This is a genomic window from Ahrensia kielensis DSM 5890 (genome assembly GCF_000374465.1).
Classification (GTDB): Bacteria; Pseudomonadota; Alphaproteobacteria; order Rhizobiales; family Rhizobiaceae; genus Ahrensia; species Ahrensia kielensis.
The window spans coordinates 346,028-403,203 of sequence record NZ_KB894529.1 but is presented as its reverse complement, the minus strand read 5'-3'; the positions used below and the strand labels follow the sequence as shown (position 1 = coordinate 403,203).

The 57,176-nt window shown below is 48.1% G+C and carries 58 protein-coding genes, 1 tRNA gene and 1 other RNA gene (2 of these 60 running past the window's edge); 28 read left to right on the top strand and 32 right to left on the bottom strand.

The window, feature by feature from the left end:
* From C504_RS0108120 to C504_RS0108110, 3 genes are all read left to right on the top strand, one after another.
* Positions 1-905 carry the 3' portion of a leucyl aminopeptidase family protein gene (locus C504_RS0108120; protein WP_018688831.1) on the top strand. It extends 559 nt beyond the left edge of the window, so only the last 905 of its 1,464 coding nucleotides appear in the window; the start codon falls outside the window, past its left edge; its stop codon occupies positions 903-905.
* A gap of 89 nt (positions 906-994) precedes the next feature.
* Entirely contained in the window at positions 995-1,345 is a 351-nt protein-coding gene (locus tag C504_RS0108115) for a MarR family transcriptional regulator (RefSeq protein ID WP_018688830.1), read from the top strand.
* Positions 1,342-2,214, top strand: coding sequence for a C40 family peptidase (locus C504_RS0108110; RefSeq protein WP_018688829.1), 873 nt, complete (start codon positions 1,342-1,344; stop codon positions 2,212-2,214). Before C504_RS0108115 ends, C504_RS0108110 begins: the two co-directional genes overlap by 4 nt.
* Here the strand turns inward: C504_RS0108110 and C504_RS0108105 are convergent.
* The 7 genes from C504_RS0108105 to C504_RS0108075 all read right to left on the bottom strand — a co-directional run bounded on the left by C504_RS0108105 (position 2,211) and on the right by C504_RS0108075 (position 11,678).
* Positions 2,211-3,158: a 2-hydroxyacid dehydrogenase gene (locus C504_RS0108105; protein WP_018688828.1), complete on the bottom strand. Its 948-nt coding sequence runs from the start codon at positions 3,156-3,158 to the stop codon at positions 2,211-2,213. The two genes, C504_RS0108110 and C504_RS0108105, sit on opposite strands and share 4 nt — an antisense overlap.
* Complete coding sequence (locus C504_RS0108100) at positions 3,158-4,813, bottom strand: ABC transporter ATP-binding protein (protein ID WP_018688827.1); 1,656 nt, start codon at positions 4,811-4,813, stop codon at positions 3,158-3,160. The genes C504_RS0108105 and C504_RS0108100 overlap by 1 nt, the downstream gene beginning before the upstream one ends.
* Entirely contained in the window at positions 4,810-5,949 is a 1,140-nt protein-coding gene (locus tag C504_RS0108095; RefSeq protein ID WP_018688826.1) for an ABC transporter permease, read from the bottom strand. Before C504_RS0108095 ends, C504_RS0108100 begins: the two co-directional genes overlap by 4 nt.
* The gene (locus C504_RS0108090) at positions 5,949-7,064 is read right to left on the bottom strand and encodes a microcin C ABC transporter permease YejB (protein ID WP_018688825.1); all 1,116 of its coding nucleotides are present in this window, start codon (positions 7,062-7,064) and stop codon (positions 5,949-5,951) included. The genes C504_RS0108095 and C504_RS0108090 overlap by 1 nt, the downstream gene beginning before the upstream one ends.
* Before the next feature lie 46 nt (positions 7,065-7,110).
* Positions 7,111-8,988 (bottom strand): extracellular solute-binding protein, encoded by a 1,878-nt coding sequence (locus C504_RS0108085; protein ID WP_018688824.1) that lies wholly within the window; start codon positions 8,986-8,988, stop codon positions 7,111-7,113.
* Complete coding sequence (locus tag C504_RS0108080; RefSeq protein WP_018688823.1) at positions 8,985-10,835, bottom strand: extracellular solute-binding protein; 1,851 nt, start codon at positions 10,833-10,835, stop codon at positions 8,985-8,987. Before C504_RS0108080 ends, C504_RS0108085 begins: the two co-directional genes overlap by 4 nt.
* A gap of 117 nt (positions 10,836-10,952) precedes the next feature.
* Entirely contained in the window at positions 10,953-11,678 is a 726-nt protein-coding gene (locus tag C504_RS0108075; RefSeq protein WP_018688822.1) for a c-type cytochrome, read from the bottom strand.
* Positions 11,679-11,737: 59 nt separating this feature from the next.
* On the opposite strand from C504_RS0108075, the gene C504_RS0108070 reads away from it, so the two are divergent.
* The 3 genes from C504_RS0108070 to C504_RS0108060 all read left to right on the top strand — a co-directional run bounded on the left by C504_RS0108070 (position 11,738) and on the right by C504_RS0108060 (position 14,152).
* Positions 11,738-12,472: a 3-deoxy-manno-octulosonate cytidylyltransferase gene (locus C504_RS0108070; protein ID WP_018688821.1), complete on the top strand. Its 735-nt coding sequence runs from the start codon at positions 11,738-11,740 to the stop codon at positions 12,470-12,472.
* Position 12,473: 1 nt separating this feature from the next.
* A complete protein-coding gene (locus C504_RS0108065) occupies positions 12,474-13,337 on the top strand; it encodes a prephenate dehydratase (RefSeq protein ID WP_018688820.1) in 864 nt (287 codons plus the stop codon).
* A 125-nt stretch (positions 13,338-13,462) separates the two neighbouring features.
* Positions 13,463-14,152: a L,D-transpeptidase gene (locus C504_RS0108060; protein ID WP_018688819.1), complete on the top strand. Its 690-nt coding sequence runs from the start codon at positions 13,463-13,465 to the stop codon at positions 14,150-14,152.
* Between the two features lie 36 nt (positions 14,153-14,188).
* On the opposite strand, the gene nudC is transcribed toward C504_RS0108060, so the two are convergent.
* Positions 14,189-15,136 (bottom strand): NAD(+) diphosphatase, encoded by a 948-nt coding sequence (gene nudC, locus C504_RS0108055; protein ID WP_018688818.1) that lies wholly within the window; start codon positions 15,134-15,136, stop codon positions 14,189-14,191.
* Positions 15,137-15,151: 15 nt separating this feature from the next.
* Complete coding sequence (locus C504_RS17465; RefSeq protein WP_041951644.1) at positions 15,152-15,568, bottom strand: HIT domain-containing protein; 417 nt, start codon at positions 15,566-15,568, stop codon at positions 15,152-15,154.
* A 190-nt stretch (positions 15,569-15,758) separates the two neighbouring features.
* Between C504_RS17465 and ffs the strand changes: the two genes are divergently transcribed.
* The 4 genes from ffs to C504_RS0108035 all read left to right on the top strand — a co-directional run bounded on the left by ffs (position 15,759) and on the right by C504_RS0108035 (position 18,844).
* Positions 15,759-15,855, top strand: an RNA gene (ffs, locus tag C504_RS18520) — signal recognition particle sRNA small type.
* Between the two features lie 71 nt (positions 15,856-15,926).
* Positions 15,927-17,765 (top strand): DNA polymerase III subunit gamma/tau, encoded by a 1,839-nt coding sequence (locus C504_RS0108045; protein WP_018688816.1) that lies wholly within the window; start codon positions 15,927-15,929, stop codon positions 17,763-17,765.
* 16 nt (positions 17,766-17,781) lie between these two features.
* Entirely contained in the window at positions 17,782-18,105 is a 324-nt protein-coding gene (locus tag C504_RS0108040) for a YbaB/EbfC family nucleoid-associated protein (RefSeq protein WP_018688815.1), read from the top strand.
* 46 nt (positions 18,106-18,151) lie between these two features.
* Complete coding sequence (locus C504_RS0108035) at positions 18,152-18,844, top strand: extensin-like domain-containing protein (RefSeq protein ID WP_169385093.1); 693 nt, start codon at positions 18,152-18,154, stop codon at positions 18,842-18,844.
* On the opposite strand, the gene C504_RS0108030 is transcribed toward C504_RS0108035, so the two are convergent.
* Positions 18,845-19,768: a DMT family transporter gene (locus tag C504_RS0108030; protein WP_018688813.1), complete on the bottom strand. Its 924-nt coding sequence runs from the start codon at positions 19,766-19,768 to the stop codon at positions 18,845-18,847.
* A gap of 118 nt (positions 19,769-19,886) precedes the next feature.
* Here C504_RS0108030 and recR point away from each other — a divergent pair, with 118 nt between their 5' ends.
* Positions 19,887-20,495 (top strand): recombination mediator RecR, encoded by a 609-nt coding sequence (recR, locus tag C504_RS0108025; RefSeq protein ID WP_018688812.1) that lies wholly within the window; start codon positions 19,887-19,889, stop codon positions 20,493-20,495.
* A 74-nt stretch (positions 20,496-20,569) separates the two neighbouring features.
* A complete protein-coding gene (locus C504_RS0108020; RefSeq protein ID WP_018688811.1) occupies positions 20,570-21,796 on the top strand; it encodes a lytic murein transglycosylase in 1,227 nt (408 codons plus the stop codon).
* A 23-nt stretch (positions 21,797-21,819) separates the two neighbouring features.
* Here the strand turns inward: C504_RS0108020 and C504_RS17460 are convergent, their stop codons facing one another.
* From C504_RS17460 to C504_RS0108005, 3 genes are read right to left on the bottom strand one after another with little or no spacing between them, the layout of a single operon-like run.
* Positions 21,820-23,010: an MFS transporter gene (locus C504_RS17460; RefSeq protein WP_018688810.1), complete on the bottom strand. Its 1,191-nt coding sequence runs from the start codon at positions 23,008-23,010 to the stop codon at positions 21,820-21,822.
* A gap of 21 nt (positions 23,011-23,031) precedes the next feature.
* On the bottom strand, positions 23,032-23,745 hold the full coding sequence (locus tag C504_RS0108010) for a VIT1/CCC1 transporter family protein (RefSeq protein ID WP_018688809.1): 714 nt from the start codon (positions 23,743-23,745) through the stop codon (positions 23,032-23,034).
* A 35-nt stretch (positions 23,746-23,780) separates the two neighbouring features.
* On the bottom strand, positions 23,781-25,007 hold the full coding sequence (locus tag C504_RS0108005) for a DNA recombination protein RmuC (RefSeq protein ID WP_018688808.1): 1,227 nt from the start codon (positions 25,005-25,007) through the stop codon (positions 23,781-23,783).
* A 101-nt stretch (positions 25,008-25,108) separates the two neighbouring features.
* Here C504_RS0108005 and def point away from each other — a divergent pair, with 101 nt between their 5' ends.
* Genes def through truA form a run of 3 tightly spaced genes read left to right on the top strand, consistent with a single transcriptional unit; the run spans position 25,109 to position 27,328 of the window.
* Positions 25,109-25,630 (top strand): peptide deformylase, encoded by a 522-nt coding sequence (gene def / locus C504_RS0108000; protein ID WP_018688807.1) that lies wholly within the window; start codon positions 25,109-25,111, stop codon positions 25,628-25,630.
* Positions 25,631-25,651: 21 nt separating this feature from the next.
* Positions 25,652-26,581, top strand: coding sequence for a methionyl-tRNA formyltransferase (gene fmt, locus C504_RS0107995; protein ID WP_026317317.1), 930 nt, complete (start codon positions 25,652-25,654; stop codon positions 26,579-26,581).
* Positions 26,582-27,328 carry a tRNA pseudouridine(38-40) synthase TruA gene (gene truA, locus C504_RS0107990; RefSeq protein WP_018688805.1) on the top strand — a complete coding sequence of 249 codons (747 nt, stop codon included), beginning with the start codon at positions 26,582-26,584 and terminating at the stop codon, positions 27,326-27,328.
* Here truA and C504_RS18305 read toward each other — a convergent pair.
* From C504_RS18305 to dapD, 5 genes are read right to left on the bottom strand one after another with little or no spacing between them, the layout of a single operon-like run.
* The gene (locus C504_RS18305) at positions 27,325-27,936 is read right to left on the bottom strand and encodes a hypothetical protein (RefSeq protein ID WP_018688804.1); all 612 of its coding nucleotides are present in this window, start codon (positions 27,934-27,936) and stop codon (positions 27,325-27,327) included. The two genes, truA and C504_RS18305, sit on opposite strands and share 4 nt — an antisense overlap.
* The gene (gene dapE, locus C504_RS0107980; RefSeq protein WP_018688803.1) at positions 27,933-29,144 is read right to left on the bottom strand and encodes a succinyl-diaminopimelate desuccinylase; all 1,212 of its coding nucleotides are present in this window, start codon (positions 29,142-29,144) and stop codon (positions 27,933-27,935) included. The genes C504_RS18305 and dapE overlap by 4 nt, the downstream gene beginning before the upstream one ends.
* Positions 29,145-29,189: 45 nt before the next feature.
* The gene (locus C504_RS0107975; RefSeq protein ID WP_169385092.1) at positions 29,190-29,591 is read right to left on the bottom strand and encodes a DUF805 domain-containing protein; all 402 of its coding nucleotides are present in this window, start codon (positions 29,589-29,591) and stop codon (positions 29,190-29,192) included.
* A 14-nt stretch (positions 29,592-29,605) separates the two neighbouring features.
* The gene (locus C504_RS0107970) at positions 29,606-30,100 is read right to left on the bottom strand and encodes a DUF805 domain-containing protein (protein WP_018688801.1); all 495 of its coding nucleotides are present in this window, start codon (positions 30,098-30,100) and stop codon (positions 29,606-29,608) included.
* A 5-nt stretch (positions 30,101-30,105) separates the two neighbouring features.
* Positions 30,106-30,960 carry a 2,3,4,5-tetrahydropyridine-2,6-dicarboxylate N-succinyltransferase gene (gene dapD / locus C504_RS0107965; protein WP_026317316.1) on the bottom strand — a complete coding sequence of 285 codons (855 nt, stop codon included), beginning with the start codon at positions 30,958-30,960 and terminating at the stop codon, positions 30,106-30,108.
* Positions 30,961-31,122: 162 nt separating this feature from the next.
* Here dapD and C504_RS0107960 point away from each other — a divergent pair, with 162 nt between their 5' ends.
* Positions 31,123-31,965: an LOG family protein gene (locus tag C504_RS0107960; RefSeq protein ID WP_425393374.1), complete on the top strand. Its 843-nt coding sequence runs from the start codon at positions 31,123-31,125 to the stop codon at positions 31,963-31,965.
* A gap of 47 nt (positions 31,966-32,012) precedes the next feature.
* The gene (locus C504_RS0107955; RefSeq protein ID WP_018688798.1) at positions 32,013-32,228 is read left to right on the top strand and encodes a hypothetical protein; all 216 of its coding nucleotides are present in this window, start codon (positions 32,013-32,015) and stop codon (positions 32,226-32,228) included.
* A 47-nt stretch (positions 32,229-32,275) separates the two neighbouring features.
* Here the strand turns inward: C504_RS0107955 and C504_RS0107950 are convergent, their stop codons facing one another.
* Entirely contained in the window at positions 32,276-32,980 is a 705-nt protein-coding gene (locus tag C504_RS0107950) for a pyrimidine 5'-nucleotidase (RefSeq protein ID WP_018688797.1), read from the bottom strand.
* Between the two features lie 76 nt (positions 32,981-33,056).
* Between C504_RS0107950 and C504_RS0107945 the strand changes: the two genes are divergently transcribed.
* From C504_RS0107945 to C504_RS0107935, 3 genes are read left to right on the top strand one after another with little or no spacing between them, the layout of a single operon-like run.
* Entirely contained in the window at positions 33,057-33,962 is a 906-nt protein-coding gene (locus C504_RS0107945) for an EamA family transporter (RefSeq protein WP_018688796.1), read from the top strand.
* A 56-nt stretch (positions 33,963-34,018) separates the two neighbouring features.
* Positions 34,019-34,771, top strand: a complete 753-nt coding sequence (locus tag C504_RS17450; protein WP_018688795.1) for a GGDEF domain-containing protein — start codon at positions 34,019-34,021, stop codon at positions 34,769-34,771.
* A gap of 13 nt (positions 34,772-34,784) precedes the next feature.
* Positions 34,785-35,138 carry a YigZ family protein gene (locus C504_RS0107935; RefSeq protein WP_018688794.1) on the top strand — a complete coding sequence of 118 codons (354 nt, stop codon included), beginning with the start codon at positions 34,785-34,787 and terminating at the stop codon, positions 35,136-35,138.
* Between the two features lie 6 nt (positions 35,139-35,144).
* Here C504_RS0107935 and argB read toward each other — a convergent pair whose 3' ends face one another.
* The 6 genes from argB to rpmH form a co-directional block, all read right to left on the bottom strand.
* Positions 35,145-36,035 (bottom strand): acetylglutamate kinase, encoded by an 891-nt coding sequence (gene argB, locus C504_RS0107930; protein WP_018688793.1) that lies wholly within the window; start codon positions 36,033-36,035, stop codon positions 35,145-35,147.
* 61 nt (positions 36,036-36,096) lie between these two features.
* Complete coding sequence (gene yihA, locus C504_RS0107925) at positions 36,097-36,765, bottom strand: ribosome biogenesis GTP-binding protein YihA/YsxC (RefSeq protein WP_018688792.1); 669 nt, start codon at positions 36,763-36,765, stop codon at positions 36,097-36,099.
* The gene (locus C504_RS0107920) at positions 36,762-37,412 is read right to left on the bottom strand and encodes a CatB-related O-acetyltransferase (protein ID WP_018688791.1); all 651 of its coding nucleotides are present in this window, start codon (positions 37,410-37,412) and stop codon (positions 36,762-36,764) included. The genes yihA and C504_RS0107920 overlap by 4 nt, the downstream gene beginning before the upstream one ends.
* A 174-nt stretch (positions 37,413-37,586) precedes the next feature.
* On the bottom strand, positions 37,587-39,428 hold the full coding sequence (yidC, locus tag C504_RS0107915; RefSeq protein ID WP_018688790.1) for a membrane protein insertase YidC: 1,842 nt from the start codon (positions 39,426-39,428) through the stop codon (positions 37,587-37,589).
* A 3-nt stretch (positions 39,429-39,431) separates the two neighbouring features.
* Positions 39,432-39,836 (bottom strand): ribonuclease P protein component, encoded by a 405-nt coding sequence (rnpA, locus tag C504_RS17445; RefSeq protein ID WP_083923157.1) that lies wholly within the window; start codon positions 39,834-39,836, stop codon positions 39,432-39,434.
* A 32-nt stretch (positions 39,837-39,868) separates the two neighbouring features.
* The gene (gene rpmH / locus C504_RS0107905) at positions 39,869-40,009 is read right to left on the bottom strand and encodes a 50S ribosomal protein L34 (protein WP_018688788.1); all 141 of its coding nucleotides are present in this window, start codon (positions 40,007-40,009) and stop codon (positions 39,869-39,871) included.
* A 343-nt stretch (positions 40,010-40,352) separates the two neighbouring features.
* Between rpmH and C504_RS0107900 the strand changes: the two genes are divergently transcribed.
* The 4 genes from C504_RS0107900 to C504_RS0107885 all read left to right on the top strand — a co-directional run bounded on the left by C504_RS0107900 (position 40,353) and on the right by C504_RS0107885 (position 44,314).
* On the top strand, positions 40,353-41,132 hold the full coding sequence (locus C504_RS0107900) for a TVP38/TMEM64 family protein (RefSeq protein WP_018688787.1): 780 nt from the start codon (positions 40,353-40,355) through the stop codon (positions 41,130-41,132).
* Between the two features lie 47 nt (positions 41,133-41,179).
* The gene (locus C504_RS0107895; protein WP_018688786.1) at positions 41,180-42,607 is read left to right on the top strand and encodes a dihydrolipoyl dehydrogenase family protein; all 1,428 of its coding nucleotides are present in this window, start codon (positions 41,180-41,182) and stop codon (positions 42,605-42,607) included.
* 38 nt (positions 42,608-42,645) lie between these two features.
* On the top strand, positions 42,646-44,127 hold the full coding sequence (locus tag C504_RS0107890; RefSeq protein WP_018688785.1) for a sensor histidine kinase: 1,482 nt from the start codon (positions 42,646-42,648) through the stop codon (positions 44,125-44,127).
* 110 nt (positions 44,128-44,237) lie between these two features.
* Positions 44,238-44,314: transfer RNA gene (locus C504_RS0107885), tRNA-Arg, on the top strand.
* Positions 44,315-44,495: 181 nt separating this feature from the next.
* Here the strand turns inward: C504_RS0107885 and zigA are convergent.
* The 5 genes from zigA to C504_RS0107860 form a co-directional block, all read right to left on the bottom strand.
* A complete protein-coding gene (gene zigA / locus C504_RS0107880; RefSeq protein WP_018688784.1) occupies positions 44,496-45,722 on the bottom strand; it encodes a zinc metallochaperone GTPase ZigA in 1,227 nt (408 codons plus the stop codon).
* Positions 45,723-45,792: 70 nt separating this feature from the next.
* Complete coding sequence (locus tag C504_RS0107875; RefSeq protein ID WP_018688783.1) at positions 45,793-47,031, bottom strand: metallochaperone AztD; 1,239 nt, start codon at positions 47,029-47,031, stop codon at positions 45,793-45,795.
* A 257-nt stretch (positions 47,032-47,288) separates the two neighbouring features.
* Complete coding sequence (proB, locus tag C504_RS0107870; RefSeq protein WP_245555156.1) at positions 47,289-48,506, bottom strand: glutamate 5-kinase; 1,218 nt, start codon at positions 48,504-48,506, stop codon at positions 47,289-47,291.
* A 221-nt stretch (positions 48,507-48,727) separates the two neighbouring features.
* Entirely contained in the window at positions 48,728-50,107 is a 1,380-nt protein-coding gene (locus C504_RS0107865) for an aspartate aminotransferase family protein (RefSeq protein ID WP_018688781.1), read from the bottom strand.
* A 244-nt stretch (positions 50,108-50,351) separates the two neighbouring features.
* The gene (locus C504_RS0107860) at positions 50,352-50,834 is read right to left on the bottom strand and encodes an Lrp/AsnC family transcriptional regulator (RefSeq protein WP_041951639.1); all 483 of its coding nucleotides are present in this window, start codon (positions 50,832-50,834) and stop codon (positions 50,352-50,354) included.
* 270 nt (positions 50,835-51,104) lie between these two features.
* Between C504_RS0107860 and C504_RS0107855 the strand changes: the two genes are divergently transcribed.
* Both C504_RS0107855 and doeB read left to right on the top strand, forming a co-directional pair.
* Positions 51,105-52,289: a M24 family metallopeptidase gene (locus C504_RS0107855; protein ID WP_018688779.1), complete on the top strand. Its 1,185-nt coding sequence runs from the start codon at positions 51,105-51,107 to the stop codon at positions 52,287-52,289.
* The gene (gene doeB / locus C504_RS0107850) at positions 52,286-53,275 is read left to right on the top strand and encodes a N(2)-acetyl-L-2,4-diaminobutanoate deacetylase DoeB (protein WP_026317311.1); all 990 of its coding nucleotides are present in this window, start codon (positions 52,286-52,288) and stop codon (positions 53,273-53,275) included. Before C504_RS0107855 ends, doeB begins: the two co-directional genes overlap by 4 nt.
* Before the next feature lie 55 nt (positions 53,276-53,330).
* Here the strand turns inward: doeB and C504_RS0107845 are convergent, their stop codons facing one another.
* The gene (locus C504_RS0107845; RefSeq protein WP_018688777.1) at positions 53,331-54,032 is read right to left on the bottom strand and encodes an orotate phosphoribosyltransferase; all 702 of its coding nucleotides are present in this window, start codon (positions 54,030-54,032) and stop codon (positions 53,331-53,333) included.
* A 27-nt stretch (positions 54,033-54,059) separates the two neighbouring features.
* Positions 54,060-55,124 carry a dihydroorotase gene (gene pyrC, locus C504_RS0107840; protein WP_018688776.1) on the bottom strand — a complete coding sequence of 355 codons (1,065 nt, stop codon included), beginning with the start codon at positions 55,122-55,124 and terminating at the stop codon, positions 54,060-54,062.
* 253 nt (positions 55,125-55,377) lie between these two features.
* On the opposite strand from pyrC, the gene C504_RS0107835 reads away from it, so the two are divergent.
* Complete coding sequence (locus C504_RS0107835) at positions 55,378-56,118, top strand: SDR family oxidoreductase (RefSeq protein WP_018688775.1); 741 nt, start codon at positions 55,378-55,380, stop codon at positions 56,116-56,118.
* A gap of 207 nt (positions 56,119-56,325) precedes the next feature.
* Positions 56,326-57,176, top strand: the 5' portion of a protein-coding gene (locus tag C504_RS0107830) for an inorganic phosphate transporter (RefSeq protein WP_018688774.1). The gene runs 646 nt beyond the window's last position; the window shows 851 of its 1,497 coding nt (coding positions 1-851); it begins with the start codon at positions 56,326-56,328; the stop codon falls past the right edge of the window.

Genomic DNA, 57,176 nt, shown 5'->3' with positions numbered 1-57,176 from the left:
ATATGGGGCCGGATGAAATTGATGCCGCTAGCCGCAAGCTTGCTAAGTCCTATAAGGCGAGCATAAAAATCATCAAAGGCGATGCATTGCTTTCTAGCAATCTCCCGATGATTCATGCCGTTGGACGTGCTGCTACAATAGCACCGCGCCTGATTGATTTCACTTGGGGTGATAAAAAGGCACCAAAGCTCACTCTTGTGGGTAAAGGCGTTACCTTTGATACTGGCGGCCTAGATATCAAGCCTGCAAGCTCAATGCGTAACATGAAAAAAGATATGGGTGGTGCAGCGAACATATTGGCGTTGGCACGCATTATTATGGATGCAAAACTGAATGTGCGGCTGCGGGTGCTCATTCCTGCCGTTGAAAATGCAATCGCCGGTAACGCGTTTAGACCAGGCGATATTTTAAGGAGCCGAAAAGGGCTAACCGTAGAAATAGGCCATACGGATGCCGAAGGGCGGCTTGTATTAGGCGATGCTCTAACGCTGGCTTCAGAAGAAAAACCTGATCTTATTATCGACATGGCGACTTTGACGGGAGCAGCGCGTGTTGCACTTGGGCCAGAATTGCCACCTTATTATACAAATGATGAAGTATTGGCCACGGCCGTTAATGAAGCTGCTGTTAGCGAGCGCGATCCTTTATGGCGTATGCCGCTTTGGCAGAATTACAATCAGGCTCTCGCGTCAACGGTTGCTGATCTGAATAATGTGACAACCGATGGATTTGCCGGGTCCATAACAGCTGGATTGTTCTTGCAACGCTTTGTTGATCCAGCTGTGAGCTGGGCTCATTTCGACATTTTCGGATGGAACCCGAGCGCTAAACCACATTCACCTGTGGGCGGTGAAGCGCAAGGTATCCGTGCAATCTTCGCTTCATTGCAAAAACGCTATGCATAAAACGGTGCATGAGCGTGCTTACGCTTGCGTAACGGGCTATATATCGCGCATATTAGTTCGGCCCCGTAATGGTACATAGCTGAGCTTCTATGCCGATAAATCTAAAACCGAGCCAAGCGCTCATGCTTTGGCATTCTGTCAACCTTGCCGAAGTGCGTGATAGCGCACCGGATTTGACGATGCGGCAAGCCGCAATCTTATTAACGATTTACCTTGATCCGCCGCCGCATACTGTTCGCGGTCTAGCCGCGCATTTGGGCGTTTCCAAGCCGGTTATCACCCGTGCGTTGGATACAATGGGGGCGATGAAACTGGTGCGCCGTCAACGTGATCCGCGTGATCGTAGAAATGTTATCATTTCACGAACGGTTGAGGGTGCAAACTATCTGGAGCGTTTTGCTGATAATATCATTGCGAAAGGTAAGGAGCTGCCGCATTGAGCGAAGAACTGGATAGACGAATTCATGCATTTCGTGATGATCTTGCATCCGAAGCGCTCAAAGGAAAAATCACTGCAGGCAAATTTGTACGTGGTGAGCGTCGCCGCGTTTCATCTTCTGTTGTCGATATGCGCCCTGAACCCGATATCAATCTCGGCATCGATACTCAAATGATCTATGGCGACATGGTTCGCGTCTTTGATGTTGCGGACGGCTGGGCTTGGTGCCAATCATTGCGAGACAATTATGTTGGCTATGTTGCTGATGACCAACTTGCAGCGCGCGATATTACCGCGCCGCCTTCAACACATTTGATTTCAGCACCGCGCACATTTGCTTACCCTGAAGCCGATATGAAATCGCCACACAGCAACATATTGTCAGTGGGATCATCTTTGGCCGTTGTCGGTGAAGCAGAAACCCGCGGCACCCGCTATTTGAAGTGTGCCAAAGGCCAATTCTATATTGAACGCCATCTCGTCCCAATCGATCAACCTATCGATGATTATGTCTCGATTGCGGAAAAATTGATTCACACACCGTATTTGTGGGGCGGGTCTTCCGCTTTTGGTATTGATTGCTCTGGTCTTGTACAATTGTCGCTGCTTTTGGCCGGCAAGAAGGTGCAGCGCGATTCAGATATGCAAGCTGCAAGCATCGGCACAGAGCTTGGTTTTTCAGCGATGAATGGTGGGTTGCAACGCGGTGATCTGGTGTTCTGGAAAGGCCATGTTGGCATAATGCGTGATGAACAAGAACTCATTCACGCAAATGGACACACAATGGATGTAGCCGTTGAATTGTTAGAAGATGCAATTGAGCGTATTGGCTATCTTTACGGATTTCCTACAACGCTGCGCAGACCTTAATATCCAGCTTTTCTATCAACGAGATTTTCTAGCGTTCCGCCGCGCTCATAAGCTGCTATTTGTTTGAGAATATGCGGGATCAACGCCAAGGGATTGGATGCTGCCGCCGCATGCGGTGTCACCGTCACACGCGGGTGCGACCATAGAGGACTATCACCAGCCAGCGGTTCTTGTTCAAAGACATCCAGAGATGCTGCTGAAAGCGAACCATCATTCAGCGCGGCTAGAATGTCGGCCTCACTTTGAAGCCCGCCGCGACCAGCATTGATTAAAACAGGGCCACCCAGCGGCCCGTTACGCTTTAATTTTGAAAGCAATTGCGCGTCAATAATGCCGCGTGTTTCATCTGTGAGAGGCAAAAGGCAGACTAGGATGTCGGTCTGAGACAACATATCATGCAAACCGTCAGTACCTGAAAACGTCTCTATTTCGCTATTGGTTTTTGGATTACGGCTCCAGCCAACAACATGAAAGCCGATCATTTTCAGCTTAATCGCTGCATCCATTCCCAATGCTCCGATGCCCATGATACCAACAGTAACGGCATCCGCAGCAGGTTGGGCTTTATCTTCCAGCCAGACGTGGCCTGCCTGTTGCTTCCGGTAGCGCGCGCCTTGACGTAAATGATCGAGCGCTTGCCATATGATGTATTCGCTCATTCGGTTGGTTAAATCGTCAGCAACAACGCGCACGATAGGAACATCCGGCAATGTATGATCTTTAAAAATATGATCCACACCAGCGCCAGCAGAAAATATGACTTTCAGATATGGCAGCGCGCTTAATATATTGGGCCGCTGCTTCCAGACGATCGCATATTCTACATCTGCAGCATCATCTGTAATGTTGGTGATGACCTCAAGATCAGGCGCCATGCGCTCGATTTCTGCTTGCCAAAGCGCTTCGTCAAAACCGGTCACTGCAAGTAGAATTTTCTTGGTCATTAGTCTGCAACGACACCTTCTGGTGCCGCTTCAATATCAAATGCCGCCGCCATCAACGCCTTAGTATAATCTGTTTTAGGCGCGTCAAAAATCTGTTCCGCAGAACCGTACTCGACCACTTTTCCGTTGCGCATAACAACGACCTCATTGGCGAGCGCACGCACGACTTTCAAATCATGGCTGATGAAAAGGTAAGCCAGATTATGTTTTTTTTGCAGGTCGCGCAGCAGGTCAACGACCTGTGCTTGTACGCTCATATCAAGCGCGGAAGTAGGCTCGTCCAGCATGATGAATTTTGGCGTCAGTACCATGGCGCGGGCAATCGCAATGCGCTGCCTTTGCCCACCTGAAAACTCATGCGGATAACGGAAGCGCGTTTCAGGGTCTAGGCCGACTTCCTGAAGTGCGGTTACAACGGCTTGATCGCGTTCGGCGCGTGAAAGGTGAGGGCTATGTATTTCCAAGCCCTCTGCAATAATTTCAGCGATTGACATACGCGGGCTGAGCGAACCGAATGGGTCTTGGAAAACCACTTGCAAATCTTTGCGCACGGGGCGCATGTCGCGGAATGATCGAGCGCCGATATCAGCACCATTGAAGGTGATTTTACCTTCTGATGAAATGAGCCGCGAAAGGGCAAGACCAAGCGTCGTCTTGCCGGAACCGGATTCCCCGACAATGCCGAGTGTTTGCCCAGCGCGAACTGTTACATCAATGCCATCAACGGCTTTTACGTGGTCAACCGTCTTTCGCATGAAGCCCTGCTTAATGGGAAACCATACTTTTATGTCATCGCCTTGCATGACGACGGGCGATGATTTGTCGAGCTTGGGCGGACTGCCCTTTGGTTCGGCAGCAAGCAAGTGCTTGGTGTATTCATGTTGAGGATTGTTGAAAATGTCTTCTGTCGGGCCTGTTTCGACAATCTTGCCATTGGTCATAACGCAGACACGGTCCGCAATCTTGCGAACGATAGCCAGATCATGCGTGATAAACAGCATCGACATATCGAACTTGCTTTTTAGACCATCAAGCAATTTTAGAATTTGTGCTTGCACGGTGACATCAAGCGCTGTGGTTGGTTCATCGGCGATAAGCAGTTTAGGCGTATTGGCAAGCGCCATTGCAATCATCACACGTTGTCTTTGTCCGCCAGACATTTGGTGAGGATAGGCGGGCAGGCGCTTTTCAGCATCGCGGATACCGACCTGTTCAAGCAGGCTGATGATATGGCTGCGAACTTTTGCTTCGGGCACTGTTTGGTGCAGCCGCAAGATTTCGCCGATCTGCTTTTCAATTGAATGGAGCGGATTGAGCGATGTCATTGGCTCTTGAAAGATCATCGTGACATCATTGCCGCGCACACGGCGCAGCGCTGCGTCCGGCGCTTTCATCAAATCCTGTCCGTCAAACCAAATTTCACCATGCGGATGGCTGGCCGCAGGATATTGCAAAAGCTTCAAAATAGAATTCGCTGTGACGGATTTTCCTGAACCAGATTCGCCCACCAGCGCCACGGTTTCACGGGCACCGATATCAAAGGAAACACCATCTACGGCGCGTGTGGTTGCGCCGCCTTGCGTGAAATCAACCGCCAAATTGCGAACGGAAAGAAGCGGCGCTGCCGAAGTGTTATTATTCTGCGCGCCGCTCATGCAAATGTCTTTCTTGGGTCAAACGCATCACGTGTTGCTTCGCCGATGAAAATCAGGAGCGATAGCATAATGGAAATCACAATGAAGCCGGAGAAACCGAGCCAAGGTGCCTGCAAATTGTTTTTGCCTTGCAGGATCAACTCGCCAAGTGATGCCGAGCCTGGTGGTAAACCAAAGCCAAGAAAATCTAGCGATGTGAGCGTGGTAATCGAGCCGTTCAAAATGAACGGCAGGAATGTCAATGTCGCAACCATCGCATTGGGCAGCAAATGGCGGAACATAATCGTGCGGTTCGACACCCCTAGGGCGCGCGCCGCATTCACATATTCAAAATTGCGCGCACGTAAAAATTCTGCGCGTACAATGCCGACAAAACCAACCCACGAGAACAAAAGCATAATGCCAAGCAATATCCAGAAGCCGGGCGGCAAAACAGCAGCCATAATGAGCAAGATATAAAGCACAGGAATTGAGGACCAGATCTCAATGATGCGCTGCATAATCAAATCAGTCCAGCCGCCGAAATAACCTTGAACAGCACCCGCTGCCACACCAACAACAGCAGACAATGCGGTCAGGATTAAACCGAACAGAACCGATATGCGGAAGCCGTAAAGTGTGCGAGCAAAAACGTCCCGTGCCTGATCGTCTGTGCCAAGCCAGTTGAAGTTTCCATATGTGCAGTTCGGATCGTTCACACCTTCTGCATAGCGAGCACAAAGCTCTTCGCGTGTATCAAATAGGAAAGCTGGCTTTGATGGAGCCGTTGTCGGTACTTCCTTGTTGACGGTTCTGTATGAAAAACGAACAGGCGGCCAGATCATCCACCCATTGGTTTCGATTTCTTCTTGTATGAAGGGGTCGGTATAATCTGTACGCGCAAGGAAACCGCCAAATTTTTCTTCCGGATAATTGACGAAAACAGGCGTCAGTATTTCACCCTTATACGATACGAGAATTGGCTTGTCGTTGGCTATGAACTCTGCACCGAGCGAAAGGATGAACAGTATGAGGAAAATCCACAACGACCAGTAACCACGACGATTGGCTTTAAAGTTCTGCCAACGCCGCTGATTGATAGGCGAAAGAAACGGACGCTTTGCCGGCGCTTGTGATGTCATGGTGGTATCAGCCATCAAACATCCCTCGATTCAAAATCAATACGTGGGTCTACCCAAGTGTACATCAAGTCTGAAAGTAGGCTGACGAGTAGCCCCATCAATGAGAAAATATAGAGCGTTCCAAAGACAACCGGATAATCACGATCTACGACCGATTTGAACCCAAGCAATCCAAGCCCATCAAGTGAGAAGATTGTTTCGATTAATAAGGAACCTGTGAAAAATGCAGAGATGAAGGCTGCAGGAAATCCGGCAATGATAATCAGCATCGCATTTCGAAATACGTGGCCATAAAGAACCTTGTTTTCGCCAAGCCCTTTGGCGCGCGCTGTTGTAACATATTGCTTGCGGATTTCATCAAGAAACGAGTTCTTGGTGAGCAAGGTTGTGGTCGCAAATGCCGATAAAACAAGTGCTGTTAAAGGCAGCGCAAGGTGCCAGAAATAGTCGATGACTTTTTCATACCATGCAAGCTGCGCAAAATTATCAGACACAAGACCGCGCAGTGGAAACAGATCATAAAATGAACCGCCGGCAAAAAGAACGATCAAAAGGATAGCAAACAGAAATCCCGGTATCGCATAGGCAAGAATGATGATGCCGCTGGTCCATGTGTCAAACGATGAGCCGTCCGATATGGCTTTTTTAATGCCAAGTGGAATAGAGATCGCGTAAGAAAGTAACGTTATCCAGAGGCCAAGCGATATGGAAACCGGCATTTTTTCTATAATGAGGTCAATAACCGATATGTCGCGAAAGTAGCTGTCGCCAAAATCAAAGCGTGCATAGTTCCAAACCATCAGCGCGAAGCGCTCTAAAGGTGGTTTGTCAAAACCGAATTGCCGCTCGAGGTCAGCGATAAACTCCGGATCAAGCCCTTGCGCACCGCGATACTTAGAGTTGTTAGAGCCACCGCCCTCAATGCTTGAACCAATGTCGTTGCCACCGCCAATATCACTGCCGCCGCCAGTTATGCGGTCTGTCGCATCTCCGCCTTGGCCTGTGAGCTGGGCAATAACCTGTTCAACCGGACCGCCCGGCGCAAATTGCACAACGGTGAAAGATATCGCCATGATGCCCAAAATAGTCGGTATCATTAAAAGAAGACGTCGGAGGATATAAGCACCCATGCTTCAGCGCTCCCCACTGCTGGAAAGTGAACTCATGTCTGTGCTTTTAACCCTTGCCAAGCTTGTCAGCCTTTTCCTTGTCAATCCACCAGAGCGCTTCCACCTGCCAAAAATAATCAGGTTTTGGTTCTTTAAAGCCAAATATATCCCAATAGGCAACGCGGTGATTCGCTGATCTCCAATTTGGAATCCATTCGCGCGTCAGCCGCAAGACCCTATCGAGCACTCTCATGCTTGTTTCGTGTCTTTCTCGCGTTTCTGCGGCCCCAATTTCGTAAATAATAGCATCCACCAGCGGATTTGTGAGAGCAGGCCAGTTTCGGGTGCCTTCTATTTCTGCCGATTTTGACCCTAAAATTGTATCAAGGCCGCTTGCCGTCGGTGTTGGCGACCAGCCAAGCGCTAATCCTGCCATGTCAAAATCAAAACTGCTTGTCCGTGCTTGGTATTGGGCAGGGTCCACAAGCCGCAATGACGCGTTGATGCCGACAGCGCGCATAGTTTCAACAAAAGGCCCATAGATGCGTTCAAAAACCGAGGCGGAAATGAGGAACTCTAAATCCAGTGTCTCGCCTTTGGTATTGCGCAAAAAGCCCTTATCACCCGGTTTCCATCCAGCATCTGCCAGTAATTTGGATGCACCACGCAATTTGTTTCTGTCGCGGCCAGAACCATCTGATGCTGGTTGCCGGTAGGCGTCATCATAAATACCTTTAGGCAATTCATGATCAACGCTTAGTTTTTTAAGTAAATCTGTTTCCGCTGCATCCGGTGTGCCTGCCGCTTCATATGACGAGCCAGCGAAAATCGAGTGCGAGCGTTCATATAAACCGTAGAATAGATTTCTATTGGTCCATTCAAAGTCAAAACATTGCGCAATCGCATCGCGCACCCTTTTATCTTTAAAGCGTTCGCGCCTCATATTGAGGCACCAAGCTTGCATGCTAGGCCGTTTTTCAGCGTCAAAATGCGCTTTGATTACGCGGCCATCTTGTATGGCTGGAAAATCATATTCTGTCGCCCAACTCTTCGAAGTGAACTCTTGTCTAAACGTGGTGGCGCCTTTTTTGAAAGCTTCAAATCCAGCCTGTCGCTCTTTGAAAAAATCTATGCGGATCGTTTGAAAATGGTTGAAGCCCTTAGCTGTGCCAAGCTCTTTGGCCCAATAATCATCGACACGCTCATATTCGATATAGACGCCCGGATTCATTCGCCCGACTTTGTAGGGCCCTGATGCCAATGGCGGCGTTAGCGTTGATGCATCAAAAACATTGTCTGTGTACCAAGCTTTAGAGATGATTGGTAAGCCTGCGATAGACAGAATATCTTGCGCAGCTTGGCTGCCGTCAAAGACCAGCGTAATGGTCATTGGATCATCAATGCGGGCTTCTTTTAAAGGAGCCAGCGGCAATGAAAGCTCTGGGTGGCCTTGTTCTTTGATGGTTTTAAAGGAGAACGCCACGTCTTCGGCCGTAATAGGCGAACCATCGTGCCAATGTGCAATATCACGTATTTTGAAAGTGAAGCTGTTTCGATCAGCTGAAATCACAACGCTTTCGGCCAAGTGACAATAAACAGCATCAGGTTCGTCATGTGATGAAACGACCAACGCATCAAAGCACACTTCCATGCGCGGCGGCGCGTCACCTTTTCGTACAAAACTATTGAGCGTGTTGAAGGTCTGCACGTTCTGGTTAAAGTACCAATAAGCAGGTTGAAAAGCGAATGTGCCGCCGGTTGGCGCGTTTGGTGACGCATAGTCAAAATGCGAAAACCCTTGGGGGTATTTTAAATCTCCAAAAGCCGACAGACCATGGAGTGGCTTACCGGATGGGTTCTGCGCATATGAAAGTTTCGGCAATCCAGCAGCGCCCGCTATTACTGCGCTGGTCATGGCTAAAAAGCGGCGGCGATCGATAATCATTTACTGCTTTCCGGCTTTATCCACCATGAAGAAGTGTCGACACCAGAATAGGTCGGCTGCTTGTCGACAAAATCAAATTTGTCCCACCATGCAAGCCATTCTTCTGGCGAGTGCCATTGCGGAATATAATAATAATTCCATAGCAAAACACGATCAAGCGCATGTGTTAATGCGATAAGTTCATCGCGGTTTTCAGCAAAAATGATCTTGTCCACCAAGGCGTCGACAACCGGATTTTTAATGCCTGACATATTGCGTGAATCAGGCTTATCGGCAGCTGTTGATGACCAAAAATCGCGCTGCTCATTTCCTGGAGATAATGATTGGGCAAGTTGCACCGTCGTCATATCGAAGTTGAAATCTTCAAGGCGCGAAACATACTGACTGGCGTCGACAATGCGGATGCTGGCATCGATACCAAATTTGCGCATATCTTGTGTAAATTGTCCGGCGATAATGTTTGTAACGGGTGAGCCACCTAAAATTTCAATGCTGAAAGGCTCGCCTGTTTCAATGTTCGTCCAAGTGCCATTGCGTGGCTCCCAACCCGCTTCGCGCATAAGCTGGGCTGCAAGGCGCTGATTGTCACGGTTTTTAGCTCTGTCGCCGCCAACTGGATTTTCAAAAGGTGTGGTAAATAAAGCTTCAGGCAGTTGATCGCTAAACTCCTGCAATATACTCAACTCACGGCCTTCGGGTATGCCGCTGGATTGAAGCTCGCCACCTTCAAAATAGCTGTCAGTGCGTGTTCTAAGGCCAGAGAGTTGCAGTCTGTTTATGGATTCAAAATCAAAGAGATAAGAAAGCGCTTTTCGTACGCGCACATCTTTGAATTTGTCACGGCGCATATTCATCGCAAAACCCTGCATGGGTTGCGGACTTGTAGTTGGGAATGTGCGTTTTTTTACTTTTCCCTCTTTAAACGCAGGAAAAGTATATTCACTTGCCCAGCGCTGCGAACTCGTTTCAGTGTGAATATCCTGAATGCCACCTTTTTTGAACGCTTCCCAAATGGGGGTCGAATCAAGAAAATAAGTGTAGTTATAGCTGTCGAAGTTTTTTCGACCCTTATTTACCGGCAGATCGGCGGCCCAGTAATCTTTGACCCGTTCCCATCGAATGGAGACCCCAGGATCAAAGGACGCAATTTTATAAGGGCCAGATCCCAAAGGCGGCTCTAGGGTGGATTTTGAAATGTCACGTTTGTTGCCGTTAGCATCGGTTCCTTCCCACCAGTGCTGTGGCAAAACGGGCATGTCACCTAAAATATTAGGTAATTCTCGATTGTTCTTCTCATCAAAGCTGAATTTTATATCAGTCTCATTGATGGCTTCTGCCGAAACGACATTCTTGTAATATTCGCGATATAGCTGATTGTATTTCTTGAGAACGTCGAAGGTCCACACAACATCCTGAGGTGTAATTGGTTCTCCATCATGCCATTTAGCTGCTTTGTTCAGACGGTAGATCGCAAATGAGTCGTCCTCTGGGTAGGTAAATGATTCTGAAATAAGCGGATGGCTCGTTGATGGTTCATCAACCGATTGAGCGCGGAGCGTGTCATAAAGCAAACCACCGCCAAACCCGCCGGATGCAAAGCCGGCCGCAGGATTGCCCTTTATTATATAGGGATTGAAACTGTCATAGGTGCCAAGCGCTGGCAGATTAACTGTTCCACCTTTTGGCGCATCAGGATTGGCGTGATCATAGTGGGAAAAATGATCAGCATACTTGCTGGTCGCAATGAGAGAATCGGTTGTAACCCATCCACTTGCTTCTTGCGCAAAAGAAGCTGACAGCGGCGCGATAAGCGCAATCACTGCAATAGGCACAACAAAACACTTCATCGTTAATTCTCCCATTGGAATGTTTTAGAGGAAAATAGACGTAAATGCGTCAATTCAAAGTGCAAAAACTAAAAAAGCCCGGCAGAACCGGGCTTTTAATATCACAATTGTGACAGATTATTCAGTTTTTTCAGCTTCGCTCTCGGCTGGCGCAGCTTCCTCAGAAGTCTCCTCATCAGCAGCTTCAGGGGCTGCTTCTTCCTCGGCCGCAGCCTCAGGAGATGGCAGATCAAGAGGGCTTGCATTCTGCTGGTTCATGTAAGCGAGAAGGTTTGCGCGGTCTTGATCTTTCTTCATGCCTGCAAAGCCCATCGCTGTGCCTTTGATCCAGTCTTTTGGCTTGTAGATAAAGCCGTTCATCTCTTCAAATGTCCACTGCTTGCCTTCGCCATATGTTGTCATTGCAGACGAATATTTAAAGCCTGATGCGCTGGCGATGTCTCGGCCTAGAACACCAAAGAGGTGAGGGCCGATTTTATCCGCGCCGCCTTCTTCGATTGTGTGGCAAGCCGCACATTTTTTAAATGCAGTTTCGCCTGCACCAAGATCAGCACTTGCAAGTAGGGCAGAAATGTCAGGAACGCCTGCGTCTTCTTCTGCGCCTGCAGCAGGGGCAGAACCTTCGGCAGCTTCAATGGCATAGCCGAATTGTTCGGGTGTTTCTGAGTGGAAGAGCGCATCACTAAGGATGCTAAGCGTCATAATCAAAACCGCGGCGGCCAAAAATGCGCCTGCATACATCGTTGTTTTCATGGATTCCATGGATTTCGTCACCGTATATTTGAATTTGCCGCAATGCGGTTCTTTAATTTGGCCGGAAACTATGTCTTTTACGTCCGCCATGCAACACCTATAAGACGTCTTACGATGAGACTTTTTGCCACTTCTAAAGATGGACGCTTATGAAACCGATTATAATTATACCTGCACGAATGGCCTCAACCCGTTTGCCAGGCAAGCCAATGGCCGATATTGCAGGAAAACCAATGATCATTCAGGTTGCAGATCGCGCCCAAGAAGCTGATTGCGGGGACGTTCTGATCGCAACAGATACTGCAGAGGTTTTAGAGGCTGCGCGCGATCATGGTTATAATGCCGTAATGACAAGCGCAGATCATCAATCCGGTTCTGACCGTATTTTTGAAGCCTTTACAAATGTTGGTGGTGATTTTGATACGATCATCAATGTTCAAGGCGATTTACCGACAATCGCACCTGCCGATATTCGCGCTGTTTTAGCGCCGCTTAACAATAATAAGTGCGATATTTCGACTTTGGGTGTGGAAATTACCGATTCGGATGAAAAGACGAACCCCAATGTGGTCAAGATAATAGGCTCGCCAATTGGTGAAAATCTATTGCGGGCATTATATTTCAGCCGCGCAACCGCTCCTTATGGGGAGGGACCGCTATATCATCACATTGGTCTTTATGCTTATCGGCGCGCAGCATTGGAACGGTTTGTATCGTTAAAGCCTTCAACGCTAGAAAAGCGCGAAAGCTTGGAGCAATTACGCGCACTTGAAGATGGCATGACGATCCATGCCGCAATCATTGACACTGTGCCGCTGGGCGTTGATACACCGCCTGATCTCGAAAAAGCGCGCGCTATCCTTTCGCATAATACTGGAAACTAAAATGAACGACCAAAACAAGCTCATCTCGTTCCAAGGCGAAGCGGGTGCAAATTCGGACACAGCCTCACGCAATATGTTTCCGGACATGACACCATTGCCATGCGCTACATTCGAAGATGCGTTTAATGCTGTTGATAGCGGTCAGGCAGCGCTTGCCATGATCCCGATTGAAAACACGTTGGCCGGTCGTGTGGCTGATATTCATCATTTGTTGCCCCAGTCAGGCCTGCATATTATTGGCGAATATTTTCTACCCATTCATTTCCATTTAATGGTGTTGCCAGGCACAGATATTAGCCAAATAAAATCAGTGCATACCCATATTCATGGCATTGGGCAGTGCCGGAACATTGTGCGCGAACATGGATGGAAAGCGGTTGTGGCGGGAGATACAGCTGGCGCTGCCAAAATGGTTGCAGAAACAGGTGATCCTTCAATGGCGGCTTTGTCGCCATATCTTGCCGCCGAGCTCTATGGGCTTGAGATTTTGAAAAAGAATGTTGAAGACACGGACAATAATGTCACCCGTTTTGTGGTGCTTTCAAAAACGCCTCAAAACTATGAACGCAAATCAGCAGACGAGCTTGTCATGACGACATTTGTCTTTCGTGTTCGAAATATTCCAGCAGCTTTGTATAAAGCGATGGGCGGCTTTGCGACAAATGGTATCAACATGACGAAGCTTGAAAGTTACCAGATCGGCGGCCAATTTACGGCAACGCAGTTCTACGCCGATATTGAAGGCCACCCCGAAGACCCTAATGTAAAACTAGCTTTTGAAGAGCTCGGATTTTTTACAGATATGTTTAACGTTTTGGGAGTATATCCTGCAGCACAGTTTCGTATCGATCAAAACAATACATAAAGTCACGCATTCGTGAATGTCTTTGGTTTGATTTCAAGGTCAAATACCTTCATATCGCATAACTTAATTTAGCTCATTATATAGAGCGCATCAAAAAGCATTTTTGCGCTTTTATAGGGATTGAAATGAAAAATAACACAATTACACGCCGTGGTTTTGTGACCGGTTCAGTTGGTCTCATGGGTATCGCTGCAACAGGCTGTACATCGCTTAACGATCCGGCATTTTCATCATTGCCAGCGAAACCGGCTGAGCCAGCAATTCCTCAAGATTATGCCTTGGCTTATGGTCCTAAACCAAATGAGCAGTTTCCAATTCCTGCGGTTGACTTGAAGAAAGTACCGCAGCGTTATTGGCGCCGTGAGATAGATTATGTGTCACCGCATCCTGTTGGAACTATTATTGTTGATACGACAGGTTTCTACTTATATTTGGTCATGCCGAATGACCGTGCGATGCGCTACGGCGTTGGCTTGGGTCGCCAAGGTTTCACTTGGTCTGGCCGCGGTAAAATTCAATGGAAACAAGCTTGGCCTAAATGGACACCGCCAGCAGAGATGATTGGCCGCCAACCAGAGTTGGAAAAATATAGCGCCGCAAATGGTGGTATGCAGCCTGGTATTGATAATCCACTAGGTGCACGCGCCCTTTATATTTTCCAAGGCGGAAAAGACACGCTTTACCGGATCCATGGGTCTCCAGAATATTGGACAATTGGCAAAGCTGTTTCCAGCGGCTGTGTACGCTTAATGAATCAGGACATTGTTGATCTTTATGATCGCGTCAAAAGTGGTTCAACTCTCATCGTTGCCTGATACAATGGGATGTCTTGATGCGCTTTTTTAAGCGCATCAGGCCGAATTAAGCCAGTGCAGGACAAGATTGCTGGCAATTGCGCCCTTTGGCGGCATAATAAAACCATCTGGATGTGTGCCGTTCGCAATTTGGCGAACCTCATCACGTGAAAACCAGCGTGCATCTTCCAGCTCATCGTCCACAATGATGCTTTCAGAAGCCGCCACTCCGTAACAACCAATCATCATTGTATAGGGAAACGGCCAAGGCTGACTTGCGTGATATGAAACACGCTCCACGTCGATATTGGTCTCTTCTTTGGTTTCGCGTCGCATGGCCATTTCGATCGTTTCACCCGGTTCAACAAAACCTGCCAGACACGAATAAACGCCTTGCGCAAAATGCGGACTGCGGCCGAGCAGACATTTTTTGTTGTCCTGCGAAACCGTCAACATAATCACAACGGGATCAGTGCGGGGAAAATGCTCAGCACTGCAATTTGGGCAGACACGTTTATATCCGCCATCGCGCATGTTGCTTGCTGTGCCGCAGCGTGAACAGAATGCATGGCTTTTGTGCCAGCTTAAAAGCGCACCGCCTTGAGCCAGCATTCCAAGTTGTGCCTCCTTGAGAAGCCCTTGAATATAAACAGAGCGAAAATCGATTGCTTCAAAGTCATTAGATAGATTTTCTTCCGTAAAAGCTGACGGTGCAATGAGCCAAGGCAGCCCTGTTTCGTCCCACCCCAATAAAACAATATTGCTTTCATTAACCTGAGCGGCTTTCAGTTCTTGTGGTGTGAAGATTGCATTGAGATTGTTCTCTTCTTTTTTTAAGAGAACCTTACCGTAGGCGACAACCAGTAATTTTGCGCCGCGCGTAGCAAGCGCTTCAGCGACGCAGTTTTGTGTTCGGCGTTCGGAAAAACGGTTTAACGGGTTGCCCGTAAATGCATAGCCTGCGGAATATTCAGGATAGGGGGCGTCAAATAGTGAGAAGGTCATATGTGTCCGGCTTGATTAGCTTACTTGCTGTAACGCAGACGAGAAGCGCTCGATGAAAGATTTCAATGGTTCTTTATCATAGGGAACAGCTTTTCCGGAACCCCAAACTGGACCTGGCCAGGCTGCATCACCTTCGTTACGGCCAATAATATGGATATGAAGCTGCGGCACCATATTTCCAAGCGCACCGATATTGATTTTCTTGCATCCGGTGATGTCTTTGAGCAATTCGGATATTTGAGCGATTTCAAATGTTAATACCGTTTGATCAAGCGGCGTAAGTTCATGCATTTCTGTTATATCATGACGGCGTGGCACCATAATAAGCCAAGGAAAGCGCGAATCATTCATCAGCAATAACCGACATAAGCCGCTCTCGCCGATTTCCATCGTGTCGGCGCTCAATCTTGAATCCAGTTTAAAATCTGTCATTTGATTATCCTGTGAGCGCGTAAAGTTGTTGCGACTAAGATAAATACGCATTTGTTAAAATTAAATGTAGCACAAATTGCCTGCACAACGGATACGGAAAGCAGGCGTCACTTCATTTATGGCCGCTGAAAACGATCAAAAACTCTATTGATACTTGCATTTTATGTCTGAAAGTCCGATATGGGCCTTGGAAGGTTGGCTGTGGACGCGTCACTCGCCAACTGGGTCAGGTCCGGAAGGAAGCAGCCCTAACGAATTCGACGCGGGTCACCGGTCCAGCCTTCCACCTTCCAAATTTCTTGCAGATTAATAAATTCAAGACTCGTCACTTGATCGCATTTCGCGTTACAAAGCTGCCATGAATAATGCATCTGAAAAAGCAACGCCGTATCGCGTTCTTGCCCGTAAATATCGCCCTAGTGATTTTACCTCACTCATTGGCCAAGAGCCGATGGTGCGTACACTCACCAATGCGTTTCAAACAGGACGAATTGCTCAAGCGTGGATGCTGACTGGCGTTCGCGGTGTGGGCAAGACGACGACTGCGCGAATTTTGGCGCGAGCGCTTAATTATAAAACCGATCTTAAAGATCAACCAAGTGTTGATCTTTCGACGCCCGGCGTCGATTGCCAAGCGATCATGGAAGGGCGACATGTCGATATTATCGAGATGGACGCTGCCTCGCACACAGGCATCGAAGACATTAAGCAGATCATTGACGGTGTGCGCTATGCGCCCGTTTCTGCACGTTATAAAGTCTATATCATTGACGAGATTCACATGCTGTCGGACAAAGCGTTCAATGCGCTTTTAAAGACACTGGAAGAGCCGCCGCCTCATGCAAAGTTTATCTTTGCAACGACGGAAATCCGAAAAGTACCTATTACGGTGCTGTCTCGCTGTCAGCGTTTTGATCTGCGCCGTGTTGAAACAGCCGAAATGGTTGCGCATCTGGCGTCGATTATTCAGCAAGAAGGGGTTGAGGCTGACGAAGCATCGCTGGCGATGGTCGCACGTGCGTCAGAAGGCTCCGTGCGGGATGCGCTTTCTATTCTCGATCAGGCCATTGCCCATAGTTCAGGCAAGGTCGATGCAAGTACTGTGCGCTCAATGCTCGGCTTAGCTGACCGTACCCGTATTGTTGATTTGTTTGAGCATCTTATGGCTGGCCGTATCACGGAAGCATTGGCAGAGTTTCGATCTCAATATGATGTCGGTGCTGATCCGGCCGTTATTTTGACGGATTTGGCCGAGTTTACGCATCTGGTGACGCGCTTGCGTTTTGTGCCAGGCGCTGCTGCCAATGATCCATCCTTGTCGCCTGATGAAAAAGAACGCGGCTTGGCATTTTCTGAAAAGATTGCAGTCAGTGTTCTGGCACGTACGTGGCAGATGCTTTTAAAAGGCATACCGGAGACACAAAGTGCACCGCGCCCTGTGGCCGCAGCAGAAATGGTGCTTATTCGGCTGGCCCATGCTTCCACCATGCCAACACTGGATGATGCGCTAAAAAAGCTTGATGGCGCGCCTAGCCAAAGCGCGCCGCAACCAAATGCAATGGCAGGTTCAAACACATCATCAGGTGGTCATTCCATGGCACATGCCGTGGGACAAAGCAGCATGCCGTCCAATGGTGATGCGTCATCTGTAACAGCAAATATGGGGCAAGCTGCGCCAGTACGAATGGTGGCAAGTAACCCGCAGCCGGAACAAAAGCCGCAAACAGAACCAGCAGCTCCCGCAGTGCCCGTGAATTCATTGGATGATATTGATGCGTTAGCGGAAAAAAACCGTGATCCTTTGATGAAGGTGAACATTCGCAAATGCGTGCGCCTTGTATCCGTTGCGCCGGGCAATCTATCGATCACCCTCACGGAAGATGCACCCAAATCACTTGCTGGCGATCTTGGCCGTAAATTGACCGAATGGACCGGCACGCGCTGGATTGTTTCCGTTAGCCGCGACGAAGAAGGCGGCGCGACACTGGAAGAGGTTTCAGACGGCAAGCGCAATGCGATGCTAGCCGATGCGTCGCGTGATCCACAGATCGCAGGTATTCTTGCAGCATTCCCCGGGGCAAAAATTGTTGATGTACGCCTTGGCGCTGACGCATTGGATGACGATATAATACTTGATGACGGTGGATCATATGACGATGACGTACCGATTGATCCCGACGATTTGACAGATTTTTAAATAAAGGAATTTTCACATGAAAGATTTGATGGGCCTGATGAGCAAGGCCAAAGAAATGCAGCAAAAAATGGCTGACATGCAAACGGAAATGGAAACCTTAACCGCAGAAGGCAGTGCAGGCGGCGGTGTCGTTACTGTGACGATGTCTGGCAAAGGGCAGTTGAACGCAATCAAAATTGATCCATCTGTATTTGCAGACCATGACGCTGAAATCTTGGAAGATCTGATTATTGCTGCCCACGCTGATGCCAAGGGCAAAGTGGAAGCAATCATGGCTGAAAAGACAAAGGAAATGACGGCTGGATTGCCAATTCCACCAGGTATGAAATTACCGTTCTGATTTGATTATCACGCGTCTGTGCGCATTGAGCGCATTTGCTTTTTTGTTGTCTGCAATATCGTTCGGTCTGGCGCAAGAATTGCCCATTCCGAGCGAGCGTCCAATAAAGCAAGACGACACGCTGAATAGCTCTGGTGCGGTTTTAAAACCAAAAGAATTTGAAGCCGCTATCAAACCATTACGCGATTACGCTTGCGAAAAACGATTATCTGATCTTGGTATCAAATTCCGTGTTTTGCCAACTGAAAATGGTGAGGGTGCCTGCGGCGTTGCCTATCCGATTGTAATCGATACTTTGGCTAATAATATTACGGTAAAGCCTGATACCGCATTGAATTGCAATGCGGTTGAAGCGCTGGCTGGCTGGATAGAAAAATCAGTCATTCCTGCTGTTAGTGCATATGACAGCGATAAAAAGCTCACCTCCATTTCACAGGCTTCTACTTATGTTTGCCGTGGGCGAAATAATCAAAAAAACGTCAAGCTATCAGAGCACGCTACAGGCAATGCGATTGATATTGCAGCTTTTGATTTTAGTGATGGCAGCAGCATTAAGATTGAGCCGCGTGACCGTAAAGGCTCAGATGAGGAAGCGTTTCAAAAGGCTGTTCGATTTGGTGCTTGTTTGCATTTCACAACGGTTCTAGGGCCGGGCAGTGATGCTTTTCATGACGATCATTTGCATTTGGACGTGGCAGAACGACGCGGTGGATATCGTTTGTGCCGGTTCCCGCAGTAGCTAAGCAGTGACACGGCGTTTAAGGACACGTCCATCAACGAGAATAAGTCCCACAATGATAAGTCCTAACCCCGCTAAATGTCTTGGAAGAAGTATCTCACCTAAAAACACAATGCCGAGGAATATCGCGCTAACAGGCACGAGAAATGTCACCAGTGAAAGATTAGTCGCGCCGGCTCCATCAAGAATACTAAAAAACAGAATATAGGCAAAAGCAGACGATATGAGACCAAGTGCCAATAACGCAAATATGCTTTGCGTGGATGGCATTGAAAGCGTCCACGGCTGATCGAATATCATCATAATCGGAAACATCATGATGGTGGATGCTGTGACCTGACCGGTCGCCACGGCATAAGGGCTGATCGTCATGCCTTTAAAGCGTTTGCCAAATACGCTTGCAAAGCCATAGGAGATCGCAGCGCCGATACATGCAATTTGTGCAAGTGCGGTCGCGGCTCCATCTGCAATAGCGCCGCCGCCGATCATGATGGCAACACCGATAAACCCTGCGACGATACCGCTTACCCGCGTTATGGTTAGCTTTTCATCGGTTGTCAGTGCGTGAGCAATCATCACAGTAAATAACGGGGTTGTGGCATTAAGGATTGATGCAACACCCGATGCAATTTGCGTTTGGCCCCAGACAATGAGCGAAAACGGAATAACATTATTCAGCAGTCCCATTGCAAAGAAAGCGAACCAAGCAGTACCCGTCCAAGGTATTTTACGGCCCGTGACGCGCATGAAAAGATGCAAGGCGAGGGCTGCAATCAATACACGAAAAAAGACGATGGTTTTGGGTGGCATGTCTTGCACAATCACCCCGACAAAAAAGAACGAGCCGCCAAAAACAACCGACAGGGTGATAAGCATGACCCATTCAATTGTGGTCATGGATGAGTTGATGGTTGGCTTGGACATGCGGCTCTCGCTTTGTTTCAAAAGCAATAGGTGTGATTATGAGAACTTGCCACCCGAAATATGCGCACAACCCGTCATGTCTCTTTCAAAGTTGGGTTTCCCGCACTAAATCTAGCACATGTCAACAAAACGAATCGCCGGTGCGGAAATTGAAAAACTGATCCAGTTACTGGCAAAAGTGCCAGGGCTCGGACCACGCTCGGCACGTCGTGCAGCATTGCACCTGATCAAAAAGAAAGATCAGCTTTTAACGCCTCTGGCCAGCGCAATGGCTGATGCGGCTGAAAAAGTTCAAATCTGCTCGGTCTGCGCCAATGTGGATACGCAAAATCCTTGTTCTATTTGCACCGATCCGCGCCGCGACAGTACAACAATCATTGTCGTAGAGGATGTGGCTGATCTATGGGCTTTGGAGCGGGCAGCAGAAATGAGTGTGCGTTATCACATTCTAGGCGGAACGCTTTCCCCGCTCGATGGTGTTGGCCCTGATGATCTGAACATTAAGACACTGGTGGACCGTATTGTCGGCGGCGAAGTCAAAGAGTTGATCTTGGCTGTCAACGCGACTGTCGAAGGGCAAACTACGGCGCATTATATTACGTCGCAGCTTGAAGATCTTGATGTAAAGATTACGCGTTTGGCGCACGGCGTACCTGTGGGCGGCGAGCTTGATTACCTTGATGAGGGTACATTATCGGCTGCACTCAGAAGCCGTACAATTTTTTAAAATCCGCTTTGCCTTGATCGCACCTGAATCCATTGCGTAAGCTGTGATTATGATTCTTGAAATAGGGGCTTTTAATGCTGCGTTTGATCACCGTTATATTCACATTGTTGATACCGGCATTTTCCTATGCGCAAAGCGGTAGTTTGGACACGCAATACCGCGCCTTTTTAGAAAATGAAATGTGGCCCAAAGCCAAAGCTGCAGGCGTATCGCGCGGCACTTTTGATCGCGCGCTGGCGGGTAAAAAACTCAATCAGAAAATACCAGGACTTGTCACGCCCGGTTCAAGCGGTACGCCTCAGAAAATCAGGCAAGCCGAATTCTCCCAACCATCCAACTATTTCAATGAACGAAATTTGGGCTCCATCGTAGCCACTGGGCGTGGTCTTTTGAACCAAAACGCGACAACGATTAAAGCGATTGAGCGCAAGTATGGTGTGCCAGGCCGTATTTTAATCGCGATTTGGGGCAGAGAATCTGGCTTTGGCCGTGTAACCATTCCCCATGATGCGTTCGAAGTGCTGGGCACTAAGGCTTTCATGTCAACGCGGCCTGAGCTGTTTCAAGGCGAATTGATTGCTGGATTGCAGATGGTTGAACGCGGCTTGGCAACACCGTCGCAAATGAAATCATCGTGGGCTGGTGCGTTGGGGCAGCCTCAATTTCTGCCGTCGTCCTATTTGAAATATGCCGTTGATATTGATGGAAGCGGAAAAGCAGATATTTGGAATTCAACGCCTGATACGCTTGGTTCAATTGGTGCTTATTTAAATAAATTCGGATGGCAGGCAGGCCGTGATTGGGGTTTTGAGGTCACGCTCCCCAGTGCAATTTCCTGTGCGCAGGAAGGGCCAGATAATCGCAAAACCTTTGCAGAATGGACACGTTTAGGCGTCAAACGCGTCAACGGAAAGCCGTTTCCGAACGCTGAGATGAATAAGCTTGGGTCAATTCTCATGCCTGCGGGTCGCTTTGGACCAGCCTTTATCGTCACGCCAAACTTCTATGTCATCAAAGAATATAATGAGAGCGATCTCTATGCTCTTTTTGTTGGGCATGCAGGCGACCGTATTCAATATGGCAGCGCGGCTTTTAATGCAGGGTGGCGCAAAACGGATGCGATGCTGCGCTCCGATATCGCGTCGATGCAGCGTAATCTTGAACGTATGGGCATGGATGTTGGCGGTGCTGACGGTTTGCCGGGATTTAAAACACGGCGTTCAATTGGCGATTGGGAGTCGGCACACCAGCGCCAACCAACCTGTTTTCCAAGCAATGATTTGATCCGCTCTGTCAAATAAACGCAGCAAACATGGTTTGCGAATTATACGGAGATTTCGTCAAGCTGCCTTGCCATTATGAGAGCGGTGAGGCCGCCCAAGCCAGCGATCATAAAACATATGGATAGCGCAAAAGGCGTTCCATCGTGTATTTGACTCATGAATGCTGCAAGCGCAAAGGCTATCAAACTGGACACTGAGCTAATGACACTTGCTCCAAGGCCAGCAACACGGCCCAAATAGGTCATCGCCATTGCGTTAATATTCCCAAAAACAGTGCCGATACAGCCAAAGGCAAATGCAGTGGCTGTGATAAATACGATAAATGGTGGGTAGGTGTCTGACACTTGAGAGAAGGTGAATAGAATGGCACCGATAAAGCCGAGGCCGGATAGAGCGAAGCCAACCAAATAATCCATTGGTTTGCGCATCACGAGATAGCTATTGAGCAATGATGATAAGCCGATACAAAGCGACAGTGCTGCGACCCAATAAACAAAACTATCTGCGCGGCCATAGGTCTTATCAAAGATAGATTGTGCAACGGATAGGAATGTAAGTTGCGCGCCAAAAACAAGTCCCGCAATACAGGTGTAAGATAGAACGCGCCCATTTTTTAAAATGAGATTTAAGTTCTTGAGCATTTCTTTCAATAAAAGAGGCGTTCGTGCATTGCGCGGCAAAGTCTCTTTGTGGCGCAGTAATAGCCATCCGCCTGCAACAAAGGTTATGATGAGATAGAAGTAAAATATAGAGCGCCAACCGAGCGCATTGCCAAGCCATTGGCCCAAAATCGGAGCAAGCATCGTGACGCCGATAAGCATAAAAAACACCATGGACATCATGCGCGCCATTTGCGCCGCTTGAAATTGATCACGGATCAAGGCGCGTGTTGCAATCTTAGGTCCAGAAACGCCTATGCCTTGTATAGCACGGCCAATGAGCAGCCATGTTAAATTGTGAGCCGTTAGCGCGATGATTGTACCGAAAAGAAAAACGGCCAGCCCGATGATAAGTGCCGGCTTGCGGCCAATAGCATCCGCTAAAGGTCCAAAAATAATTTCCCCAAAGATCATACCGAATATGACTGCTGATATAACGAAATAGATTTGGTTGCTGTCTGAACTTTTAAACTCTTGAGCAATGGTAGGAAGCAAGGGCAGTAGCATGTCGAGTGAAAGTGCTGTGATCGAAATCAGCAAGGCATAGAGCGCGACACGTTCAAAGTTCGTCATTCTGTTTGCCCTCACAGCTCGCTAGGCAATTGTAACACCAAATAGCCATCCAACACCTGCTGTAATCGCCATTGCAATGCTACCCCAAATCAAAACGCGCACTGCAGCAGGCATAATCGGTGCGCCGCCAAATTTTGCGCCCAATGCACCAAGCGTTATCAAGGCGATGAAGGTGGTAATAAGAACGGCAGTTATAATGGCGCTTGTGGGCGCCAGAAAAGTAGCAAGCAGAGGGAGTGCACCAGCCATGCTGAAGGTGAAAGCAGAGGCAAATGCTGCCTGCAATGGGTTTGCCGAATGGTGTTCTGAAAGTCCAAGTTCATCACGAATATGAGCGCGCAGTGCATCATCTTCGGTTAGTTCATGGGCGACAAGTTCAGCCGTTTCACTTTTTAAGCCGCGTAGCTCGTAAATCGCGACAAGTTCGTCAAACTCTTCCTTATGGTTTTCTTTAAGCGCCTCGGCTTCCCGCTGAATATCGGCTTTTTCAATATCAGCTTGCGATGAAACAGAAACATATTCACCCGATGCCATCGACATGGCACCAGCAACCAGCCCAGCTAATCCTGCAATAAGAATCGAGGTTCGGTCAGCATTTGCTGCGGCAACGCCGACGATCAAGGATGATATGGAAACAATACCATCATTTGCGCCAAGAACTGCAGCACGCAGCCATCCACTACGGGAAATGAAATGAGGATCTTCAGGATGAGCGGATGGAAAATCTGGGGACATGAGCGGTGCTTAGTTCAAATGCAACAAGGAGTAAATTAGTCATCGCCGTCTACAACGCGTAAACGCAGCTGGCCAGTTTTGCTGTCGGCTGATTTTTTTTCGCTCTTATCTTCAACGGGCGTTGATTTGAACTCTAAACCTTCGATCCGTTGCCCGCGTTTTGTAAGCTTGCCTGTAGATACGAGAATATCATCGATATCCTTGTTTGCCTGACCAAAGTGATTTTGCAATTTATGAACGCGGTCATCAAGGCGGCCAAGATCTTCCATAAGACGCATAACTTCGGTCTGAATTAAGTGCGCCTGCTCGCGCATACGGGCATCCTTTAAAAGCGCTTGAATGACCTGAATGGAAAGCATGAGCAGTGACGGCGAAACGATAACGATACGTGCCTTATGCGCCTTATGAACGATTGTTTCGTGGTGTTCATGAATATCGGCAAATATGCTTTCCGATGGCACAAACAAAAATGCTGTATCCTGTGTTTCGCCAGTAATTAAATATTTGCTGGATATCGCCTTGATGTGCGCATCCATATCATTACGGAATTGGCGCGCATGGTGATCTACCGTCGCGCTGTCTTCGGCTTTGCGTATAGCGTTCCAGCTTTCCAATGGAAATTTAGCATCAATAACCAAATCAGGCGCATCATTCGGCATTTTGATCGTACAATCAGGGCGGTTGCCATTTGATAAAGTCGTTTGAAATTCAAATGCGCCCATCGGTAAACCGTCAGCAATAATCGTTTCCATACGGCTTTGACCAAAGGCACCACGTGTTTGCTTGTTGGAAAGAATGGACTGAAGCTCGACAACATTGCCAGCCAATTGGCTAATGTTATCTTGCGCTTTGTCGATAACAGCGAGCCGTTCTTGTAACTTGCTCAAATTTTCATGCGTCGATTTTTGCTGTTCGCTCATCGAAGCACCAAGGCGCGTTGTCATGGATTCAAGCCGCGTATTGATCGACTCATTAAGTTCGCTTTGGCGCGAGCCAAAAACTTCGGCAATTGTAGAAAGGCGCCCCTGCATCTCTGCCTGACTTTTTAAAATATCTGCGACACGCGCTTCAGCTTCTATGGCACGAAGCCGGGATGCTTCGATCTCCGCTAGACGTATTTTAGAAGCGCGACGAGTTGTGATGATCAAAAACAGTAACAGCATGCCTAAAAGGCAAGCGCTTGCTATTGCTAGCTGCCCGAAAGTGATCGCCATATTGCCGATCATGAAAGCTGTTTGTTCAAATATGCGTGTAATATCCATGTTTTCAGCTTACGTGATTCGCGTCTCGCGGTAATGCCTATAGACGAACAGGTACTTCTCCCGATATTGACGTTTCAAACGCGAAACTTTACGTGAAGCCCATGTCCATATTACCGCTTGTTATAATACCTGATCCTATCCTGCGCCAGAAATCAAAACTGGTTGAACGCGTCGATGATGATTTGCGCAAATTTGCCGACAATATGTTGGAGACAATGTATGACGCGCCGGGCGTTGGCCTTGCTGCGATTCAAGTTGGTGAAGCGCGCCGAATGTTGGTGATTGATGTGGCCGGTAAAGATGATGAACCCAATCCGCAGGTGTTTATCAATCCATCTATCGTCAAATCATCCGATACGCCTAATGTTTATGAAGAGGGCTGTCTTTCAATTCCTGATATCTATGCAGAAGTTGAGCGGCCAGCAGAAGTGACCGTTGAGTATATTGATCTGACGGGTAAGCAGCAGCTGATTGAAGCTGACGGCATGTTGGCAACCGTACTGCAGCACGAAATAGATCACCTTGATGGAACATTGTTCATTGATCACCTGTCAAAATTGAAGCGTGAAATGGTGATCCGGAAATTTAAGAAGTTGTCGAAACAACGCGAACCGAAAATCTAAGCTAAAGCAGAAGAGCGCACCATGCGAATTATCTTTATGGGTACGCCAGATTTTTCCGTGCCAACATTGTTGGCATTGGTTGAGCATGGCCATGAAATTGTTGCCTGTTATTCGCAGCCACCGCGTCCGGCTGGCCGCCGTGGACTTGAGCTTAAAAAATCGCCCGTTCATGAAACTGCTGAAAAGCTTGGTATTGAAGTGCGCACGCCGACATCGCTTAAAAGCGATGAGCAAGCGCAAGCATTTTCTGACCTGAAAGCCGATGTTGCTGTTGTCGTTGCCTATGGTTTGTTATTACCGGAAGCCATTTTGTCAGGCACCGAATATGGTTGTTATAATGGCCATGCATCCTTGTTACCGCGCTGGCGCGGTGCTGCGCCAATCCAGCGTGCGATTATGGCCGGTGACAGCCATACGGGCATGATGGTTATGAAAATGGATAAGGGGCTTGATACTGGCGATATCGCAATGGGCGAACGCGTTGCTATCGGCGAGAATACGACCGCGGGCGAACTTCACGACACACTCTCCATATTGGGTGCCGATCTGATGACACGCGCAATGTCAGCGCTTGAGCGCGGCAGTTTGCGTCTGCAAGAGCAGCCGATCGAGGGTGTGGAATATGCAGCCAAGATTGATAAGGCAGAAGCCCACATTGATTTTTCACTGGATGCGCAAACAACCCATAATCTCATTCGCGGGCTAGCGCCGTTTCCGGGCGCTTGGTGCGAAATGCATATTGCAGGCAAGTGGGAGCGCGTAAAACTACTGCGATCTATCGCTGATACGCAGCTTGAAATTGCGCAAGCAAAAACGGTAAGCGACGCGCGCGGCCTTGCGATTGGATGTGCATCAGGCGCGGTGATTATTACAACTTTGCAAAAAGCTGGATCGAAAGCGATGGCTGCGGCAGAGTTTTTGCGCGGCGCACCAGTAGAAGGCGTGCGCTAAATGCCACGCTACAAACTAACTGTTGAGTATGACGGCACACCCTATGTCGGCTGGCAACGCCAGAAAAACGGACGTGGTGTGCAAGCGGTAATAGAAGAAGCAATTGCGCGTTTCTGCAAAGAAGACGTTACGATGCAGGTCGCCGGACGCACGGACGCAGGTGTTCACGGTCTTGGTCAAATTTGCCACGCTGATTTGACGAAAGATTGGCCGGAAAAAACGGTTCGTGACGCCATCAATTCTTATTTATTGCAAAATGGTGAGCCGGTCTCGATTCTGTCTGCTGAAAAAATGACGGAAAAATTTCATGCACGGTTCTCTGCCAAGGCACGGCATTACCGCTACCGCATTATCAATCAAGAAGCGCCAATTGCACTTGCCCGCAATCGCGGCTGGTGGGTGCGTCGCCATCTTGATGAAAACGCGATGCATGAGGCTGCACAAAACTTGCTCGGCACACATGATTTCACAACGTTTCGCGCAGTTCACTGTCAGGCGCAATCACCGGTCAAAACTTTGGATCGGCTGAATGTGACACGGCAGGGCAATGACATTTTCTTTGAAGTTTTTGCACGTAGCTTCCTGCATAATCAGGTGCGTTCTATGGTAGGCGCGCTTAAACTTGTTGGTGATGGAAAATGGACTTCCACCGATCTGGTCGCAGCGCTTGAAGCCAAAGACCACCAGCGTTGCGGTGCGCTGGCCCCATCATGCGGTCTTTATTTAACGCAAGTCGATTACGACTAAAGCGGCGCTGGCACGTGCAGTCCAAGCAAGCCCTCAACATTATATACCAGCGTGTAAAGCACGATAATCTCGATAATGACAAATGCCGCAGCAAGGCCAGCTGAAGCATTCAAACTGATTTTGATAACGTGCGTCACAACGACGATAGAAGCGATCAATGTCGCGATCATCAAGAAACCTAAAGTGACGGTAATTGCTTCTGTTTTTGGAAGAAAAAACGAAATCAGAATAATGGCTGCGAAAACGTAATAAAGCACCAGATTCGACCAATTAATGGCGATGACAAGGTGAGAATAACGATGCGGGCGGTTTAAGAACTTCAAGACAACTGGGTAGAATGCAAACGGCAAAACCCAAGAAATAATGTCTATTGGAATTCTCCGTATGAAGATTTGCCCCATCTGCAAATCAGAACCTTGAGAAATCAGTTCCTGACTGCTTTCGACCCACATAAAAAATAGCGCAGGCAATGCAAATATAATCGTGCCGAATGAGCGCCAAAAACCATCTGTCGATATGTCCATTTCATCAAGCGCGCTTGCATCACCGCGCATCATTCGAAGCACGCGTTCGATATGATAAAAAGCATAATCGAGACTGATCATCATGTAGCCTTTGAAGTGGCGGCCAAAAACCAGTCGCCGATAAATTGCTCATAAACTCGCGTCAATGTTTCCAGATCATCAACCGCAACACATTCGTCGACCTTGTGCATGGTTTGGCCAACAAGGCCGAACTCAATCACGGGGCAATAATCTTTGATGAACCGTGCATCAGAGGTGCCGCCGGTGGTCGACTGTTCTGGGAAGCGTCCGGTAATCTTCTCCACGCTTTTTCCCAATGTATCAATAAGCGCATCATCGCGTGTCAAAAACACATGGCTTGGCTGCTCACGCCATTCGATGTCAAAAACAGTGTCATTGTTTTTCGTCGGGCGTAGTTTTCTGTCTTTGGCAGCTGCGCTCAAGCGGCGTTCGATTTCCGCTTTGAGTGTTTCAACATTCCATGTGTCATTAAAGCGTATGTTGAACACCGCGCTTGCTTTGGCCGGTATGACATTGATTGCGCCGCCAACAACATCCAGCATATTGACCTCAATATTGCTGGGTTGGAAGTTCTCAGTGCCTTCATCAAACGCTGGATAAAGCAGCGCATCAAGCAATGAAACAAGGCTGCGTGTCGGGTTATCAGCCAGATGGGGATAAGCCGTATGGCCTTGTGTTCCATTGATGCGCAATGTGCCTGACAGAGAACCACGGCGCCCGATTTTCATCATGTCGCCCATTGTGTCAGGGTTGGTTGGCTCACCTAAGATACAGCCATCCCATGTCTCGCCTTTTGCTGCAGCCCATTCGAGCAATTTCTTTGACCCGTTAATGGCTGGGCCCTCTTCGTCGCCAGTAATCAAAAAGGAAATCGAGCCGGATGGGTTACCGTTTTTTTCCACATAGCGCGCAAGAGCAGCGACAAAACAGGCAATGCCGCCCTTCATGTCGACCGCACCGCGGCCATACATCATGCCATCTTTTATTGCTGCGCTGAACGGTGGATTAGTCCAAGCCGCTTCATCGCCAACAGGTACAACATCCGTGTGCCCAGCAAACATGAGGTGAGGGCCATTGCCAGAAAGCCGCGCATAAAGATTTTCAATATCGGGTGTGTCTTCGTCGCTAAATACGGGGCGCTCAATCGAAAACCCCATAGGCGAAAGCATGTCTGTTAATGCAGACAGCGCACCGCCCTCATCAGGTGTGACGGATGGACATTGAATAAGTGTTCTAAGAACAGCAATAGGATCGGTCGTGTTTTGGGTCATGCGATGGATGTAAAGCCGCACGCAATGTGCGTCAATCGCCTGATTTCATTTGCGCGGAAATGGCACTGGCCCATGTTCATTGGTTTCCTGCTTGGATGGGGCGATTGCAAGAAACAACCATGCAAAAAATGCAATGCCTGGAATGAGCAAGGTCACACCTAAAATGGCTGGTAAGCTCAAGTCATGGAGGCGTTTAACTGTTAGTGCCAAAAGCGAGAAAGCCATGACCACCCAAGAAATAAGAAAAACCGCGCCGAATAGAGCAGCGCCCGCCTGTGCGCTATCGTCTTCAACACCATTGTCGTACAAAGACATTGCAAAGCTAAGCAAGGTCAACTGAATTAACATCAAAAACAAAGCGGCAAGCAGAAACGATTTGCGACCTATGCGCCCACGAAAACTAAACAGGAGCCATTTAACAGATAGTGGATGATTGAGAGAGGTCATTTGCATACCTGCGTTTATGATTTTGAAGTTTCAGCGTCGAAAACATTCGGACCTTTTGTTCCGCGCCCCAAGAACAAACTGAATTGACCAATTAGTATGAATAAGGCTGCCACACCAATCGAAATCCAGCGGATTAAATCTTGCTTGGGCCATTGCGTCTGGTTCATTAGCGCCTTTGCATCGGCGATAAATGTTTCGGGATTAATCAATGGCGTGTCGCCTAATGCCTGCTGCGCGCCAAATAAAATTGCGGCGGGTAGCACAAAGTAAAAGAAAAATCCCAGCAGCGGATGACGGCCACGGTCTTTGAAGCGGCGCGTTGTGCCTGCAAGATAGATAATCACAGGCACAACAGAGAGTGTTGTGATAAAAATTCCAGCGAACTTCCAATCTCCTAACTTTTGTTGAACGGCAAAAACGCCAGCCAGTGCCACAGCAACGCAGATGATGCTGATGACGTATTGGATACGCCGCATGCGTCCGACAAAAGAAAAGAGAAGGTCGCCCATCTTAATCAGTCCCGTAAAAGTTCGTTGATACCCGTTTTTGAGCGGGTTTTCTCGTCGACAGTTTTAACAATAACAGCACAATATAAGCTTGGACCAGGCTCGCCGTTTGGCAAGTTTTTGCCCGGCATTGTTCCTGCAACAACAACTGAGTACGGCGGCACTTCGCCATAGGAAATTTCGCCAGTCGCTCGGTTTACGATTTTTGTTGATTGGCCGATATAAACGCCCATGCCAAGCACAGAGCCTTCGCGGATGATACAGCCTTCAACAACTTCAGAACGTGCGCCAATAAAGCAATTGTCTTCAATAATGGTTGGTCCAGCTTGAAGCGGCTCCAAAACACCGCCAATGCCAACGCCGCCTGAAAGGTGAACATTTTTGCCGATTTGGGCGCAAGAGCCAACTGTTGCCCAGCCATCAACCATGGAGCCTTCATCAACATAAGCGCCAAGATTAACGAAAGAAGGCATCAGCACAACGTTCTTGCCGACATATGAGCCACGGCGAACGATAGAGCCGGGAACAGCGCGGAAGCCTGCCGCACGGAACTGGTTGGCATCCCACCCTTCAAACTTAGATGGAACCTTGTCCCACCATGTGGACTGGCCATTGCCGCCCATGATGACTTCCATGTCATTCAAACGGAAAGAAAGAAGGACAGCTTTTTTCAGCCATTGATGCACGACCCAATTGCCATCATCGCCGCGCGATGCAACGCGCGCTTTGCCGCTATCCAGCAAATTCATCGCTGAATTGACCGCATCACGAACCTCGCCCTGCGTGTTCACATTAATGTCGTCTCGCGCATCAAACGCGGATTCAATAGTTTTTTCCAAGGCGATTAGTTCTGAGTTGGACATTGTAACTTCCATTTTACTTTTCACGTGCATGTGAACTGTTAAGGTTTAAAAGGGCAAGCTGAGCAAGCCTTAAAAATTCAAGATGGGCGATTGGTATTCAATGCGCCGTTGAAAATCAACGAAAACGAGCAATGGATATTCTAAACAAGGGGAATAGTGGTGATTAAGCGTAAAGATAATGTCTGGGATCCGATTACAGGCTCACATGTTGACCGTGTTCGAGCCAAAGAGGTGCCAGATACGCCGCAGACACGTTCACCTGCTTATCGCCTTGCATTTGATGATGCAGAATTTCTATGCCGTGAAGAGTTACGTCCAATCCGCCTTCAATTGGAACTGCTAAAGCCGGAAATGCTTTTAGAAGAGGCAGGCATCAAGTCCACTGTGGTGATGTTTGGCGGCGCACGTATTCCAGAGCCGGGCGGGGCTGCATGGGCAGCAAAAAATGAGATTCAGAAGAAGAATCTAGAGGCAAATGCTCAATATTATGAAGAGGCGCGCAAATTTGCACGCATCTGCTCTGAACATTCAGCAACAACAGATTATAGCGACATGGTTGTTGTAACGGGCGGCGGGCCGGGCGTTATGGAAGCGGGCAATCGCGGCGCTCATGATGTTGGTGCACCCTCTATTGGCTTGAATATTGTGCTGCCACATGAACAAGCCCCGAATGAGTATGTAACGCCAGAGCTCAGCCTAAACTTTCATTACTTCGCAATCCGCAAAATGCATTTTCTGTTGCGCGCAAAAGCGATCACGGTGTTTCCGGGCGGCTTCGGCACAATGGATGAGATGTTTGAAGCGCTCACATTGATACAGACAGGACGAATGGAAAAAGTGCCATTTATTCTCTTTGGCAAAACATTTTGGGACAACGCTATCAATCTTCAATTCCTAGCCGAGCAAGGAACAATTTCGCCGGACGATCCGGATCTTTTCCATGTTGTCGATACTGCGCAGGAAGCGTGGAAGATCATTGCTGATTATTACGAGCTTACTTCTTAAGCGGAACTTTTGCGTTAGCTGCTCGTTTTATTCTAAAGGAGCAAAAAATGTCATCCGATAAGATTATTCAGCAGCAATCAGAACTGTCAGACGCAAATGATGAATTAATACCTGCGCAGCAAAAACGTGATGCGCAGTCAGGCAATCAAAGCACTGACCGCAAAATCATCTTAAAAAGACCTGCGCAGACCACAGCCAAAGACGGCGAAAATGGATTGGTCTACATGAGCGAACGTTCAAAACGCGCACGTAGCAGTGGATAAAGGACTTGACCGAGTCTAATGCAAATTATTTGCTGCCGCTGAAGTCTTTATTCCACGATGGCTTTTAGGAACTGCGTCAGATCATCCGTCGTGTAATCAACATAATCTGTTGAGCCATCATGTTCCCAGTGCTCTGTGAATGTTGGCTCGAAGTTGTTTGGAGCGATGAGAACCGTCTTCATGCCCATTTCTTTGGGCACCTCAAGGTTCCGCGCAAGATCTTCAAACATCGCCGCTTTTTGTGTATCGACGCGGTGAAGCGCCTTGAACTTATCGTAGGTTTCACGGGCAGGCTTAGGGACGAGGTTGGCTGCCACGACATCGAAAATTTCATCGAAATGATCAAGAATACCCAGCTGTCTTGCCGTGTTTTGGGCATGTTTGGTATCACCATTTGTGAAAATCAACTTGCGGCCCGGCAAGGCTTTTATCGCCTCTCCAAGTTCAGGGTTGGGGGCAAGCCATGAATAATCAATGTCGTGGACATAGTTTAGAAATTCATCAGCGGAAACTTTATGGTTTGCCATGAGGCCGCGCAGGGTCGTCCCATATTCAAGGTAGTATTTTTTTTGTAATGCGCGCGCTTCGTCTCTAGGGAGCTGCAATATGCGCGATACATAGTCCGTCATTTTCACATCAATCTGAGAAAACAGATTGGTGTGGTGAGGGTAAAGCGTGTTGTCGAGATCAAAAACCCACTCGGTAACATGGGAGAAATCTTCTGGTTTTGCTGCGTGTGTCGGTTTTATCATTCCTCATATATGGCATGAGAAAAGCAATTTGCCACGCCTCTATTGCCAAATTTTCTTGCGCGACTGATAAGCCCTCATGGAAATTTGGATTCTCATTACGATCGCAGCGGCCTTTGTGCAAAATATCCGCTCTAGCCTGCAAAAACATCTTCGCGGGCAAATGGGAACGGCAGGTGCAACTTTCGTACGTTTCGGTTTCGGCGTCCCTTTTGCTTTAATATTTTTAGCAATAGCGATTACCGCAACAGGCACCGAACTTCCTGTTTTGCAGGGCTCTTTCTTTGGCTGGATCATTGTTGCCGCATTGGCTCAAATTTTTGGCCAAGTGCTGCTCATTATGCTTTTTACAATGCGGAATTTTGCGGTTGGGTCGGCTTATATTCGCGTTGAACCTGTCCTTGCCGCGGCGTTCGGTTTTGCATTGCTTTTGGAAACACCAACATTGCCGCTTATCATTGCTGTGGCCGTTTCAGTTCTTGGTGTGTTGCTGATTACAATGGCACATGTAAAGGCTGGCATTTGGTCGCTTGCAACGGCTGTCACAAAGCGCGAGGCTCAAATCGGTCTCGCATCTGCAGCAATGTTTGGCCTTGCCGCTGTGTCCTTCCGCGGTGCTTCTCTTTCGCTTGGTGGTCCAAATTTTCTTGTCCAAGGCGGTGTAACGCTTTGTGTCGCTATTACACTGCAAGCACTGATCATGGCGCTATGGATTGCCATTAAAGATCCAGCTGATTTTAAACGAATTGCGGTTAAATGGAAAACCAGCGCGATGGTTGGCTTTGTGGGCGCTCTTGCTTCTTTTGGTTGGTTTACAGCCATGACGCTAGAGCAAGCTGCAGCTGTTAAAGCGGTTGCTCAAATCGAAATGTTGTTTGCATTTGCAACATCATATTTTGCGTTCAAAGAGCAGATGAACCGCCGTGAAATCACCGGATGCTTATTAATTGTATGCGGTGTTCTTGTTCTCGTATTAACACGCTAAATGTAAGGAAAATCGTTAAGATTTTTGATTTAGCTTACCTTCAGAGAGGGTAGGTTATGTCTATAATTCTAAAGGCTTTTTTGATAGGTACGGCAGCATTGCTTGTCACAGTCTTTATGATTGTGGGAACTGTGACCTTAACAGGTGATACATATCAGCCGACAATGTTCATCAATAGTGTGATCGGTTGCTATGCTATTGGTTCAACTGTTTCATATTATTTTATGAAGCAGTCGGAAAAGTATCGGCAAGCTCTCGAAGAAAAAGAAGTGCTACATGTTCAATTAATAGATGCCCACGAAAAGCTAAGGCGGCATTCTCAATTGGATATTATGACAGGCTTGCTCAACCGCGAGGCTTTTTTTACCAAAGTGAATGGCCTGAAAGAGGCGTTTTCTGATCAGTCATCCAGTATGCTCATTTTGGATATTGATCACTTCAAACTCATCAATGATACATTTGGACATCTTGAAGGCGATAAAGCTATTATCATGGTGTCAAAGGTTTTGCGCACGATTGTAGATAAAGATGTTATCGTTGGCCGAATTGGCGGCGAAGAGTTCGCTGTGTTCATCAGAGACATTAAGGCTGAAAGCGTGCAAGTCGTTGCAGAAAGTTTGCGTGCTGCAATAGAGGAAATTGAATTTTACCCAGTGCCTGAAATACGTCAAAAGTTGACCGTGAGCATTGGTGCAGCGCAAGCCGAAAACACAGGCGTAACCACAGATTTGGTAAGACGTGCCGACCGCACATTGTACAAAGCAAAAAACGAAGGCCGCAATTGTGTGTGCATGGACATGGTCGCTTGAGCCTTAAAGAATATTGATCATACTTGAAAATATAATAACGGATCGCGGCTCTAAATATGCCGTATCAGGCGGGGTGTGTCATACACCGGAAGAAGCAAAAACATTCATTGCTGAATTAAAACGCAACAAGAAATTCGCTAAAGCAACGCATAATACTTGGGGCCTAATTTGCGATTCTGGCCCTGTGAAAAACGATGATGGTGAAAGCGGCGCGGGCATGGTTATCCTGCGCATGTTGGAACGCGAAGATTTGCACAATCATATCATTGTTGTGACACGTTGGTTTGGCGGCAAACAACTTGGCGGTGATCGCTTTCGCCATGTTCAAGAAGCTGTTCGCCAATATATGGCAACTTTATCGGCTTAAGTTTGCCTAAGGTACGATCAGTGTTCCTGCACCATGCTCTGTAAAAAGTTCAAGAAGAACGGCGTGAGGGACTTTACCATTTAAAATCACGACGCCTTCGACACCTTCCTTGATCGCATGAATGCAATTTTCGATCTTTGGAATCATGCCGCCCGTTGCCGTGCCATCTTTAATCAATGCTTCCGCTTGGCTGACCGTTAGTTCTTTAATGAGGTTGCCTTGCTTGTCCAAAACGCCCGGAACATCCGTTAAAAACAAAAGTCGTTTGGCATGCGCTGAACCGGCAATGGCACCAGCGAAAGTATCTGCATTGATGTTGTAAGTGTTGCCGTCACGGCCCGGTGCAACAGGCGCGATGACTGGGATCATTTCTGATTTAGCAAGCAGATTGAGCAAGGTGTGGTCAATCTCTACTGGTTCACCAACAAAGCCAAGATCAAGCACACGTTCAATGTTGCTGTCAGGGTCAATGATTGTTTTCTTGGCCTTCTCAGCAAAAACCATATTGCCGTCTTTGCCGCAAAGCCCGATGGCCCATTCGCCAGCTTCATTGATAAGCTGCACGATCTCTTTATTGATCGAGCCGGCAAGGACCATCTCTACGATCTCGACAGTTGCCTGATCTGTAACGCGCAAACCGCCTTCAAATTTTGACTCAATGCCCATTTTTTCGAGCATTTTGCCAATTTGAGGACCGCCGCCATGAACCACAACAGGGTTGACGCCTGATTGTTTCAGCAGCGCGATGTCTTGTGCGAAGGCTTTGCCCAAATTGCTGTCGCCCATGGCATGGCCGCCATATTTTACAACAATCGTTTTGTTCTCATAGCGCTGCATGAACGGCAGGGCTTTCGCCAATACGGCTGCTTCAAATTCTGGTGCGCTGAGATCAGTCATGGGGATATCCGATAAACGTTTCGGGAAATTTCATAGCGATGTTCGGTGTGTGCGTCTAGCACTATGGATTGATTGCTTTGGCTATCGCTTCACGCAAATCATCCATGCCGCGAGATTTTTCCGAAGATGTTGCAATGACTTCAGGAAAAGCCGCAGGGCTTTTTTTGATCTTCTCAAGCGTCTCGGCGATCATACGCGGAATGGCTGGCTCTTTGACCTTGTCGGTCTTGGTGAGCACCACTTGATAGGACATGGCCGCTTTGTCCATGAGCTTCATGGCATCAAGATCGTTTTGCTTTACGCCGTGGCGCGCATCAATGAGCAGAAAGATACGTTTGAGCGTAACGCGCCCGCGCATATATTCGAACACCAATTCAGTCCAACGCTCCACCATTTCTATCGGTGCTTTCGCATATCCATAGCCGGGCATATCGACAACTGCCAAAGGCGGTAGATTATCCATCGCGCCAGAAAAACCTTCTGGCACGAAAAAGTTGAGCTCTTGGGTGCGCCCCGGCGTGTTCGATGTACGCGCAAGTCCGTTCTTGCCTGTTAAAGCATTTATGAGCGAGGACTTGCCCACATTGGAACGGCCCGCAAATGCGATTTCCGGTGGTCCCAATGGCGGTAAGAATTCCATAGATGGAACGCCTTTAACAAAAGCCCAGTTGCCGTGAGCCTTAAGGGCTGCAGTAACGGCTTCGCGTGATAGTTCTGTATCGTTGGTCATGCTTCTCTTTTCGCCGCTTTGAGTAAAAGATCAAGGTCGCCGCCACGTATTGCGTCGAGATTCTGAGAAATCTTATGTGCAGGCCAGTTCCACCAAGCGATATTCGTCAGTTTTTCAACGGTCTCGTTGTCAAATCTTTGTTTGATTGTTTCTGCAGGATTGCCGCCCACAATCATATAGGGCGCTATATCACGTGTTACGACAGAATTGGATGCAATGATTGCTCCATCGCCAATCGTAACGCCGGGCATAATCATACAGTCCATACCGATCCATACATCATTGCCGATCACCGTGTCGCCCCGGCTGGCATCGCTCCAGACTTTCGGATCAAAACCAACTTCCCAGCCATTGGCGAAAATATTAAACGGATAGGTCGAGAAACCGCTCATGGCGTGGTTTGCACCATTCATGATGAAGCGTGTTCCAGAAGCTATTGCGCAGAATTTCCCGATGATGAGTTTGTCGCCCAAAAAATCATAATGGTGCAGCACATTTTTCTCTTCAAAACGCTCGCCACCATCAGGGTCGTCATAATAGCTATAGTCGCCAACGTCGATATTGGGCTTGGTAACAAAGTTTTTGAGAAACAAAGTGCGGGAATATCCCGCAAGTGGGTACAAAGTATCAGGGCTAGGGCCGTGCATGAGAAAGCTCCATTTGAGATATGATTTCAAAATTCCCGCAAATATTGCGGATATGAGCTTATTTGTTCACTGCACTTACTCCTGTTGTGCTCAGCATATAAAATGAAATGATGTTAAAAACAAGAAAGGCCGCCAAAATGGCAGCCTTTCAATGTCGTTTGATGTGGCAGGCAATTAACTTGGCTTACTGCTGCCTTTGCCGAACATAGCTTTAACATTGTCCATTAGAGCGATTTCAGCGCCATTTTTCTTCATAATGTAGCCCTGCTGAATAATGGACAATGTGTTGTTCCAAGCCCAGTAGATCACAAGACCGGCAGGGAATGTTGAAAGCATGAATGTAAACACAATCGGCATCCAGCGGAAAATCATCTGCTGTGTTGGGTCCGGTGGGGCAGGGTTCATCTGCATTTGAACGAACATTGTAATACCCATAAGGATCGGCCACACACCCAAAATAACAAATGGTGGCAGAACATCTGCTGCACCCCATGGGATGAGGCCGAAGAGCTCCCAAATGCTTGATGGGTCTGGCGCAGATAGATCCTGTATCCAGCCAAAGAATGGCGCATGGCGCATTTCGATTGTAATGTAGATCACTTTATAGAGCGCAAAGAAAACAGGAATCTGGACCAGCATTGGCCAACAGCCTGCGACCGGATTGATCTTTTCTTTCTTGTACAGTTCCATCATCGCTTTTTGCATTTTTTCGCGATCGTCGCCGTACTTCTCTTTAATTTCAGCCATTTTCGGCTGCATGACTTTCATGCGTGCCATAGACTTGTAAGACTTGCTGGCGAGCGGGAAAAATACTGCCTTCACGATGACCGTTGTAAGAAGAATGGCGATACCAAAGTTGCCGATCAACTCATACAAAGGGTTCATGATATATGTGAAAAGCGGTTTCGTGATGAAGTGGAACCAGCCCCAGTCAATCATCAGTTCAAACTGACGGATACCTTGGCTGTCTTCATACGCATCAATGATGCTAGTTTTTTTAGCGCCTGCAAAAAGCTGGGCTTTAACAGTTGTTGTGGCGCCTGCCTCAATAGAAATGGCATCGGTCAAATAGTCAGACTGATAGCGCGGTGTACCTTGTGTGAAATATGAATAACGTGGCTGAAATGGTGTCTGCGCACCGCCACCACCGGGAATAAGGGCTGTTGCCCAATATTTGTCGGTAATGCCGAGCCAGCCATCTGTCGATTTGTCAGGCGTGATGGAGCCGTCATCTTCCATTTCTGAAAATGTTGTTTCCAACAAGCCTTTTTCACCCGTTACACCGACCATACCTTCATGAAGAATGAAAATAGGAGCCGTGTCAGGTTTGAAGTAACGTGTTGTGCGACCGTAGTTTTGAATTGAAACAGCTTCCGCGCCAGTGTTTTCCACGGCATCCGTAATTGTGAATAGGTATTGATCATCAATTTCGATTGTGCGGTTAAATGTAAGCCCGTTTGGCGCTTCATACGTCAGTGTAACCGGAGACGATGATGTCAATGTCGCGCCTGATGATGCTGTCCAAGTTGTGCTTGGGCCAGGTGCGCCATCAAAACCAGCATAGCCGAATTCAGCAATATAGGCGCGGTCAGCGCCTGCGGGCGTAAGCACGTCTACAATTGGAGAGCTCTTATCAACCGTTACATGGTAATTTTTAAGCGAGAGGTCGTCAAAGCGTGCGCCCTTAAGATTGATCGAACCTTTTAGAAGGTCAGTATCAATGGCGACACGTTCGCTGCTTGCCAATACGCTCGCACGGTCTGCAATGCCATTTGCTGCAGAATCGGATGCAGCTTGCGGGATATCGCCGTTTGATGCGGCGTTACTTGTTGCGCTGCCGGCAGGAATGTCACCTGCTGCTGTGCTCGAAGGTGTTGTTTGTGGATTAGCAGCCTGCTGCGCGATCTCGGCTTGTCGCTGATCTTCGATGCGCGGATTGACATAAAAAATCTGCCAAAGCGACAAAATGCCGACCGACAGAGCGATAGTCAAAAAGAGGTTGCGGTTATTATCCATGGTTTACACGTCCGGTTTCGCATTTTGGGCAGCTGGGGTAGTGTCGAGCCGCTTGTGGGATTTTCGTATGAGGTCTGCAATGTCTGACTGCAATGTGACAAATGGCACAGTCAAAGCGTTAGGCTTTGCAATAAGCACATAATCATTGCCGTTGCGCATTTTAAGGTTCTTGATGCTTTGAATAGCACCGCGCATACGCCGTTTGATACGGTTGCGCTTAACGGCATTGCCATTTTTCTTTGTCACTGTGAAGCCGATACGCGGATGGTCGCGGCTTTCGTCAGCGATATGCGTTTCGCAGCGTAAAGCGCTAGCTGTCGCGCGTACGCCATTTCGCGCGCTGAGAAATTCAGCACGCTTTCGCATCATGTGAGGAAAGTTATGTTTCGTTTTTCCGGATTGTGCCATGCCCTAAAGCTGCTCAAAGCCGGTAAAACAAATTACGCAGAAAGCTTTTTACGGCCTTTAGCGCGACGACGCGCCAAAACATTGCGGCCAGCTGCTGTTGCCATGCGCGAACGGAAACCGTGACGGCGTGCGCGAACAAGGCGTGAAGGCTGAAAAGTACGTTTCGTTGACATGTCTATCTCACCGCACTTGAGCGATGACCTCTAATCTTGTTACTTGGAAGGACTAGATCGACCGGTGTAGGCGCAATATTTGCTGCCGCCGGACCCTTAAGCCCAATCGTTGGTGGCTTATGATCGACCAAAACCCGATTGTCAATGCAATCTGATCGATTTGCGGTCAATTCATTGATGATAAAAAGCAAGATATCGCTCTCGATTATTACGAGAAGATAGAGAATCCTGCTCGATAACGCGCGCTTCACGTGTTTGTTGGTTGTTGTTGATCACAAAAAACCGCATTTCCAATTGGCAATAAAGCACAGCAGGAACGCAAGTACGTTGCGGGAACGATGAAATGACTGATACATCAATGGTTATGACCCAAAAAGCAGAAGACGTTCGCGGCGACGGGATTGCCAAGCCCAAAACGGCAGCTTGGAAGCGCTATTTGCCTGTCGCTGTTATTCTAGGCGGGTTAGGCCTCGGATACGCTTTTGGACTGAATGAATATTTCAGTTTAAGTTTTCTAGCAGAACAACGTGAAGCGCTAAGCGCCTATGTCGAAGCCAATTACGTAAGAGCTTTGCTGTCATTTGGTGCTTTATATGCGGTTGCAACAGCTTTTTCATTTCCAGCAGCTTCTATTTTAACGATTTTTGGCGGCTTTTTGTTTGGCTGGCTTGTGGGCGGCATCGTCGTGGCTATTTCAGCAACACTGGGTGCAACCGTTCTGTTTATTGCGGCTAAAACGGCTTTTGGTGATTTCTTGAAAGAAAAAGTTGGCGGCAGAGTTAAAAACCTCGCCGATGGTTTTGAGAAGAATGCTTTCAGCTACCTTATCGTTTTGAGAATTGCGCCCATATTACCGTTCTTTATTATGAATATCGCGCCTGCTTTGTTCAATGTTCCACTGCGCAGTTATGTGGCCGGAACTTTTATCGGTATTTTACCCGGCGTTTTTGCCTATGCTTATTTGGGCCAAGGGGTGGAAAGCGTACTGATCGCCGCACAAGAATCTGGGCAGGAAGCAAGCGTTGCCGATTTGGTGACGACAGAAATTACACTAGCATTTGCAGCACTCGCAATTGTTGCTGTCATACCAACAATCGTCAAAAAATTACGCCGCCGGAATTGAGTATTCAATAAACATTTAGCGGCAAGATCTACATTAAGGGGACAAAAATGACTGAAGTTATCAGACCAGATATTTGTGTTATCGGCGGCGGATCAGGTGGTTTGTCTGTTGCAGCAGCTGCAGCGGCCTTTGGCGTTTCAGTCGTATTGATTGAAAGCGGCAAAATGGGCGGCGATTGCCTGAATTATGGCTGCGTTCCCTCCAAGGCCATCATTGCAGCTGGTAAAGCCGCAAGCACAATGCGTCATGCCGATAAATTCGGCATTAAATCAGTCGAGCCGGAAGTTAACTTTAAAAAAGTGCATGATCACATTCACAGCGTGATCGGCGCCATTGCGCCCAATGATTCTGTTGAGCGGTTTACCGCGCTCGGCGTGAAAGTTATCGAAGCGCATGGCAAATTTATCGACAAAGAAACTGTAATCGCCGGAGACTATGAGATTAAAGCGCGGCGCTTTGTTGTTGCAACCGGATCATCAGCCTTTGTGCCGCCAATCCCAGGTCTGGATAAAGTTGAATATTTGACCAATGAGACGCTGTTTGACCAAACGCGCCGACCAGCCCATTTAATCGTCATTGGCGGCGGGCCAATCGGCATTGAGATGGCGCAAGCGCATCGCCGCTTAGGCAGCGAAGTGACCGTCATTGAAGGGTTCAAAGCACTTGGTAAAGACGATCCTGAATTGGCCGAAGTGGTCTTGCGCAATGTCCGTGCTGATGGCGTTCAAATCATGGAGGGCGCAAAAGTTGTCGAAGTCGCCCAAAAGACCAAAACAACGGTCAAAGTGACAGTTGAGACAGACGATGGAACCAAAGACGTTGTTGGCTCACATATTTTGGTCGCAACAGGGCGCGCTGCAAACATAAACGGTCTCGATCTTGAAAAGGCTGGGATTAAGTTTGAGCGCACTGGCATCAAAGTGTCAAACGCGCTTCGAACATCCAACAAGCGCGTCTATGCGATTGGCGATGTCGCCGGTGGTTTCCAGTTTACACATGTTGCAGGTTATCATGCTGGGCTTGTTGTTCAGTCTATTTTGTTCCGCTTATCTGGCAAAGAGAACCGCGATATTATTCCGTGGGCAACTTATACTGATCCTGAATTAGCTCATGTTGGCCTCAATGAAGAAGCAGCACGAAAACGAAACGGCGATGTGACTATTCTGCGTTGGCCTTATGCTGAAAATGATAGAGCGCAAGCAGAACGCAAGACCGAAGGTCTTGTCAAAATCATTACGAATAAAAAGGGCCGGATATTGGGCGCATCGATTGCCGGACATGGCGCCGGTGAGATGATCAATGTCTTTTCTTTGGCCGTGTCGCAAAAGATGAAAGTGCAGGACTTGCGTGGCTATATCGCGCCATATCCAACAATGACAGAAATTTCAAAACGGGCAGCGACATCGTTTTCTGCTCCAATGACACGCAAACCATTCGTGCGGCGTATCATTGGCTTCTTGCGCATGTTTGGTTAAGTTTAAATTGAATAACGGCACATAAAGAAGGTTCCTCAATGTCTGCTGATGTAGCCGATACAAACAAAATTAAAGTAAGCGCCACGCGTAGCCTTTCATCCAAATTGTTGGGGCTTACGATTTTATTTGTGCTGTTTGCAGAAATATTGATGTTTGTGCCTTCAGTCGCCAATTTTCGAATTGAATGGCTGAAGGAGCGCCTGAATACTGCTGGCGCTGCGAGTGTTTTGATTTCAACCGAAACAAGCGCAGATTTATCGCGAGCAGCACAAGATGAAGTGTTGATGGCCACTGGTGCAAAAGCAATCGCTTTGCGCACAGGTGGAATTGCACGGCTTGTTGTTGTTGCTCAAATGCCGCCGCAAGTCGATGACATGGTCAATGTCGATAGCTTTTCGCCTATAGATGCAATTGTTGATGCGTTCGATACGATGGTTTTTGGCGGCGATAAAGCGTTGCGGGTTGTGGGGAAAATTGGCGATTCAGAACAAATAATCGAAATGGTTCTCAAGGATGACAAGCTGCGCGGTGCGATGCTGATTTATGCGCGCAATGTGGCTCTCATTTCCCTGCTGATATCTGTGCTCACGGCGCTACTCGTTTTTCTTGCGATCAATCGCATCATGATCAAGCCGGCCCGTGCGATAACGCGGTCAATGTTAAAGTTTGCCGCAAACCCATCTGCGCCTGATGCCATTACTCAGTTTAAAGACAGCAATGATGAAATGGGGATTGCCGCGCGCGAACTTACTTCAATGCAGCGGCAAATGCAGAATACGTTACGCAGCCAAAAGCGCTTGGCGGATCTTGGGTTGGCGGTTTCCAAAATAAATCATGATATGCGCAATATATTGGCCTCGGCCCAGCTCATGTCTGATATGCTGGCTGATAGCGATGATCCGGCAGTGAAACGCTTTGGTCCAAAACTCGTTCGCACACTCGACCGCGCCGTTAATTACACCAATGATGTTCTTTCCTACGGCAAGGCGCAGGAGCAGACCCCAGAGCGCCGACGCATTGCGTTGTCATCGGTCATTGAAGATGTCCGTGATCATTTAGGTGTTGCTGCGGATGAAGGCTTAGAGTTTTCATCGGCTGTTGATAGCGCCTTTGAGGTGGATGCTGATCCTGAACAGTTGTTTCGTGTGCTTCACAATCTGTGCCGTAACGCCGTTCAAGCGATGCGTGATGATCAAATGCCGTCATCCATTAAGCGCCTTGATATATCTGCAACGAAAGACGGCGCAAATATCATCATTCATGTTGAAGACACAGGCCCCGGCCTTCCTCAAAAGGCGTTGGATAATCTGTTCTCTGCATTCAAGGGTTCTGCGCGCCACAACGGTACGGGCCTTGGCCTTGCCATTGCGCATGAGTTAATCACGGCACATGGTGGTTCAATCAAACTTCGTGAAGGGCGCACGGTTGGTACTCATTTTGAGATTCATCTTCCGCAAATCTTGGGGGATAAGTTCGCGGCGAAGGAAACAATGACAGGGTTAAACCCGTCGGAAAACTGATTGGTACGATAAAATTCAGTTTAGAGTGAAAAACCTGCAATTCTACACTTGCTTTTTGGTTTTCGAAGGACTACCAACCGCCAAGTCGCAATGCAGTGCATTAGCGTCACGCACCCGTAGCTCAGCTGGATAGAGCACTTGACTACGAATCAAGGGGTCGGGAGTTCGAATCTTCCCGGGTGCACCATTTCCAAATATTTAAGTAATTGCTTTCGCCGAGTAGCGGCGATGTAATGCTCGCTGTTTAAGCGTCGCCGTTTATCGATAGGCGTTTGTTGTGAATGGACAGGCAAGTCTGGTCCAGATGCCTTGCAAAGGTTCCTCGACCGATTGACTGCCATATCCATTCTTAGAGACTCAGGTTAAAACTATGCTGCTTGTGGCGCACGTTGCCAATTTGGCAATGGGTCAGAAAGCTTGGTCCATAGTTCGGGTTCAAACTTGGTTTCGCTGCCGATCAATGCATTGTCGAGCGCAGCTGCAATGGCTTCCTTATCCATATCAGAACCGATAAACACGATTTCCTGCCGCCTGTCGCCGAAAGCGTCGCTCCAATGTTTTTCAATATATTTGGAAACGGATGCCTGTTCCGGCCAGCTCTCTCTAGGAACGCTCGCCCACCATGTGCCCAGAGGCTTAATGCTGCTCAATGCGCCTGCAAGCGAAAACTCTGCAACCCATTCAGGTCTCGTGGCGATCCAGAAATGCCCTTTAGCGCGAATAACGCCAGGCAATGGGCCGTTGAGTATGTCGTGTACCTCTTGGGGCGCGAAAGGTCGCCGAGCGCGATAAACAAAAGACGAAACACCATATTCTTCGGTTTCTGGAATATGATCTGCAAAGCCATAAAGTTCTTTTGCCCAAAGTGGGTGCCCATGAGCGGTATCAAAGTCAAACAGCCCCGTATTGAAAATATCGTTTTGTTTAACCACGCCATAATCAGTTTCGATAATGCGCGCATCAGGGTTCAAAGCCGTGATGATCTTGCGGGCAGCGTCTAGCTTTTGCGGTTCGGCAGCGCCCGACTTGTTCAGGATGACAACATCGGCAAATTCGATTTGGTCCACAAGTAAGTCGACAAGTGTTCTGTCGTCTTCTTCGCCAAGGCTTTCGCCGCGATCTTTAATGAAGTCATGGCTTGAATAATCATTGAGCAGGTTAACGCTATCAACGACTGTGACCATCGTATCAAGTCTAGCGACATCAGAAAGGCTTGCGCCTTGATCATCGCGAAATTCAAATGTTGCTGCAACGGGTAATGGTTCCGATACGCCCGTGGATTCGATCAGGAGATAATCAAACCGGTCTTCGTCAGCCAAGCGTCTTACTTCTGCCAAAAGGTCATCGCGCAATGTGCAGCAGATGCAACCATTGGTCATTTCGACCAATTTTTCATCGGTCTGTGAGAGGTTAGCCCCGCCTTCGCGTATCAGGTCCGCATCAATATTTACTTCGCTCATATCGTTCACGATAACAGCAACGCGGCGTCCTTCGCGGTTGTTCAGAACATGGTTGAGCAGTGTTGTTTTGCCTGCGCCTAAGAAGCCAGAAAGTACAGTAACGGGTAAGCGTGCGTCATTGGATTGGGAAATCATGATTAGTCTCACATTGAGTTGACTATGTTTAATGTCGCCGGAGGCAGAACTTTCTACCTCCGGTTAAGTGTTAGTGTTGGAGACCAGATCCACCGATGGCGGTTATGTTGAAGGGAAGGCCTTCAACTGTGATCGTTTTTTCTTCCTTAAAGCTCTTGCTATCAAGAAGACGGACAAGCCCTTTGTTCGGATCGGTAACGGCAATAATATCGCCCATCACAGCAATTCTTGGACGTGGATCGCGCCAATGACCATCCTTGCTGTAAGGTTTTGTGATTTGGGCGGAGTGTTCGAGTTTTCCGCTTAATATATTGAGTGCACTAAGCTTGCCGTCCTCGGTGAAAACATAGGCGATTTTCACATTTTTAGGATCAAGGGCGAAGCTGACATAACGCACTGGAAGGTTCACCACCTGATAGGGATTGACGGTAGAAGGATCGATAATGACGAGTTTGTCCGCGCCATAATTTCCCAAGAAGAATTGCATAGCTTTGCCGCCCGCAAGTGTTCCCACCTGTCCTTCAGGCATATCAACGCTATATTCTAGCATGTTAAATTCTGGCACATTGCTGCCATCAACGCTGGCAATAATAACGCCTTCTTCACAGCCAAAAGCAACGAGCCCAGCTGAATGGGCCTCACCATGCAGGCCGGTGCAGGTGGCAACATCGCCAGCCGTTTCACCATTTTTGTCTATGGCTTTTACGCCAAGACGTGGGGGCAGTTCATCGGCTTTGGTTTCAACCATAAGATTGGGTTCAGAAGCCAGAAAGTAGTCCCCCATCGGAACGACCACGCCGTGATGCGGCGCTGCCGTTTTGACTGTTTTATAATCTGCGTTACCCTCTAGAAGCTCATGTTCTGAATAGACTCTGGCTTCACCTTCACGGTCAAAGAACTGAACCATTTTATCACCGTGAGGGATCACATGCACCGGCCGTGAGCCTTCTAGTTTCATAGGTAATATTTTTGATTTTTCGATCTCAATATCGCTGTGATCACCGTGTCCTGAAAGGGAAATGCCGCTTGCAATGACATTGACAGCATCATGGTCCATTTGCACTGCAAACAGTGTTTCACCACTTTGGCTGGGCACAAGATGGGTCACATAGCCATCTGTCGTAAATTGCTGGAGGACTTTGCCTTCAGTAGGGTCGATAACCGTTACTTTGGACTCAGCTTGATCTGATACAAATAAACGCCAAACTTCTTTTGTTTCATCATCAGCCAACACTGTCGTGACTGATGCCGCTAACGATAGCGAAATTGCTCCTGAAAGAAGGGCGAGTTGATGATGGAATTTTAACATGAAAATCTCTCTGTAATGTTATACAGTAACACTTAGTATTCATGTTTATCCCATTTGTCTACTCTGTAGCAGGCAATTGAACTTACATTTTCAGATATAGAAAAGAGACTAACTGTGTATACTTAAGCAGCGGGCAGGTGAAAACTGCTGCATCGTGATTAAATGCAAGTATTATTATAAAGCGTATGGAGTAGGCTTCGGCGTGGCAAAGATATCTGCTCCATAGCTATGATTTTTGAACTGTTGAACGTGTGAAACTAAATTTGCACGACGACCCTTTGATCATCTTCTGGCGCATCGAGTGGAAGGTGAGTCTCTTCAAGAACTAAAATGTTCTCTGCAGCAATAACATCGCTCTTGGTCTTGTAGCCGATAACATCTTCAACCGGCATATCAAGATGGCGTGCCATCAGCATTGTTTCTTCTGAGGAGAAGTTCGTTAGGCCGCGCGCGACTTCTGTGCCGTCTTCATCATAGACATGTAGTACATCGCCTTTTGTGAACTCGCCTTGAATTGAGATTATATTGCTTCGGTTGATGCCACATTTGCCTGTTATCACGGCGGCGGCCACATCTTTAGAAACGACGAGTGTACCAGACACCTGTAATCGGTTGCTAAGCCAAATTTTGAGCGGCGTTGCTGTTTCACCAGTGACGAGGCAGCGCGTATAGCGCCGTTCATTGTTTAGGACCGATGAGATTGGACGTTCGATGATGCCATCTGCAATAATCGTTTCGACGCCCGCATGCTGCGCCATGCTCGCGGCCTGCATTTTGGTCAACATGCCGCCACTACCCAAAGCGCTGATGCTGGTTGTGGATTCTAGATGTTGGCTTACATCTTCCACTTCAGAAATAAATTTGGCATCGGGATCAGATGGGTCACGGTCATAAAGACCTTCGACGCTGGTCAGAATGACCAATAGGTCTGCCTCAATCATCTGAGCGACTTTAGCCGATAGGCGGTCATTATCTCCCACGCGCAAGTCATGCGTAGCAATGGAATCATTTTCGTTCACGATAGGCATGATGTCGCTTTCAAGCAGCCGCATCATGGTGTTTTTAATGTTTAAAAAACGCCTGCGTTCTTCCATGTCGCCAGCTGTTACCAGCATTTGAGCAACACCCATTCCATGTTCTGAGGCCACTTGTCGGTAAGCGTTCATCAAGAGGGGCTGCCCGCAGGCCGCCGCCGCTTGCTTGTCCATGATGCCTGCATCTTCAGGACGCTTGCCAATCATGTTGAGGCCCAACGCGACAGAACCCGATGACGTCAGAATGATGTCGTGGCCTTCTTTTTGCAATTGTGCGAGATCGCTCATCAAGCCGTTCATAAAGGCATATCTTAGCGTCAATCGATCGCTATTTGCTAATAGGCTGGATCCGATTTTGACGACGATTTTCTTTTTCTTTGGCACAGTGACCTCCGATAATGTTCTGATTAACGGGCAACATATGTGCGTGATTTGCACCATGCGAAGCAAACTTACGGCAGTGCCCTTCAATTGATTCGCTGCTGTATAACATGCAGTCGGCACTAGAATGCAAATGGGTGAACGACTTGGTGAACAGAAACCGAGTTTGATGAGCAAGATTGCGCTCATCAATTACAGTTCAGATATCTTATGGGGAAGCCTTAAGTCTTTATATGTGAAGCCAAATTATGGCTTCACAATTGTAAGTGCGGTGAGGCCGATTAGCCTAAAATTTCAATGATCGAAGCTTTTGTTGCCTCAACAATTTTATCCGCCTCTTCACGTGATAACGAAAATGGAGGCGCAAAGCCAATAATGTCGCCTTGTGGCATAGCACGTGCGATGACGCCGCGTTCCAGCATCTTACCAACAATGCGCGGTGCCAGTTTTTCCGATGCATCAAAGAATGTGCGGTTATCGCGGTTCTTGACCAGCTCGACAGCACATAACATACCTTCTCCGCGAATCTCGCCAACATGAGCGTGTTCGCTCAAAGCCTCAGCCATAGCTTGGTTGAGATATTGGCCAATGTTGCGTGCGTTTGAAACAAGATCAAGCTTGTCCAAAAGTTTCAAGTTTGCGACACCAGCGGCCGCGCCAATTGGGTGCGCAGAATATGTCCACCCATGTCCAATGGCACCATTCTCATCTGTACCACGTTCCAGCACGGCCCACATTTTGTCGGAAATGATTGAGCCTGATAATGGCGCATAGGCAGAAGTAAGCCCCTTCGCGATCGTGATGATATCCGGCTTCATGCCGTAATGATCTGAGCCCATCATTGTGCCGAGACGGCCAAAGCCAGTGACAACCTCATCGGCGATTAAAAGAATATCGTGTTTGTTCAAAACCTTTTGGATCGCATCCCAATAACCTTTAGGCGGCGGTACAATACCGCCCGTGCCAAGAACTGGTTCACCGATAAAGGCAGCAATTGTATCTGCGCCTTCGCGTTCGATCATAGCTTCAAGCTCTGCTGCACAATGGGCAGAGAATTGCTCTTCACTCATCGATAGATCATTGCGGCGGTAATAATAAGGTGCCTCGGTGTGAAGGATTTGGCTAAGCGGCAGATCAAACTTTTTATGGAAAAGCTCAAGCCCTGTCAGCGATCCGGTTACGAGGCCCGAACCATGATAACCGCGCCAACGCGAGATGATCTTCTTCTTTTCAGGACGGCCAAGAACGTTGTTATAATACCAAACCAGCTTGATGTTTGTCTCATTGGCATCAGAACCACCAAGCCCATAATAGACATGGTTCATGCCATCCGGTGCGCGTTCTGCAATCATCTTTGAAAGCGTGATTGAAGCCTCGGTGCCATGGCCAACATAGGAATGATAATAGGCAAGCTCATGGGCTTGCTCGGCAATAGCATCGGCAATTTCCGTGCGGCCATAACCAACATTAACGCAATAGAGGCCAGCAAACGCATCAAGCGAACTGCGCCCTTCGCGGTCTATTATATAAACGCCGTTCGCGCCCGTAATAATCCGGTTGCTCATTTCGCGGCGTGCAAACTGACCAAGATGGGTGGACGGATGGAAAAAGTGATCGTGGTCCCACTGCGTTAATTGATCATTGGTAAGCTGCTTATTCATCTCTTTTTCCTTTGGTTTAGCCCAGTTGCGGCAAACATATTTATTTCAGTAAAGACTTCTAAGCCAAAGCGCGGCCCTTCGCGGCACGTTACGGTCGTTTAATTTGGCGAATGCCGGATGTTAACGAGCTTGGACACATCAGCCTCAATTAAAAAGAAGGTTGGTGGTCGCAAACTATCATAACTGGCCGCGAAAATTATTCGCAGAATAGTCATGTTTTCCGAAAATACATCGGAAAGGGAGCCTATTTCTGGGAGAGTATTTCAAAAGGCGGCGGCGCATCTTTGACCGATTTTGTAACGATATAGCTATAATAGCGCTTCACGCCGGCCCGTTGCTCCAGAACATTATCAATCAGCAATTGATAACTGTCGATGTCGCGGGTGACGACCTGCATTAGATAATCATAACCGCCGCCAAGTGCCCAACAGCCAGTAATTTCATCGTGCTTTGCCATTTCACGTTCGAATTGATCAAAGTCCTGCGCGCGGTGCTCATCAAGCTCAATCATAACGAAAACAGTGACCGTAGGGCCCAGTGCGCGAAGGGAAAACTCAGCGCGGTATCCCGTAATCACACCAGCTTCTTCAAGCCGCTGTATTCTTTCCCAGCATGATGTTGTGCCAAGTCCAACGCGGCGTGCAAGTTCGCTTTTGCTCAAGCGCCCATTTCTGGCAAGGGCGGTCAAAAGGCTGAGATCAATCTTGTCGAGGCGTTGGGTTTTCATCGTCATATCGTTTCGGATAAGCCAACCTGCTTGTCAATTGCGGATGCTGGGTGCTTTGAAAGATACTCAAAATCGATAGGCATAAACTGACCTTGACGTGAAGAAAATTTACAGAGACCGTAAGCGAGCGGAGATGGGGGTGTGCTTATCGCATGTGTCCAATTGCTCCATCTCAAAACACACAATCACTGATATGACCGGGGCCGGTGTTCAGGGTAGTGCGATTGAAACACTAGCCATTATGGCAATTAGAAAGGCACGGTTCGTTCGATGACAACTTACGAGAAAAACTTCACGAATGCTGAATACCAGCGCCGCATTGCCAAAACGCGGGTAGCAATGTCTGCTGCTGGACTTGAGGCGATTGTCGTGTGCGATCCTTCAAATATGTCTTGGTTGACGGGTTATGACGGGTGGTCGTTCTATGTTTATCAAGGGGTGATTCTAACACATGAGGGCGACCCTATCTGGTGGGGCCGCGCAATGGATGTGCTGGGCGCACGCCGTACCGTGTTTATGGATAGTGAAGATAATATTCGCGGATATGACGATACGTTTGTGCAAAATCCTGACAAGCATCCGATGCAAGAGCTTGCTATTTTATTGTCCGAGCTTGGTCTTGAGAGTGCAAATATTGGCGTTGAGATGGATAATTATTATTACTCCGCCACCGCGCATATGAAGCTGCTTGAGGGGCTGCCTACAGCCAGTATCAAGGATTGCTCTGGCCTTGTGAATTGGCAACGCGCGGTCAAATCAGAGCGAGAAATTGAGTATATGCAGCGTGCAGCGCGTATCGTCGAGGCGATGCATGCACGTATTTTGGAATGTGCTGAACCGGGTATGCGCAAGAACGATTTAATTGCGGAAATTTACGCGACTGGAATTCGTGGCGCAGATGGTTTTTGGGGGGATTATCCAGCCATCGTGCCAATGGCGCCCTCCGGTATGGATGCGACCGCGCCGCATCTGACATGGGATGATCGGCCTATGGAAAATAATGAGGCAACTTTTTTCGAAATAGCGGGCGCGCATCGCCGATATCAATGTCCGCAATCGCGAACCTTGTTTTTAGGCGATGTGCCGCAGAAATACAGAGATGCTGAAAGCGCGGTACTTGATGCAATTGATGCGGGCTTAGCGCAAGCAAAACCGGGCAATCAAGCGCAAGACATTGCCAACGCGTTCAACGCAACGCTCAACAAAGCAGGCTTTGAAAAGGACAGTCGCTGCGGATATGCAATCGGCTTGAGCTATCCGCCAGATTGGGGTGAGCGCACGATATCTTTTCGCCGCGGCGACACTACTATTTTAGAGCCCGGTATGACATTTCACTTCATGCCTGCGCTGTGGCTAGACGATGGTGGGCTGGAAATTACCGAGCCGATTTTGATCACCGAAAGTGGTCATGAATGCCTATGCACAACACCTCGCGAACTATGGGTAAAACGATGAGTAAAAATCCGATTAGCGCGACGATACCCTTTGATGAAGATGGTACGCATCATGGCTTTTTGAAGCTTCCCTATAGCCGCGATGATAGTGCGTGGGGTTCTGTGATGATACCGATCACTGTTGTTGCAAACGGGCAGGGCCCGACCGCCCTTTTAACAGGGGGCAACCATGGCGATGAATATGAGGGCCCTATCGCTTTGCAGGACCTTGCTGCATCCCTGCGACCTGACGATATTAAAGGCCGCGTGATAATTCTGCCGATGATGAATTTACCTGCTTTTTCTAAAGGGCTTCGCTGTTCACCGATAGATGGTAACAATATGAACCGGAGCTTTCCAGGGCGTCCTGATGGCACGGTCACACAAAAAATATGTCATTATATAGCCACTGAACTTGTGCCGATGGCAGACATCGTTCTGGACTTTCATTCAGGCGGGCGAACGTTAGATTTCCTTCCTTTTGCAGCAGCACATGTTTTGGATAATAAGGCGCAAGAACGAGATTGTATGGCAGCGATGCAAGCGTTCAATGCGCCATATTCTGTGCGCATGCTTGAGATCGATAATGTCGGCATGTTTGACACTGAGGTAGAGACGCAAGGCAAAGTCTTTGTCACCACCGAGCTTGGCGGTGCCGGAACATCAACTGCGCGCAGTGTGGCGATTGCTAAAAAGGGCATTCGTAATTTGCTTATTCATGCCGGAATACTGTCTGGCACAATGGAGCTTAGTGAAACGATCCAGCTCGATATGCCCGATGAGAGTTGTTTCGTTTTTGCTGAAACAGTGGGACTGATTGAATACCTTGTTGATCTTGGCGATGTTGTAAGTGAAAGCCAGCCAATCGCTCGCGTGTGGCCAAGTGATCGCACGGGTCAACAGCCAGAAACTTTGGCGGCAAAGCGTGAGGGTATTCTCACCGCACGCCACGTTCCGGGTCTCATTAAAATGGGTGATTTTGTTGGGTTGGTTGCGGTTCAATTATAGCCGCAAAATCTAGCTGCCGTTTTAAACTGGGTGACGGCAGCTAGATATAATTTATTTAGTCGACGGATGAAATTTTAGTCACGCCGCCATGGGCGCCAGACCAAGACAGTGGATCATCCAAAAAGCTTTCGACCTGCGCCAATGTTTCTTTGTCGAAGTAATTGTTCTTTTGGCATACAGCCAAAACATCGCGCCATGTGGCAAGGTAATGCAAGTTGAGGCCGATTGATTGAAGGTTTTCGACGGCTTCTGGGAAAATGTCATAGTAGAACACAACAATTGTATCTGAGATTTCACCACCAGCTTGGCGGATAGCTTCACAGAATTTGATCTTGCTACCGCCATCGGTTGTTAAGTCTTCAACCAGCAAAACGCGCTTGCCATCAACGGAATTGCCTTCGATTTGCGCATCGCGGCCAAAGCCCTTTGGCTTTTTACGTACATAATGCATAGGCAGTGCAAGGCGTTCAGAAATCCATGCGGCAAAAGGTATGCCTGCTGTTTCGCCGCCAGCAACACTTTCGATTTGTTCAAAACCGATATCACGCAAAATCACGCCAGCGGCAAAATCCATCAATGTGCTGCGAATACGCGGATAAGAAATCAGCTTTCGGCAGTCGATATAGACAGGGCTAGCGAGGCCCGATGTGAGCATATAAGGCTCTTCGGGGCGAAAATGAACAGCGCCGATCTCCAGCAGCATTTTCGCTGTCATTTCAGCCATTAATTCGCGGTCAGGAAAGTTACTTGTGTTCATCATTGTGCCTTCTATAGGTCGCAGCGCTCAAATGGTGTCGGTGCTAATCTCTTCATGTTTCCAAAATAATGGAAAGCCGGGGTCAAATACAGTTACTTTGTCGTTTTGAACGTTTATTTTGTCTGGGTATGCAATAGGTGTTTCAGATTTGGTGAAACGAACGCGCTGATCGTTGGGTTTTAATCCATAAAATGCAGGGCCATTCAAACTTGCAAATGCTTCCAGATTTTCCAACTCTCCGTCCTGTTCAAACACATGGGCAAGACAGCTCAATGTGTTGAGGGATGTGTAAATGCCAGCGCAGCCGCATGCCGCTTCTTTTGCACCATCAGGATGCGGAGCAGAATCTGTTCCTAGGAAAAACTTTGCATCGCCAGAGGTTGCAGCTTTTCTAAGGGCAAGGCGATGTTCTTCGCGCTTGGCAACAGGCAGGCAATAATAATGCGGCTTGATACCGCCCGCCAGATAGGCATTGCGGTTGATAATTAAATGATGCGTGGTGATTGTCGCGCCAATATTGTCGCCGCCAGACATTACATAATCAACACCGTCACTTGTCGTTACGTGTTCCATGACGACTTTGAGTTCCGGGACTTTAGTGCGAACTGGATCAAGCACACGTTCGATAAAAACAGCCTCGCGGTCGAATATATCAATCTGAGGATCTGTAACCTCGCCATGCACCAAAAGCGGCAGGCCTATTTCAGCCATCTTTTCCAAAATCGGAACGATCGTTTCGAAGTTACGAACGCCGCTTTCAGAATTGGTTGTTGCGCCTGCTGGGTATAATTTTACACCCTTGATAAGCCCGCTCTCAGCGCCAGCAACGAGATCGTTCAAATCTGTTGTTTCGGTGAGATATAAAGTCATCAGCGGTTCGAATTTGTGACCTTCTGGAACAGCGGCTTTAATTCTCTTCGCATAATCACTGGCTTGCGCAGTCGTAGTAACTGGCGGCACGAGATTGGGCATAATGATGGCGCGCGCAAAATGCTCGCTTGAATGGCCAACCACCGCTTTGAGCATATCGCCGTCACGCAAATGAAGATGCCAGTCGTCAGGCTTTCTGATGATGAATTCAGATTGGCTCATTGCTGGGTCTCCGTACCGATGGTCCAGATTATACTGTTCCGCTGATAAGCGGGAATAAAATGGGTGTTTCTAAACTTGGTATGCGTGGAAATACCTGCATTGGGAAAAAGCGCAAGACCAAGCGCTTGTTCTATGGGGCAAATCCAAGGGTTTTACACCTTGCGCGAAGGCATATTGCTCCATAATCAGTCATTGCATCTCGGTGTGAATGATACAGTATGAATGTTGCCTAAATTATTTATAGGAGGGCGCTTTGACACGAATAGCTTTAGTTACAGGCGGTGGGTCCGGTATTGGTTTGGCATGTGCAAAAACGCTCGCTCATAATGATTATACTGTCATTATCACAGGCCGAGATCAGGAAAAGCTGAACAAAGCCGCTGTAGAAATTGGCAATGATTGTGAAGCGATTGCCAGCGATATTACGCAGCCTGATCAGGTGGACGTACTTTTCGATAGCATCGAAAATAAATATGGCAGGCTCGATGTTTTGTTTAACAATGCGGGTAATAACGTACCAGCCGCTCCGATTGGCGATGTGTCAGCCGAAGATTGGCTCAAAGTCATTAATGTAAATTTGAACGGTGCGTTTTTGTGTGCGCGCGGCGCATTTAACCTCATGCGTAAGCAAAACCCACAAGGTGGGCGCATTATCAATAATGGGTCTGTCTCTGCTTCAGCGCCGCGTCCAGGTTCTGCACCTTACACATCATCCAAACATGCGATTACCGGTTTAACGCGGTCAATCTCACTTGATGGACGCCCCTATAATATCGCATGTGGCCAAATTGATATTGGAAATGCAGCATCTGATATGACCAAGGAAATGGTGGAAGGTGTTCCGCAAGCGGATTTATCCATAAAATCAGAACCCGTGATGGATGTTGCTCATGTTGCAAGTTCAGTTCTACACATGGCGAATTTACCACTTGGCGCTAATGTTCAGTTTATGACTGTTATGGCAACGAACATGCCTTTTATCGGTCGCGGATGAATGTTTCTGTAAGCCGCTGGGCAGCCTATTGGTCGTTTCTGTTGCCTGTTCTCCTTCACTAGCTTAAAGCCATGTTCAGGTTCGCTAAGGTATACGGTAATTTCCACAGGCAATCTCATTGCAGCTAAAGCTTTTAAGTGAAATCTGCGCTAAAAAATTGCTACTGCTCGCCGCGTGATGTTGAAGCGAGAAATTCGGAGTACAAGTTTGACCACCCCCGCGAAAAATCCTGAAAACCGTTATGTGAACGATCTGCGACGTCTCGAATATGGACAGTCTCAGTTTTTCGGCATGCGAGGAATTGTTGTCCCGCTAGGTTTGTCTGTGCTGTTTTTAGCAATCGTAGGCTTGCTGGTTGGTCGCTTATACTCAGATTTAGGCAATGAAACGCTTATCGTTGTCATCGCTGCCATCGTCGGCGGATACATGGCGCTCAACATCGGGGCCAATGATGTTGCAAATAATATGGGGCCGGCCGTTGGCGGTAAAGTTCTAACCGTTCTTGGTGCCGTTCTTATTGCCGGCATTTGTGAAACAGCTGGCGCTTTGCTTGCAGGGGGCGATGTTGTCTCTACCGTATCAAAGGGCATTATCTCGCCTGAAAGCGGTGAAATTTCCGCTGAGAATTTTCGCTTCCTTATGCTTGCGGCCTTATTTGCCGCTGGATTGTGGATCAATTTGGCAACGTGGCTGAGTGCTCCAGTATCAACCACACACTCAATCGTTGGCGGTGTGCTTGGGGCAGGGGTTGCTGCATCCGGCTTTGGTCTTGTCGATTGGGATACAATGAGCCTGATTGCTGCAAGTTGGGTGATCTCGCCTGTGTTTGGCGGGGCAGTTGCAGCAGGCCTGCTTTACCTTATTAAAATCAAAATTTTGAACGTCGAAGACAGAATTACGGCTGCAAAAAAATGGGTTCCGATTTTGATCGCAGTCATGGCGGCTGCCTTTACGGCTTATATGGCGACAAAGGGACTGAGTAAAGTTTGGAAGCCGTCATCACTTGAGATTGTAATTGCCTCTGCAGCAGCATTTGTTATCGCCCATTGGTTTGCCAA

Coding starts and splice junctions, on each gene's coding strand:
- C504_RS0108105 (WP_018688828.1), bottom strand. CDS start 3,158: ATGACCAAGAAAATTCTACTTGCAGTGACCGGTTTTGACGAAGCGCTT.
- C504_RS0108020 (WP_018688811.1), top strand. CDS start 20,570: ATGCTGCGTTTGATCACCGTTATATTCACATTGTTGATACCGGCATTT.
- C504_RS0107865 (WP_018688781.1), bottom strand. CDS start 50,107: ATGAATAAGCAGCTTACCAATGATCAATTAACGCAGTGGGACCACGAT.
- C504_RS0108100 (WP_018688827.1), bottom strand. CDS start 4,813: ATGAGCGGCGCGCAGAATAATAACACTTCGGCAGCGCCGCTTCTTTCC.
- C504_RS17460 (WP_018688810.1), bottom strand. CDS start 23,010: ATGACGAACTTTGAACGTGTCGCGCTCTATGCCTTGCTGATTTCGATC.
- C504_RS0108010 (WP_018688809.1), bottom strand. CDS start 23,745: ATGTCCCCAGATTTTCCATCCGCTCATCCTGAAGATCCTCATTTCATT.
- C504_RS0108065 (WP_018688820.1), top strand. CDS start 12,474: ATGAACGACCAAAACAAGCTCATCTCGTTCCAAGGCGAAGCGGGTGCA.
- yihA (WP_018688792.1), bottom strand. CDS start 36,765: ATGACCAACGATACAGAACTATCACGCGAAGCCGTTACTGCAGCCCTT.
- C504_RS0107855 (WP_018688779.1), top strand. CDS start 51,105: ATGACAACTTACGAGAAAAACTTCACGAATGCTGAATACCAGCGCCGC.
- def (WP_018688807.1), top strand. CDS start 25,109: ATGTCCATATTACCGCTTGTTATAATACCTGATCCTATCCTGCGCCAG.
- zigA (WP_018688784.1), bottom strand. CDS start 45,722: ATGATTTCCCAATCCAATGACGCACGCTTACCCGTTACTGTACTTTCT.
- recR (WP_018688812.1), top strand. CDS start 19,887: ATGTCAACAAAACGAATCGCCGGTGCGGAAATTGAAAAACTGATCCAG.
- C504_RS0108005 (WP_018688808.1), bottom strand. CDS start 25,007: ATGGATATTACACGCATATTTGAACAAACAGCTTTCATGATCGGCAAT.
- C504_RS0107955 (WP_018688798.1), top strand. CDS start 32,013: ATGTCATCCGATAAGATTATTCAGCAGCAATCAGAACTGTCAGACGCA.
- C504_RS0107860 (WP_041951639.1), bottom strand. CDS start 50,834: ATGAAAACCCAACGCCTCGACAAGATTGATCTCAGCCTTTTGACCGCC.
- C504_RS0108115 (WP_018688830.1), top strand. CDS start 995: ATGCCGATAAATCTAAAACCGAGCCAAGCGCTCATGCTTTGGCATTCT.
- C504_RS0107845 (WP_018688777.1), bottom strand. CDS start 54,032: ATGAACACAAGTAACTTTCCTGACCGCGAATTAATGGCTGAAATGACA.
- yidC (WP_018688790.1), bottom strand. CDS start 39,428: ATGGATAATAACCGCAACCTCTTTTTGACTATCGCTCTGTCGGTCGGC.
- C504_RS0107970 (WP_018688801.1), bottom strand. CDS start 30,100: ATGGGCGACCTTCTCTTTTCTTTTGTCGGACGCATGCGGCGTATCCAA.
- rnpA (WP_083923157.1), bottom strand. CDS start 39,836: ATGGCACAATCCGGAAAAACGAAACATAACTTTCCTCACATGATGCGA.
- C504_RS0107950 (WP_018688797.1), bottom strand. CDS start 32,980: ATGATAAAACCGACACACGCAGCAAAACCAGAAGATTTCTCCCATGTT.
- truA (WP_018688805.1), top strand. CDS start 26,582: ATGCCACGCTACAAACTAACTGTTGAGTATGACGGCACACCCTATGTC.
- rpmH (WP_018688788.1), bottom strand. CDS start 40,009: ATGTCAACGAAACGTACTTTTCAGCCTTCACGCCTTGTTCGCGCACGC.
- C504_RS0108030 (WP_018688813.1), bottom strand. CDS start 19,768: ATGTCCAAGCCAACCATCAACTCATCCATGACCACAATTGAATGGGTC.
- dapD (WP_026317316.1), bottom strand. CDS start 30,960: ATGTCCAACTCAGAACTAATCGCCTTGGAAAAAACTATTGAATCCGCG.
- C504_RS0108080 (WP_018688823.1), bottom strand. CDS start 10,835: ATGAAGTGTTTTGTTGTGCCTATTGCAGTGATTGCGCTTATCGCGCCG.
- doeB (WP_026317311.1), top strand. CDS start 52,286: ATGAGTAAAAATCCGATTAGCGCGACGATACCCTTTGATGAAGATGGT.
- fmt (WP_026317317.1), top strand. CDS start 25,652: ATGCGAATTATCTTTATGGGTACGCCAGATTTTTCCGTGCCAACATTG.
- argB (WP_018688793.1), bottom strand. CDS start 36,035: ATGACTGATCTCAGCGCACCAGAATTTGAAGCAGCCGTATTGGCGAAA.
- C504_RS0108090 (WP_018688825.1), bottom strand. CDS start 7,064: ATGGGTGCTTATATCCTCCGACGTCTTCTTTTAATGATACCGACTATT.
- C504_RS0108075 (WP_018688822.1), bottom strand. CDS start 11,678: ATGGCGGACGTAAAAGACATAGTTTCCGGCCAAATTAAAGAACCGCAT.
- C504_RS0108045 (WP_018688816.1), top strand. CDS start 15,927: ATGAATAATGCATCTGAAAAAGCAACGCCGTATCGCGTTCTTGCCCGT.
- C504_RS0107900 (WP_018688787.1), top strand. CDS start 40,353: ATGACTGATACATCAATGGTTATGACCCAAAAAGCAGAAGACGTTCGC.
- C504_RS0108040 (WP_018688815.1), top strand. CDS start 17,782: ATGAAAGATTTGATGGGCCTGATGAGCAAGGCCAAAGAAATGCAGCAA.
- C504_RS17450 (WP_018688795.1), top strand. CDS start 34,019: ATGTCTATAATTCTAAAGGCTTTTTTGATAGGTACGGCAGCATTGCTT.
- C504_RS0108070 (WP_018688821.1), top strand. CDS start 11,738: ATGAAACCGATTATAATTATACCTGCACGAATGGCCTCAACCCGTTTG.
- C504_RS0108085 (WP_018688824.1), bottom strand. CDS start 8,988: ATGATTATCGATCGCCGCCGCTTTTTAGCCATGACCAGCGCAGTAATA.
- C504_RS0107975 (WP_169385092.1), bottom strand. CDS start 29,591: ATGACCTCTCTCAATCATCCACTATCTGTTAAATGGCTCCTGTTTAGT.
- C504_RS0107920 (WP_018688791.1), bottom strand. CDS start 37,412: ATGCACGGCCCTAGCCCTGATACTTTGTACCCACTTGCGGGATATTCC.
- dapE (WP_018688803.1), bottom strand. CDS start 29,144: ATGACCCAAAACACGACCGATCCTATTGCTGTTCTTAGAACACTTATT.
- C504_RS0108095 (WP_018688826.1), bottom strand. CDS start 5,949: ATGGCTGATACCACCATGACATCACAAGCGCCGGCAAAGCGTCCGTTT.
- nudC (WP_018688818.1), bottom strand. CDS start 15,136: ATGACCTTCTCACTATTTGACGCCCCCTATCCTGAATATTCCGCAGGC.
- C504_RS0107945 (WP_018688796.1), top strand. CDS start 33,057: ATGGAAATTTGGATTCTCATTACGATCGCAGCGGCCTTTGTGCAAAAT.
- pyrC (WP_018688776.1), bottom strand. CDS start 55,124: ATGAGCCAATCTGAATTCATCATCAGAAAGCCTGACGACTGGCATCTT.
- C504_RS17465 (WP_041951644.1), bottom strand. CDS start 15,568: ATGACAGATTTTAAACTGGATTCAAGATTGAGCGCCGACACGATGGAA.
- C504_RS0107875 (WP_018688783.1), bottom strand. CDS start 47,031: ATGTTAAAATTCCATCATCAACTCGCCCTTCTTTCAGGAGCAATTTCG.
- C504_RS0107890 (WP_018688785.1), top strand. CDS start 42,646: ATGTCTGCTGATGTAGCCGATACAAACAAAATTAAAGTAAGCGCCACG.
- proB (WP_245555156.1), bottom strand. CDS start 48,506: ATGGTGCAAATCACGCACATATGTTGCCCGTTAATCAGAACATTATCG.
- C504_RS0107895 (WP_018688786.1), top strand. CDS start 41,180: ATGACTGAAGTTATCAGACCAGATATTTGTGTTATCGGCGGCGGATCA.
- C504_RS18305 (WP_018688804.1), bottom strand. CDS start 27,936: ATGATGATCAGTCTCGATTATGCTTTTTATCATATCGAACGCGTGCTT.
- C504_RS0108060 (WP_018688819.1), top strand. CDS start 13,463: ATGAAAAATAACACAATTACACGCCGTGGTTTTGTGACCGGTTCAGTT.